General features: G+C 59.8%; 51 protein-coding genes, 5 tRNA genes and 1 pseudogene. 19 read left to right on the forward strand and 38 right to left on the reverse strand.

From position 1 onward, the window contains the following. The first annotated feature begins 262 nt into the window (after nucleotides 1–262). Both ACM62G_RS07390 and ACM62G_RS07395 read left to right on the forward strand, forming a co-directional pair. Nucleotides 263–1552: a hypothetical protein gene (locus ACM62G_RS07390; RefSeq protein ID WP_367237398.1), complete on the forward strand. Its 1290-nt coding sequence runs from the start codon at nucleotides 263–265 to the stop codon at nucleotides 1550–1552. Between the two features lie 778 nt (nucleotides 1553–2330). Further along, nucleotides 2331–3863 carry an NACHT domain-containing protein gene (locus ACM62G_RS07395; protein ID WP_419736945.1) on the forward strand — a complete coding sequence of 511 codons (1533 nt, stop codon included), beginning with the start codon at nucleotides 2331–2333 and terminating at the stop codon, nucleotides 3861–3863. 3551 nt (nucleotides 3864–7414) lie between these two features. On the opposite strand, the gene ACM62G_RS07400 is transcribed toward ACM62G_RS07395, so the two are convergent. The 9 genes and pseudogenes from ACM62G_RS07400 to ACM62G_RS07440 form a co-directional block, all read right to left on the reverse strand. Beyond that, nucleotides 7415–8296, reverse strand: a complete 882-nt coding sequence (locus tag ACM62G_RS07400; RefSeq protein WP_419736946.1) for a hypothetical protein — start codon at nucleotides 8294–8296, stop codon at nucleotides 7415–7417. Nucleotides 8297–8384: 88 nt separating this feature from the next. Then, nucleotides 8385–9797, reverse strand: a pseudogene (locus tag ACM62G_RS07405) (DUF927 domain-containing protein); the annotation flags it as partial. A gap of 77 nt (nucleotides 9798–9874) precedes the next feature. Continuing rightward, entirely contained in the window at nucleotides 9875–10144 is a 270-nt protein-coding gene (locus ACM62G_RS07410; protein ID WP_375135886.1) for a helix-turn-helix transcriptional regulator, read from the reverse strand. A 46-nt stretch (nucleotides 10145–10190) separates the two neighbouring features. Beyond that, complete coding sequence (locus ACM62G_RS07415) at nucleotides 10191–11147, reverse strand: hypothetical protein (protein ID WP_419736947.1); 957 nt, start codon at nucleotides 11145–11147, stop codon at nucleotides 10191–10193. A gap of 290 nt (nucleotides 11148–11437) precedes the next feature. After that, nucleotides 11438–12733, reverse strand: coding sequence for a tyrosine-type recombinase/integrase (locus ACM62G_RS07420; protein ID WP_419736948.1), 1296 nt, complete (start codon nucleotides 12731–12733; stop codon nucleotides 11438–11440). A 161-nt stretch (nucleotides 12734–12894) separates the two neighbouring features. Beyond that, a tRNA-Thr gene (locus ACM62G_RS07425) sits at nucleotides 12895–12970 on the reverse strand. Between the two features lie 39 nt (nucleotides 12971–13009). Continuing rightward, entirely contained in the window at nucleotides 13010–14068 is a 1059-nt protein-coding gene (locus ACM62G_RS07430; RefSeq protein ID WP_419736949.1) for an O-antigen ligase family protein, read from the reverse strand. 403 nt (nucleotides 14069–14471) lie between these two features. After that, entirely contained in the window at nucleotides 14472–16115 is a 1644-nt protein-coding gene (locus tag ACM62G_RS07435; protein ID WP_419736950.1) for a hypothetical protein, read from the reverse strand. A 121-nt stretch (nucleotides 16116–16236) separates the two neighbouring features. Further along, complete coding sequence (locus ACM62G_RS07440; protein WP_419736951.1) at nucleotides 16237–16635, reverse strand: pilin; 399 nt, start codon at nucleotides 16633–16635, stop codon at nucleotides 16237–16239. A 224-nt stretch (nucleotides 16636–16859) separates the two neighbouring features. On the opposite strand from ACM62G_RS07440, the gene pilB reads away from it, so the two are divergent. Genes pilB through yacG form a run of 5 tightly spaced genes read left to right on the forward strand, consistent with a single transcriptional unit; the run spans nucleotide 16860 to nucleotide 21477 of the window. Next, complete coding sequence (gene pilB, locus ACM62G_RS07445; RefSeq protein ID WP_054058987.1) at nucleotides 16860–18560, forward strand: type IV-A pilus assembly ATPase PilB; 1701 nt, start codon at nucleotides 16860–16862, stop codon at nucleotides 18558–18560. A 3-nt stretch (nucleotides 18561–18563) separates the two neighbouring features. Beyond that, nucleotides 18564–19781, forward strand: a complete 1218-nt coding sequence (locus tag ACM62G_RS07450; protein WP_419736952.1) for a type II secretion system F family protein — start codon at nucleotides 18564–18566, stop codon at nucleotides 19779–19781. Between the two features lie 3 nt (nucleotides 19782–19784). Further along, on the forward strand, nucleotides 19785–20657 hold the full coding sequence (locus tag ACM62G_RS07455; RefSeq protein WP_273824765.1) for a prepilin peptidase: 873 nt from the start codon (nucleotides 19785–19787) through the stop codon (nucleotides 20655–20657). Next, a complete protein-coding gene (gene coaE / locus ACM62G_RS07460; RefSeq protein ID WP_054058990.1) occupies nucleotides 20654–21277 on the forward strand; it encodes a dephospho-CoA kinase in 624 nt (207 codons plus the stop codon). The genes ACM62G_RS07455 and coaE overlap by 4 nt, the downstream gene beginning before the upstream one ends. Further along, complete coding sequence (gene yacG, locus ACM62G_RS07465; RefSeq protein WP_017905425.1) at nucleotides 21274–21477, forward strand: DNA gyrase inhibitor YacG; 204 nt, start codon at nucleotides 21274–21276, stop codon at nucleotides 21475–21477. The genes coaE and yacG overlap by 4 nt, the downstream gene beginning before the upstream one ends. 11 nt (nucleotides 21478–21488) lie before the next feature. On the opposite strand, the gene ACM62G_RS07470 is transcribed toward yacG, so the two are convergent. Together ACM62G_RS07470 and ACM62G_RS07475 are read right to left on the reverse strand one after the other, a co-directional pair. Next, nucleotides 21489–21704, reverse strand: coding sequence for a hypothetical protein (locus tag ACM62G_RS07470; protein ID WP_054058991.1), 216 nt, complete (start codon nucleotides 21702–21704; stop codon nucleotides 21489–21491). 67 nt (nucleotides 21705–21771) lie between these two features. Then, entirely contained in the window at nucleotides 21772–22470 is a 699-nt protein-coding gene (locus ACM62G_RS07475) for an energy-coupling factor ABC transporter permease (protein ID WP_054058992.1), read from the reverse strand. A gap of 134 nt (nucleotides 22471–22604) precedes the next feature. On the opposite strand from ACM62G_RS07475, the gene ACM62G_RS07480 reads away from it, so the two are divergent. The 3 genes from ACM62G_RS07480 to ACM62G_RS07490 all read left to right on the forward strand — a co-directional run bounded on the left by ACM62G_RS07480 (nucleotide 22605) and on the right by ACM62G_RS07490 (nucleotide 24937). Next, nucleotides 22605–23234 (forward strand): DUF1780 domain-containing protein, encoded by a 630-nt coding sequence (locus ACM62G_RS07480; RefSeq protein WP_054058993.1) that lies wholly within the window; start codon nucleotides 22605–22607, stop codon nucleotides 23232–23234. Nucleotides 23235–23392: 158 nt separating this feature from the next. Further along, complete coding sequence (locus tag ACM62G_RS07485) at nucleotides 23393–23566, forward strand: DUF3094 family protein (RefSeq protein WP_273824769.1); 174 nt, start codon at nucleotides 23393–23395, stop codon at nucleotides 23564–23566. 63 nt (nucleotides 23567–23629) lie between these two features. Beyond that, nucleotides 23630–24937 (forward strand): NAD(P)/FAD-dependent oxidoreductase, encoded by a 1308-nt coding sequence (locus ACM62G_RS07490; RefSeq protein WP_273824770.1) that lies wholly within the window; start codon nucleotides 23630–23632, stop codon nucleotides 24935–24937. Between the two features lie 122 nt (nucleotides 24938–25059). Here ACM62G_RS07490 and ACM62G_RS07495 read toward each other — a convergent pair. The 7 genes from ACM62G_RS07495 to rluD all read right to left on the reverse strand — a co-directional run bounded on the left by ACM62G_RS07495 (nucleotide 25060) and on the right by rluD (nucleotide 30163). After that, a tRNA-Pro gene (locus tag ACM62G_RS07495) sits at nucleotides 25060–25136 on the reverse strand. 93 nt (nucleotides 25137–25229) lie between these two features. Beyond that, nucleotides 25230–25305: transfer RNA gene (locus tag ACM62G_RS07500), tRNA-Lys, on the reverse strand. Nucleotides 25306–25310: 5 nt separating this feature from the next. Further along, nucleotides 25311–25387: transfer RNA gene (locus ACM62G_RS07505), tRNA-Pro, on the reverse strand. A 9-nt stretch (nucleotides 25388–25396) separates the two neighbouring features. Beyond that, nucleotides 25397–25472 (reverse strand) — tRNA-Asn (locus ACM62G_RS07510). Between the two features lie 311 nt (nucleotides 25473–25783). Continuing rightward, nucleotides 25784–28348, reverse strand: a complete 2565-nt coding sequence (gene clpB, locus ACM62G_RS07515) for an ATP-dependent chaperone ClpB (protein WP_054059021.1) — start codon at nucleotides 28346–28348, stop codon at nucleotides 25784–25786. A 130-nt stretch (nucleotides 28349–28478) separates the two neighbouring features. Beyond that, entirely contained in the window at nucleotides 28479–29204 is a 726-nt protein-coding gene (pgeF, locus tag ACM62G_RS07520) for a peptidoglycan editing factor PgeF (RefSeq protein ID WP_054063786.1), read from the reverse strand. Next, entirely contained in the window at nucleotides 29201–30163 is a 963-nt protein-coding gene (gene rluD / locus ACM62G_RS07525; protein WP_026145391.1) for a 23S rRNA pseudouridine(1911/1915/1917) synthase RluD, read from the reverse strand. The genes pgeF and rluD overlap by 4 nt, the downstream gene beginning before the upstream one ends. Before the next feature lie 150 nt (nucleotides 30164–30313). Between rluD and ACM62G_RS07530 the strand changes: the two genes are divergently transcribed. The 4 genes from ACM62G_RS07530 to ACM62G_RS07545 all read left to right on the forward strand — a co-directional run bounded on the left by ACM62G_RS07530 (nucleotide 30314) and on the right by ACM62G_RS07545 (nucleotide 34624). Next, nucleotides 30314–31330, forward strand: a complete 1017-nt coding sequence (locus ACM62G_RS07530) for an outer membrane protein assembly factor BamD (protein ID WP_054059023.1) — start codon at nucleotides 30314–30316, stop codon at nucleotides 31328–31330. Nucleotides 31331–31465: 135 nt separating this feature from the next. After that, nucleotides 31466–31699: a PP0621 family protein gene (locus ACM62G_RS07535; protein ID WP_273824788.1), complete on the forward strand. Its 234-nt coding sequence runs from the start codon at nucleotides 31466–31468 to the stop codon at nucleotides 31697–31699. Further along, nucleotides 31689–33278 (forward strand): sensor histidine kinase, encoded by a 1590-nt coding sequence (locus tag ACM62G_RS07540; RefSeq protein WP_419736953.1) that lies wholly within the window; start codon nucleotides 31689–31691, stop codon nucleotides 33276–33278. The genes ACM62G_RS07535 and ACM62G_RS07540 overlap by 11 nt, the downstream gene beginning before the upstream one ends. Nucleotides 33279–33280: 2 nt before the next feature. After that, nucleotides 33281–34624 carry a sigma-54-dependent transcriptional regulator gene (locus tag ACM62G_RS07545; RefSeq protein WP_273824790.1) on the forward strand — a complete coding sequence of 448 codons (1344 nt, stop codon included), beginning with the start codon at nucleotides 33281–33283 and terminating at the stop codon, nucleotides 34622–34624. Nucleotides 34625–34661: 37 nt separating this feature from the next. On the opposite strand, the gene thiO is transcribed toward ACM62G_RS07545, so the two are convergent. Genes thiO through ACM62G_RS07580 form a run of 7 tightly spaced genes read right to left on the reverse strand, consistent with a single transcriptional unit; the run spans nucleotide 34662 to nucleotide 41502 of the window. Beyond that, nucleotides 34662–35765: a glycine oxidase ThiO gene (gene thiO, locus ACM62G_RS07550; RefSeq protein ID WP_419736954.1), complete on the reverse strand. Its 1104-nt coding sequence runs from the start codon at nucleotides 35763–35765 to the stop codon at nucleotides 34662–34664. Nucleotides 35766–35816: 51 nt separating this feature from the next. After that, a complete protein-coding gene (locus tag ACM62G_RS07555; RefSeq protein ID WP_273824792.1) occupies nucleotides 35817–36215 on the reverse strand; it encodes a type IV pilin protein in 399 nt (132 codons plus the stop codon). Between the two features lie 12 nt (nucleotides 36216–36227). Further along, complete coding sequence (locus ACM62G_RS07560; RefSeq protein WP_419736955.1) at nucleotides 36228–39359, reverse strand: pilus assembly protein; 3132 nt, start codon at nucleotides 39357–39359, stop codon at nucleotides 36228–36230. Further along, a complete protein-coding gene (locus ACM62G_RS07565; protein WP_419736956.1) occupies nucleotides 39346–39840 on the reverse strand; it encodes a pilus assembly PilX family protein in 495 nt (164 codons plus the stop codon). The genes ACM62G_RS07560 and ACM62G_RS07565 overlap by 14 nt, the downstream gene beginning before the upstream one ends. 8 nt (nucleotides 39841–39848) lie before the next feature. Further along, nucleotides 39849–40568 (reverse strand): PilW family protein, encoded by a 720-nt coding sequence (locus tag ACM62G_RS07570; protein WP_416771723.1) that lies wholly within the window; start codon nucleotides 40566–40568, stop codon nucleotides 39849–39851. Then, nucleotides 40565–41035 (reverse strand): type IV pilus modification protein PilV, encoded by a 471-nt coding sequence (gene pilV / locus ACM62G_RS07575; protein WP_054063780.1) that lies wholly within the window; start codon nucleotides 41033–41035, stop codon nucleotides 40565–40567. Before pilV ends, ACM62G_RS07570 begins: the two co-directional genes overlap by 4 nt. Beyond that, nucleotides 41035–41502: a GspH/FimT family pseudopilin gene (locus ACM62G_RS07580; RefSeq protein ID WP_273824795.1), complete on the reverse strand. Its 468-nt coding sequence runs from the start codon at nucleotides 41500–41502 to the stop codon at nucleotides 41035–41037. Before ACM62G_RS07580 ends, pilV begins: the two co-directional genes overlap by 1 nt. 130 nt (nucleotides 41503–41632) lie before the next feature. On the opposite strand from ACM62G_RS07580, the gene ACM62G_RS07585 reads away from it, so the two are divergent. After that, complete coding sequence (locus ACM62G_RS07585) at nucleotides 41633–42172, forward strand: GspH/FimT family pseudopilin (protein ID WP_416771721.1); 540 nt, start codon at nucleotides 41633–41635, stop codon at nucleotides 42170–42172. Here the strand turns inward: ACM62G_RS07585 and ispH are convergent. From ispH to murJ, 6 genes are all read right to left on the reverse strand, one after another. Next, on the reverse strand, nucleotides 42149–43096 hold the full coding sequence (gene ispH, locus ACM62G_RS07590) for a 4-hydroxy-3-methylbut-2-enyl diphosphate reductase (RefSeq protein ID WP_054059034.1): 948 nt from the start codon (nucleotides 43094–43096) through the stop codon (nucleotides 42149–42151). The genes ACM62G_RS07585 and ispH overlap by 24 nt on opposite strands. Before the next feature lie 91 nt (nucleotides 43097–43187). After that, nucleotides 43188–43628, reverse strand: coding sequence for an FKBP-type peptidyl-prolyl cis-trans isomerase (gene fkpB / locus ACM62G_RS07595; protein WP_192842728.1), 441 nt, complete (start codon nucleotides 43626–43628; stop codon nucleotides 43188–43190). 7 nt (nucleotides 43629–43635) lie between these two features. Next, on the reverse strand, nucleotides 43636–44151 hold the full coding sequence (lspA, locus tag ACM62G_RS07600; RefSeq protein ID WP_054059036.1) for a signal peptidase II: 516 nt from the start codon (nucleotides 44149–44151) through the stop codon (nucleotides 43636–43638). Next, entirely contained in the window at nucleotides 44144–46975 is a 2832-nt protein-coding gene (ileS, locus tag ACM62G_RS07605) for an isoleucine--tRNA ligase (protein WP_054063777.1), read from the reverse strand. The genes lspA and ileS overlap by 8 nt, the downstream gene beginning before the upstream one ends. After that, entirely contained in the window at nucleotides 46972–47922 is a 951-nt protein-coding gene (gene ribF, locus ACM62G_RS07610) for a bifunctional riboflavin kinase/FAD synthetase (RefSeq protein WP_419736957.1), read from the reverse strand. The genes ileS and ribF overlap by 4 nt, the downstream gene beginning before the upstream one ends. Nucleotides 47923–48009: 87 nt before the next feature. Continuing rightward, nucleotides 48010–49548, reverse strand: coding sequence for a murein biosynthesis integral membrane protein MurJ (gene murJ, locus ACM62G_RS07615; protein ID WP_419736958.1), 1539 nt, complete (start codon nucleotides 49546–49548; stop codon nucleotides 48010–48012). Between the two features lie 252 nt (nucleotides 49549–49800). On the opposite strand from murJ, the gene rpsT reads away from it, so the two are divergent. Next, complete coding sequence (gene rpsT / locus ACM62G_RS07620) at nucleotides 49801–50073, forward strand: 30S ribosomal protein S20 (protein ID WP_010451812.1); 273 nt, start codon at nucleotides 49801–49803, stop codon at nucleotides 50071–50073. A 193-nt stretch (nucleotides 50074–50266) separates the two neighbouring features. Here rpsT and ACM62G_RS07625 read toward each other — a convergent pair whose 3' ends face one another. From ACM62G_RS07625 to rplU, 5 genes are all read right to left on the reverse strand, one after another. Further along, nucleotides 50267–50728, reverse strand: coding sequence for a CreA family protein (locus ACM62G_RS07625; RefSeq protein WP_054059040.1), 462 nt, complete (start codon nucleotides 50726–50728; stop codon nucleotides 50267–50269). A gap of 20 nt (nucleotides 50729–50748) precedes the next feature. Continuing rightward, nucleotides 50749–51867, reverse strand: a complete 1119-nt coding sequence (proB, locus tag ACM62G_RS07630; RefSeq protein WP_419736959.1) for a glutamate 5-kinase — start codon at nucleotides 51865–51867, stop codon at nucleotides 50749–50751. 121 nt (nucleotides 51868–51988) lie between these two features. Next, nucleotides 51989–53212, reverse strand: a complete 1224-nt coding sequence (gene cgtA / locus ACM62G_RS07635) for an Obg family GTPase CgtA (protein ID WP_054063775.1) — start codon at nucleotides 53210–53212, stop codon at nucleotides 51989–51991. Nucleotides 53213–53399: 187 nt separating this feature from the next. Then, the gene (gene rpmA, locus ACM62G_RS07640) at nucleotides 53400–53657 is read right to left on the reverse strand and encodes a 50S ribosomal protein L27 (protein ID WP_003281574.1); all 258 of its coding nucleotides are present in this window, start codon (nucleotides 53655–53657) and stop codon (nucleotides 53400–53402) included. A 33-nt stretch (nucleotides 53658–53690) separates the two neighbouring features. Then, the gene (gene rplU / locus ACM62G_RS07645; RefSeq protein ID WP_017905394.1) at nucleotides 53691–54005 is read right to left on the reverse strand and encodes a 50S ribosomal protein L21; all 315 of its coding nucleotides are present in this window, start codon (nucleotides 54003–54005) and stop codon (nucleotides 53691–53693) included. Nucleotides 54006–54338: 333 nt separating this feature from the next. On the opposite strand from rplU, the gene ACM62G_RS07650 reads away from it, so the two are divergent. The 3 genes from ACM62G_RS07650 (at nucleotide 54339) to ACM62G_RS07660 (ending at nucleotide 56244) form a co-directional block, all read left to right on the forward strand. Further along, a complete protein-coding gene (locus ACM62G_RS07650) occupies nucleotides 54339–55307 on the forward strand; it encodes a polyprenyl synthetase family protein (RefSeq protein ID WP_054059043.1) in 969 nt (322 codons plus the stop codon). 132 nt (nucleotides 55308–55439) lie between these two features. Further along, nucleotides 55440–55781: a zinc ribbon domain-containing protein YjdM gene (locus ACM62G_RS07655; RefSeq protein WP_017905392.1), complete on the forward strand. Its 342-nt coding sequence runs from the start codon at nucleotides 55440–55442 to the stop codon at nucleotides 55779–55781. Between the two features lie 205 nt (nucleotides 55782–55986). Continuing rightward, nucleotides 55987–56244 carry a hypothetical protein gene (locus ACM62G_RS07660; protein ID WP_054063774.1) on the forward strand — a complete coding sequence of 86 codons (258 nt, stop codon included), beginning with the start codon at nucleotides 55987–55989 and terminating at the stop codon, nucleotides 56242–56244. A 127-nt stretch (nucleotides 56245–56371) separates the two neighbouring features. Here the strand turns inward: ACM62G_RS07660 and ACM62G_RS07665 are convergent, their stop codons facing one another. Both ACM62G_RS07665 and ACM62G_RS07670 read right to left on the reverse strand, forming a co-directional pair. After that, nucleotides 56372–56989 carry an FKBP-type peptidyl-prolyl cis-trans isomerase gene (locus ACM62G_RS07665; RefSeq protein ID WP_054059045.1) on the reverse strand — a complete coding sequence of 206 codons (618 nt, stop codon included), beginning with the start codon at nucleotides 56987–56989 and terminating at the stop codon, nucleotides 56372–56374. A gap of 190 nt (nucleotides 56990–57179) precedes the next feature. After that, nucleotides 57180–57668, reverse strand: a complete 489-nt coding sequence (locus ACM62G_RS07670; RefSeq protein WP_017905389.1) for a TIGR00645 family protein — start codon at nucleotides 57666–57668, stop codon at nucleotides 57180–57182. Between the last annotated feature and the right edge of the window lie 3 nt (nucleotides 57669–57671).

The raw sequence follows: 57671 nt of genomic DNA on the forward strand, positions 1-57671 counted from the left end.
GGGCATACTCGCCATTTTCGGACAGCAATGAGCGCAGGTGTCGCAAAATATGCCGGGCAATAAAAAACCGGCCTGATGGCCGGTTTGGAGAGGCTGGAGACAGGAGTCGAAAGACTACCATTTCAACCAGCAAAATATGGCAAAAACAGGTAAAGCAATCGCGGCGTATCCCTAAACGTATCCCTAAAAGAAAATCCACCTTGAGATGTGCCGACTCACGCACTGAATTTCGGAAGCCTTGCTCCCCCTACCCGATCCACCGTTGATTCGCATCAAAATCGCGACTACCTTCGATGGCACTTTGATAACACCAGAAGGTACGCTGATGAACCGTAGGGAAGTAAGGGATTACCTTTTTAACGACGGTGATGGTTCGCACTCAATCTCAGCCCAGATAAACGCCGCATGCACTGAGGTGAGCCAGCTGCCGGAACGCAGGCTCTTGGAGACTGATGTCGAGGCTTTAGTCCAGTATTTTGTAGAAAAATACGACGTTGAGATTCCCACTCTCCTTCGAGATGAGATCGTTGCATCTCAGCATGAGCGGCAGGTGGAGGTCTGGGATCACTGGGATAGGCAGATGAGATCTGTTCCTGGTGAAGCGTACGACTTCGAGGTCCCTTTTCAAGGGGAAGCAGATATCTTTAAGCTGCGTCCCAGCTCGTTCGATTTCAATCCTCCTCGCGCCCAGGTTCGCAAGCAACATTTGGCCTTCACCATAGCCGATCGCTCGCTAACCCCTGAGACCATCAAGGCAGAACTCGATTCGACGCTTGCGTCCATTGAAAAATATTTAGAATCGCATCGCCGCCAGTGGTCTGGATTCAAGCAGCAAATCGAGAATGCCGTAAGAGCAGAGATAGACGCCCGCCGCACTAAGCTACTCGCCCAAAAGGAAAATGCTTCAAAGCTATCTGGGCTGGGCATTCGTTTGAAAGAAAAGGCTGGGGATGCACGCAGCTATATCCCGCCAACGGTCAAGCAAAAAGTCGTGCCACAGCTCCCGCCGATGACTCCAGCAACTCCACCCGAACCAACGCTTGATATGAAGCAGTATGAAACAATTCTTGGCCTGGTTCGTGGAGCTGGTCGGAGCATTGAGCAAAGCTCATCGCGAACGAGGAAGCTAGACGAAGAATCGCTCAGGGACCTATTCCTGGTACCACTTAATGCCCATTTCGGCACAGCGACAGGGGAGGCGTTCAACTATCAAGGTAAAACGGACGTCCTCATACGCCATGAAGAGGGCAACCTCTTTGTAGCTGAGTTCAAGATCTGGGGTGGAGATAAACGCTTTCTAGCAACCATTGACCAATTGCTCAGCTACTTAACATGGCGTGATACCAAGACGGCAATCGTCATGTTCAACCGAAATGCCGACTTCACAGCAGTGGTCCAGAAAATGCGGGACCTAGTGAAAAGTCATCCCCGCTATCTCAGCGGACCGGTCAGCTTGGATGAAACGAGCGACCGCTATGTATTTTCCCTCCCCCAAGACAGTGGTCGTAAAGTGACTATCTCCTTGCTCGCCTTTGACTTGGGTCGAGACTGATAGCCGGCCTCGACCGCGATCCTTACCAGCACCGTAAGGATCGCGCTTGATGTTCAAAAATTTGCACAATTCACTGGAGTTCACCGCGTTCACCGGTTCACTAAGCTGGGAGGACACTCGCTAACGAAGAGCCGCGGGTTTCCAGCCCCGTGTCACATCGTTTTCCACAGGGTCCCCCGGTAAAGCCTACTCGATAACCAGCACAAAGCCGTATCTCGCTGGAGGTGTCGCTAATGGCTGGGCGCGGGTTAGATTCGTAGCCGAACCTGAAGGGGTTTCAGGTGTATCAAGTGTTTCAAATTTTCTAACCATTTGATTTATATGTGTTTATGCAGGAAATAGCGCTATGAGCGCTAGGTGTAACAGCTGATCGTCGCGTGTAACGGTGTTACGGAGCCATTCTGGGTATTAACACACAAGCAGTGTGTTAAAAGCCGGCTTTACCCCCATCTTGAATGGTCAAGCTAACAGATCACGAGAGCGCTTTTACGACCTTTTATGGTTGCCCTGGGAATGTGAGCAGGCCGGTAAATGCCAACACTGTGTTGCCATTTTCACGTGACCGTCAATAGGATGGCGTGATGCCACGGCGTCTACTCTCGCGGTTCCGCCCCCAAGGGAGTAGCTCGAGGCTTTTCCAGGAACGGAGTTTGAGCATGGCATCAGATGCTTCCATCACATCATGACTAGCTACTGTGCCTCAGGCTTGAATGCACAATATGATGCACAACCCCCGGCGCCGATGATAAGAGTCGCACCAGCACATGGATCCTAAGAAATGACCGAAACTGCAATCACGGCCCCAGCCAGCCATGTTCCTCCATTTACCTCAGTTCGGACTGCAGCGCAGGCGTTGCCTTTTAGTGAGCTACGCTGGGAGAACTTTGAAAAGCTATGTTATCGATTGGCGGGAAAACAAGCTGATATCGAATCTCATAGCCTATATGGAAGGGCAGGACAAGCGCAGCAAGGCATAGACATTTTTGCTCGAAAGCGCAACGGCAGATATGACTCCTGGCAAGCGAAATGCTACGCAAAGTACACCCAGAGAGATGTAAAAAAAGCCTGTACGACGTTCCTAGCCGGTGGCTGGGCGGCAAGGACTGATATCTTCTACATCGCCGTGCAATGTCCAGTGGATGACATCGGGCTACAGAACGCGATTGAAGAGCAAGCCAAAGTGTTTCGCGCTCGGGGAATAACCCTTAGGGTGCTTGGTGGCCATGATTTGAGCGTCGTGTTGCGAAATCATCCAGACATTGTGCTGGAGTTTTTTGGACGTGAGTGCGCGAAGGCATTTTTTGGTGACACGGTAAGCCACGAGTTACTGTTGCGGCTTGACGGTAGCGAGCTACATAAAATTAGGACGCAACTTCATCGCGTCTATCAAGGCGGCTTCGAACTGCTGGACCGGATTCCAGTGAATGCTCCGACGCCTTTCTCCGATCGGCCCCAAGCTCTGATTTCACTACTTGACCGCTTCTCAGCACCTGACGTTCTGCTGAAGGAAACCGTCGTGAGCCAGGCGGCACCTAACCAAGGTGAGGCATCGACTGCTCTCATGTCCGAACCACAGCGACCTGACGCACATTCGCCGCTGAAAAAAGAAGAAAGCCGTCAGGCGGAAAATTACCGTCGCACTCCCATTTTGCATTGGTTGGCAGAATCCGATCAAATTGCTGTCGTCGGGCATGCCGGTAGTGGAAAAAGTACTGTGCTGCGGTGCCTAGCGCTTGATCTGCTTGGTGAGCAGGGGCGATTTACTGAAGTTGCGAAACGTTGGGGTCGGAATTTACCACTATTCATTTCCTTCGCCAAATGGGTGCGTCTTAGTGAAGCAAACACCGGAACTGTCGGTATCAAAGAATTAATCCGCGCGACTTGGCAGCCTCAGTTAACCGGTGATCTCGTCGCATTAATTGATCAGGCTATTGATGAATCACGCGTAGTGCTTCTTATCGATGGGCTAGACGAATGGGCCAACGAGCAGGCAGCACGCACAACCTTGCTTGCAATGCTAACAATTGTGTCCGCTCACAACATTCCAGCGGTCGTCAGCGCCCGACCGGGGGGCTTTCAAAAATCGGGGGGATTCCAGACAGCTGGGCAGTGGGGCTACTGGCGCCGCTTTCTAAGACACAGCAAAGGGAAATCGCCACGACGTGGTTCTCGCGAAACGTGGGTTCCAGCAACGATCAATCTTCCAACCAAGAGTCAATCACTTGGCAAACTCAGCGATTCTTTAAAGAACTTGATAAAGGGCGTGGGTTGGCCACGCTCGCGGAGACGCCGCTGTTATTGCTGGGATTGATAGCGTTGGCCGTTCGGCAACTGGTATTGCCAATCAACAAGGTACAGGCGTTGAGCCAGTTGACTGATCTGCTGTTGGAGGTTCATCCGTCTAGCCGAGCCACTGCGGCAGGGGACGTCAGTCCGCGATTTTCCTCTGCGGCACCAATCGACATCCGTAGGGAGGCGCTCGCAGCGCTTGCGTTTGAAATTCGAATGGAGGGGGGAGACGCGGGATATCCTCTTCAACTGGCTCGAAAGTGCATAAAAAAATTTCTAACTGACCCCGAGGGATATTGCTACACGGCTCGCGAGGCTTCTGAAGTCGCCAACGAGATCCTTGCGGTTAACGCAGAGACCATGGGCCTGCTGGTTGAAAAAGGGCGCGAGGAGGTAGGTTTTGTGCATGCTAGCCTGGAGGAGTATTTGGCATCCGTCCACATACACGGCTGGCCAATTGAAACGATCTTGAGTTTTGTGCGAGCGAATGCAAGCAGCTTCCGTTGGAGAAGCGTGTTCAGCGATTTGATTGCGCGGAACACCAGACGGTCTGAAGCCGAGAAAATCGTACAGGTTATTGATGAACCTGAGGCTGACGTGATCGGCGCATTGCAACGACGCTTGCTTCTTGCCGATGTCGTGTTTGGAGGGGCCGAGATCAATCGACCTAGTGCTAATAGGCTAGCTGAACGCAGCCTGGATATCATTGGAGGGGCCGGGTGGAGTGGCGAACGAAGTGCCCACCTTGCCGCTGCGCTAGGGGGAATTTACAACCCGACGCTCAGAGAAAAAACTTCGGAAAGTATCAACCGCTGGGGAATACGGACAGTGGAGTACTTGCAAGAATTCTATTCCGAATTAGCAAGTTGGGAGCGGTCAGAACACCAGCTAAGTTTGTTGAAACATGGAATTAAGGATGATAATCCGGCCAATTCTCGAGCCGCTGCTCAAGCTTTGGCTGTCGTCTACAAAGGTGACATTGAGGTAGAACACTGGCTGATGGGGTTGCTTCGTAGTGACTCCGATTTGGCAGTAGTGGCGCGATCTCTGGAGGCTCTAACTCTCGGTTGGTCCGAAAATCCGATGTTGAATGATTTGTTGACTACAGCCGCTGCTGCTACTGACAAGGCGCTTAAGTTGAGCGCTATTTGGTGCAAGGTTCAATTACAGCTACACCAGGATAGTGATCTATCAGCGCTACTTTCACTGTGCACCTGGCCCGACGGAGTAAGTTACTTACATCATGCACAGGCTGGAGAAAGTTTAGTACAGGGTTGGCTGGATAATCCTAAGATAATTGAAATTTGCCTAGGCACATTAAAAGGAAGTATCAGACGCCACGATGAGATTGAGAAGGAAATCGCCCAACACTATCTTCTGAGCTGTAGTGCTGATAATGAGCAGATATGTGCATGGATCGCTCATGAATTGCAGTCAGACCATCCATTTGTCTTGCGAATGGGGCGAAATTGGGCCCCGCTTTTGAAATTTTCGGAAATGAATAGCGAGGTTCGAGAGCAGCTAGTGCTCGCGGCTATTTCTAAGAAAATAGAGCATCAAGAGTATGTAGCGAGGCCGGTGTACAACTGTATTCAAGATCCAAGAATTACACAGCACTTAATAGACAGGGCGAAAAACGCCGAGAACTTTTCGGTCTTCTGGGCGCTGGCACCTTTGGTTGAAGGATGGGCAGCTGAACTTCCTGAAGTTCGCGAACTGATGCAAGAGGTGCTTCTATGGCCAGATGAGCGAAAAACTCATCTAATTGGCTTATACCCCAAAATTCTTAGTCGCGAGGCGTGCATTGATGAATTATTAAAAATTCTCAACAGTGGTATTAAGGTAAGGTTTGACACAGTAATGGCTGCTTTCAGCCAGTTGGACATTTCCGACCATAGAGAAATTATAGATATTTTAGTGAGCAGAGTGTTGCCCGAGCCAGACCACTTGTTTTCAGGTTCGGGCCAATTGATCACGCTCTTCCCTCAAGAAGTCAGGGTTAAAGCGTTTGCACTGGAAAGGCTTAACGGGCGTAACCCTCCCATTGGTCTGCTAGCTTCAGCCTATCGTGACGATTCGGTCGTTCAGCGAATTATCGCTCAAAGGGTTGGCTCTCTCTCAGCTGTCATGCGATTGCAAATCATTGATGCTGCTTCCAGCGAATTCGACCGAAACGGTACTGCCAAGGAAATCCTGGAGAAGTATGACCATGAAGTAGACGGCCTTCTCAAAACACACGCTGCTATAAAAAACTATCAAGCACTGCTCTCCATCGATACAGACCGGAAGTCAGTCATCGATCGCCTGCTTATAGACGCAACGGCGGTTGGACACGATCATGATGCTCGGCGAGCGGCTGCGTTCGCCGGTTTGGTCGTGTATGGGGCAACGGAACAATTTTACCCCCTTGAGTGGGGTAAAAAGCCACTAGATATTTCGCTGGGACAATACTCTAATGAGTCACCAGCGCTGGTTAGATTAGTGGCTGAGCACTGGGGCGATTTAGAAAAGAGCTTCGGCGGACAATTCATATCTAGACTAGGACATCTTACCTCCGAATCGCACTTCTGGGAACTTGTAGCCCCATATGTGTCCGTTAATTCAGATTTGCGGCAGCGCTTTCTCGATTACTGCTCAAGCACCAAAGAGTGTCTTCGGGTCCCTTTATTGCAGGCGCTAGCCAAGGAGATCCCCAAAAGCGATCTGTTACTACGGCACTGTTTGACTGGGACTAGTATTCTCAAACAAAGTGCGGATAGCTCTTGGCATAGGATACAGAGCTATTTTGAATCTTCCTATATATTGCGACAGCAGTTTTCCGACAACGATGAGGTACTAACTAGATTGCAGTCCACGGTTTGCGAAAACGACTTTCAATTCGGCGTTGCAGCATTGGCCATTTATGATCCGTACAATTCCAACCTAGACAAAATAGTATCAGACCTAGCGGATGATAAACACGACCATGTAAGTTTTGTAAGCTCCATAATTGTCGGAATTGAAAGGCTTCAAGGCGCAAAGCTAGAGACACTGGCTAGAGCAATGATCAATCGACCAAACCATTCACTATGGGATTTCCAGGATAGAATCAATTACGCCATTAAGTCCAGAATTAGCACAGATGATGAGTTCGCTGATTTGATGGGCACCCGGTTGGCCTCAAATCCGTCCGAGAATGAAATATCAAGTTACTCACGTTATTTGGCGTCCGCAGGAAGGCTCAACGAAGAAACTCATGGACATTGTCTACGCCTGCTCAATGCAAGGACCTCTTCTTTGTGTATTCCACCGCATGGGTACGATTCAACAGCCGACAGTGTACGACCAGTCGCCCACTCACTTCTTGATGTCCTAGCAGGTCCAATTTATTAGCATGTGGTTTTGTGATAATTGCGAGCTTTACTTTTTGTTAAAATCGCGTCGTATGACTGATCTCCTTGGTCGACGGTAGTCCATCGTAGCTGGCGGCTTCAAACTCCTTGCCGCGCGTCGTAGAGACTTAACCGATAGATAGGCTGGGGCTTTTGGAAATAAAACGCATCACGGCTCAAAGCGGACGTGATGCGTTTATTATTATTCAGGCAGTTTTGCTATCTGTTCGGACTGGGTGAGCTTAATATTGACAATCTGCGCAGGGGAATATTGATAACTCATTGCAGCCAGATCTCTATCACTCCAGTGGGTATAGCTTTCAATCTGGCTACTTACGTGGAAGCGATGAAAGGCCATTCCTTCGCGCCCCATATAGCGCTTCGCGGCATACAGCTTAGCCCCCAAGTTCAGAAGTTCTTTTACTGATGCATCCCACTGTTCTTCCAGGCGCTCAAGGGCCACTACCACTGCAGAGCGTTCCGCCTTGAGAATTTCCTCAGCCGCCTCTTCGATGTGTGCGTCGATGGTCTTAATTTCCTGCATCATAGCAGTGATCATCAAGCCTTGGCGGCGCTGATGTTCCATCGCCGAACTTAAAGCCTTCGCCGCTTTCTGGGCTTCCTCGGCTGCTTTTTTCTCTCCATCTACATCGCTCCAGGCAACAGCTTGTGCATATGCACGGGCAGCTTCCTCCTCAGCCTGACGAGCATCAGCAATCAGTTTTTCGGACTGCCTCCTAGTTTCCGCCAATCGCGCGCTCAACACCTTGCGCTTGCCTTCCAAGTCTAGCTTGTCAGTTGCCCAGTTATTCATAGCTTCTTTGTACTCTGCCATAAGCTCTGAGCTTTTGGCTTTCCGGCCCCACCATGCAAGGTCCTGATCAATCAGAGAAACTTTGTGCTCGATGCTTCCAGCCTTAGATTTCACTTCCCGTAGGCGGGTCTGAAGCTCTTCACCTGCCGGTGTTTGAGCATAGTTTGGGTCACTAAGGTCCACTTCGTATTGAGCGATTTGGCCATTGAGCTCCTTGAGCTCTGCTTGGTGTTGGGTGCGTTCGGTGTTCAGTTTTTCAAGGCTTTTCATTACTTTGTCATCCATAGAATTGGGGTAGGAGTTGAGCGGCTGGCGAGGCCGAACGCGCCGGCGCATGCCTCATGTGGGCTTGCTGCCCTCAGGCCGCGCCAGCCTCTGCCAACGGAGCCTCGGTGTTGGGTTCGCTTAGCACCACATAACAGCGCTGCATCCCCATACCGGGTAGGCGCACGGTGCTGGACGCCTTACCATCCTTTCCGCTCTGTAAAACGCCTCGCTCTATCAACTCGCGGTTCACGGCGGTGATGTTCATTCCACGGAACACTTCCGATCGCCACGCTTCCGGGAGTACGTAATAGGTGATGGTGGTGTGCATGGTGTCGCCCATGCCGTGCTCCATAGTTTTGCGGAAACCCAAACGATCAATTGTGCGAGGGCCGTGCTCATCAATTTTCGCGGCGATGGACTCCCACCGCGTGAACCGGCTCTCGCCGAAGCGCTCAATGACTTGGCGCAGGCGTGCCATGATGGCCTCCCCCTCCATGTTCCCAGCACCGCCGCGCTCCGCCAGCCATGCGTGCAGGCAAACGCGAGCTGCCGTGAGCGCAGCGCCGTCCGGCCAGCCGGTCACGCCCAAGGCAGTGGCGAGCTCGCCCGCTGCCCCGGCTAGGCCGAAGCGCAGAGCAGCACGCTGGACCTGCCCACTTGCTGACGCCGGGAGGTTCTGTGTGATGAACTGCTCCACAGTACGACGCATGATGCTCACCAGACCGGGAAGCTTGCCAGGAGCGCACAGGGCCTCTAGGAATGCTGTGAGCGGCGTACCGTAGAACTTGCTTACCCGCAGCTTGAGCGCATCTGAGAGCGCTGCGGCATCTTCAAATCCACACAGGGTGTCGAACATCCCTAACCCTTTGCTGGCGTTCGCCGGTACCGCCAGCATACGAACCTCCATGCCAGCCTTGAGCTCTTTGTTGGCTTCAGCCATGTGCTGCGCCAGCGTCTTCTCACCGGTCGAAAGAAACAGCAGGCGCCATTCCTGTACGGAGCGGCCCGCTTGTCCTCGATCATTCGCTCGGGCTTTGCCGGTGCCGTTGCCGAGCATGTAGACGGTCTCGCCGATAATGCGAGCGTCGCACATGCCGATTTCATCCAAGATCAGAAGTCCATCAGAGTGCGCCGCAGCGATTGACTCCAATGCGTTGTCGGTGGACCGCCATGACCGTACCAATCGTGGTCCGCCGTATACTGAGGCGGCCACTTGCAAGTGCGTGGTCTTCCCGCCGGAACTGTCACCGTAAAGATGAAAACCGCCGGACTCATGTCCCAACAGATGAAGCAAGGGGCCGGCAAAGGCAGTGCTGACAACAAACGCCAAGCGATGATTACCGACACAGAGAGCGCCTATCTGGCTCTGCCACTGCTCTAGGGTGCCCGACTCGTTGATTGGCGGTAGCTGGGCTCCAGCGTCATAGAAATGCAGGTGCTCACCATGCTGACCGACCTGACGATCAGGTAGCAGGAATGCATTGTTGTGCCAGCCCAGACGGGTATCCCCCTGTTTGTAGAGGCAGAACGCTGCGCCGTATGGATCATGGAATGGGCCAGTGAAGTGATAGCGGCGCACGCTCATGCTGCCACCCGATCACGAGCCTGAATGCGGCTACGCGTCCATGCTTGAACCTCGGAAAGAACCCAGGCTACCGGGGCACCCCGGGCGGTGCTGTTGCTCAGCTTCACCGGCAGCGGAAAGCCACTCTCGGCCTGCTGCATCAGCTTGTAGATCGTGGGGCGGGCCAACCCGACGATGGCCATCACTTCAGTGATGCGAATCAGTGTGGTCTGCGGGTCGCGCCCAGAGTGGAGGGTGTTTGCTGCGGAGAGAGTGGTCATAGTCATGCCTATATCTACAGAGACAGGCACAGACTAAAAACTCAAAAACGAATCAACACGGTCCGCTCGTTTTTCTTTTTTTCCTCGGGCCGTACTCTCCCAGCGCTCTGAGATTTTCCCTTATCGTGTCGCGAGTTCCGATTCCCTCTATGCCGACCAACCTGGACAGCAGTGCCTTAGGTTCAATTTCAGGATAGGACTTCTTGATACGCTCAACGGCGGCCCGAGTGAGCTCCCGCTTCTTCGCCTTTCCATCTTGAGTAGCGGTACCTGGCCGACTGTTTCCCTTGCCAGCCAAGCGCGCCCTCTCGGAGCTTTTCACGGTGTAGATTTTGTCGATCATCGTTGGAAAAAAACTACCTGGCTGAAGCGTACCAGAGCTCAACGCGACTTCAGACTGGCGATGAAGGTCAGCAAGCATCAAAACCTTTTCCGATTCAGCCACCCACTGGGCAAAGGTCTCTCTGACCTCAGCTTCCCTGCCTGGTTGGGTACGGCGTTGGCGCTCAACCATGGTGTGAAAAAACTCGGGATCATTCAGCCTTAGGAATTCGGCTAAGTCAGGGTTAATGTCGTACACATTGAGCTCAACATTCCCCAACCAGCCAGCAAGCATCTGAACAGCGTCCAGCGCTTGCGCGAAGGCGTAGCTCGCCGCCATTCGAGAGCTAGAAATAGCTTCAGCTTGACCTAGCACCTGACGCACTACATCCGGCAGCGAAAACGACTGGGCATAGCACAATCGCTCGTAAATGAGATCTCGCTGCCTGAACGTCTCATGGATTACCCGCCTTGCTTGACTGGAATACTCCAAGCCTTCCTCGAGCCAATATGCAGCTGCCTCGTTTATCACATCAAATGCCTGGCAAAAGTGCTCACGAAACTCAGGGAAAAGTGCAACTTCCGCTACAGCATCCTCCATCATCTGGATCTCATCGAGCAGGCTAATGATGTCAGTATTCGCAAGCTCGAACGTGAATTGCTCCACCTCATTTTCGGACCAGATCACACCCCACGCCCCCTTGATCGAAAAATGAGCCTGCGCGATAGATGATCGCTAAGCTGCCGACAGGGCTGACAGGCGACAGTGGTGCGAAACACCCTATAGCTTTGATACACCTGCTTGTCCGCGTGGGCCAGCGATGTGTTTCCAGTTCGGAGTCCAGGATTTTCAACGGTTCCACCGTCGCCGAAACACGAGTTACACATGAAACACCCCCGATAGGTGGCTGCGATCCACGAGCAGTGACGACCGTAACGCATCGCAGGGTCTCGATGCCTTAAGCGTTTCTTGAAGTCTCAAACGTCCCTCGCGACGGCATTTCGGTGAGCAAAGTCGTATGGGGTGATCGCTTCCATTCGATTGGCGTCCAAATAATCTGCCCACCACTGCACCATGAGCCTTCGCTCCTGAATGTGTTCTGCTTTGTGGATATACGCTGCGCGCACCGTGTTTCGCTCCTGATGGCTCATCTGTCGTTCGACGGCGTCTTTACTCCATAACCCCGACTCAACTAGTGCTGAACAAGCCATTGTCCTGAAGCCGTGGCCGCACACCTCTGACTTCGTGTCATACCCCATGCGTCGCAGGGCCTTGTTGACGGTGTTTTCGCTCATGGGTTTCCAGTGATGGTGATCACCTGCAAACACCAAGTCGAATCGGCCGGTGAGATCGCGGATTCGCTCCAAGACACTAATTGACTGGCGACTGAGCGGTACCAAGTGTGATGTGCTCATCTTCGAACCGCGATGGGAGTTCTTTACGCCCTCGATGGGCGCTCGCTCACCAGGGATTTCCCACATCAACCTTCCCATGTCGATCTCACCCCAGCGAGCGAATCGGAGCTCACTAGAGCGGATAAACACCAGCAAGGTCAGCTGCACCGCGAGCTTGGTCAGGCCGCGCCCGCTGTCGGCATCTATTCTCTGGAGAAGCTCAGGTAAGCGCTCGAATGGCAAAGCAGGCCGGTGCGCTGTTTTGCGGGTAGCGGTGGCGCCTTGCAGATCGATCGCAGGGTTGAAATCTAGATGGCCATGCTGAACCGCCATACGGAGGATCCCCGTCATGTACTGGCGTAGGCGTGCAGCCGTATCCAAGGTATCCCGTTTTTCCGCCGCTTTCAGCGGAACAAGCAGATCCCGTGTTTTCAGCTCCGCGACCGGACGATCACCGAGGGTGGGCAGCAGGTGTGATTCAATCCGTCGCCATACGGTGGCAGCATGACCAGGTGTCCACTTACGGGCGCAGGCCGCGTGCCATTCCTGAGCGAGCAAACGGAATGTATTCGCCCGGGCGTTAGCCGCTTCCTGTTTGTCCAAGCGCGCCTGCTCGATGGGGTCTTTCCCAGCAGCAAGGAGTTCAAGCGCCTGAGCGCGTCGCTCCCTGGCCGCTTTCAAGCCGAGCGCCGGATAGTTGCCAAACGTAGCTAAACCATCACGGCCATCAGGTTTGGTGTACTTCATACGCCAAGTCTTGACCCCTGACGGCTTCACCAGCAGGTAGAGGCCTTTGCCATCGAACAGCTTGTAATCCTTCTCCCGAGGCTTGGCCGCATCACATTTGGGATCGGTGAGAGGCACCACAGTGCGCGCCATAGGGATACGTTTCCTTGTCGAACCGAGATATCCCTAACCATATCCCTAAATCGCGTAGATGCCCAGAGACAAAACGAGACAGGCAGAAACAACAAAGCCCGCGCTAGGCGGGCTTTGCGGGGCGTTTCGTAGACAGTCATAGACTTCTGGAAACTGGTCTCTGGTGCCGGAGACAGGAATCGAACCTGCGACCTTCGCGTTACGAGTGCGCTGCTCTACCGACTGAGCTACACCGGCGTGGCGCTAACGCTAGCATCGGGCGACGAACGGAGCAAGCTAATCGGGCTTGATCGCGATCACGCCCTGGGCCCAGAAACGTGGCTGGAAGTGTCCGCCGTATTGCTGTTGATAGAGCTTGTTGCGCGCGTCCTGATGCGGCAGGTCGCGAATCACGATGAAGACCAGGAACAGCACGGCGGCCGTGCTGATGCCCATCCATGACCAGTGAATGAAGACGTTCGGTTTGGCGGGCTGACCTTTCCAGACGTGAATGCCCATCAGCCAGCCGACCACCAGGGACAACCACAACTGGGAGTACGGCATGACGATCACGCCATCGACCATCGATTGGGTCAGGGCACCGATAAGACTGGCGAACAGGCAGACACGCAGCAGGTCGACCGGGTCGTTGGAATCGGCGCGTTCGCGGACCAGGCGGAAGGTGGCCCAGAGTCCGCGGCCGACCAGCCACATCACCAGCAGTGTGGAGGGGATGCCCCACTCACAGGCCCATTGCAGGATGGCCTGGTGCGGGTGCGCGGCGATGGGGTTGTGGATATCGGCGAAGTGCATGGGGCCGAAGCCGAGCCAGGGGCGTTCGCGGATCATGTCCCAGGCCTGTTGCCAGATCACGTCACGGGCCGAGAGCGAGGTGGTCAGACGGTCGCCGGCGAAGTTACTGACGCCTATACCGAGATAACTGGTGAGAACGCTGAACAGAAGCCAGTAAAGCGTTATACCAACTGCGGCCGCAGAGAGCTGCCAGGTAATCCAGCGCTTGCCGGAGTGGCCGATGACAAACAACACGCCGGCGGCTACCCCCATTCCAAGCCAGGTGCCACGTGTACCCCCGGTTATCGCGATAAGCCACCAGAGGCTCAAGAGGGAGAACGTGCAGATTTGGCTGGACCGTTTGCTCGTAACCCATAGCAACGGGAGGGTTAACAGCGGCAAGGTGAATGTCTGGAATTGACCGTAGAAACGCTTGTTGGAAAAACCACTCAGAAATACGTCTGTGTCCAGCACAGCCATGCCGCCGGAGAACGAGCGAAACATCACTGCCAGAAAATCGAAGCTCTTGAACGCACAGATCCAAACGATAAACAGGATCAACACTCGGTCAAGAGACAACCCGTTTGAACGTCGTGCGTGGGCAAAGACTGTGGCGCAAAGACAGCATGCCGTAATCAGTGCAACTTCCGTAAGGGCCCACGCCGGCTGACGTGCGCCTAGGGAAGAGACTATACCCGCCAGCAAGATCAACCCACAGGTCAGAACCGCAGGCTGATCAACCAGACTGGGTGGTGCCGATGATTTACGACAACACAGAAGGAAAACAAGCGCGGTACTGGCAATGACAACCTGTCCGAGACGCTGAACGATATGCCCCCCAGGCCATGCCCCAGAACCATAACGGCCGCCATAAGCAGCGTGAATAGCAACCAGGCCTTTGCCCGCCCACTCCAGGCACTGTCCATCACGTCCTCGAAATATCTGTTTCAGGCAACCAGCAATAGGATCAGGCTTTTGGAGCCAGCATCAACGGGGCCTTGGGATAAGCTCGGGCGCAGGCCAATGGGCTGCCTTTGTCGCATCCCAATTCAAGGTAACGCTGCGACTCGTCCAACTGCCCCAAGCTCTTCAGGGCATCAGCCATGCCGACATAAGGCCTTGCATAGTCAGGGCTGAGGCTTATAGCGTGTTCAAACTCCAACTTGGCCGCTTCTGCCTCTCCACGTATTAGATAAATTTTTCCGCGCTGATAATAGGCATACTCATACTTGGGTTTAAGTGTTATCGCCTTGTCGATATTTTTCAACGCCAAATCAACAAAGCCAGCATCCAGGTATGTCACCCCAAGATTGTAATAAACCCGGTAGCCACCAAAAAGACCTTGTTTGTCGTCCTGCGCCTCATAATATTGAACGGCTTCATCCCACACGAGCACAGGGGTAGACAGGGTCATCAGCCGATCATAGGAAAGCCCAAGCAGGTAAAGTGCAAAAAAGGGAACCAGGGTAACCAGATAAATTCTCTTGAGCCGCAGCAGCGCCAATGCTAGGGCAATGAACAATCCCGGCATCCACAGATAACTGCGATACAGCACGAAAGGCTCCTGCAAACGGACTGCAGCCAGTTCCGTCGCGAACATCACCCACGGGAACAGCAACGCAAAACCCAGGAGACCGTTACGAGCCCCACGCAACAGCAATGTGAAGGCTGCCAGACCATAGGCAACAAAGGCCACGAGACCGGCCCAGGCCCACCAGACACCGTACCCCAGAGGAAAGGGCACACGAAGATCAAGCCCCATCGTTTTGCCTTGGGGCAAGATCAGGACCGAGAGGTATTTGAAGAACAGGCCCGTCTGGTTCAGCACGCTCAACACATACAGCGAGCCATTCGGCTGGAATGCTTCATCACTGAGCACCTCCCCACTCTTGAGCTCATAGGTATTACCGATCAACCCCTTGGCCCAAAATACAACTGATAGGGCAAAAATGCCCTGTACCGCCAGCACTGCAAAAATTTCCTTGGTACCGAACGAAACGGAGAGTCGGCTACGGCGGTGCAATATCCATAACAGGAAACACAATGCCGGCAACATCACGGCATGCTCCTTGGCATACAGCGAAAGCAAAATGCACAGGCAGGACACCCAAAGCGCCCAGCGCTTTCCACACAGCCCCTGCCAGAACGCCCATAGCCCCAGCAGGCCAAAAAGAGTGGCACATACTATAGTGCGCTGGACCAAGTAACCCTGAGTCTGGATGGCCAACGGATGTACGGCGAATAGAAAAGCGACAATGAAGGCCGCGGTATCTGTACTCAGAAAAAAAGAGGCTCGTCTCTCCAGGCTGTTGAGAAGCTGACGAATAAATCCGAAAACCACTAAGGCCGTGCAGCCATGGAGAATCAGATTCTCCACTCGCAACCAGATGATCCTGTCACTGAGATAGACGAAGCTGGCGGCCATGGAATGGTACACCCATAACCGTGGAGCAAGGCTAAAGCCCATGGATAGCATGGAACTAGGGGTACCTTCCCCGAAAAAGGCCTCATCATCAAAAACCAAGGGATTATTCAAGAAAGGAAAGCAAAGTATCAGCAACAGGCCAGCAGAAAAAACGACAAGCAACAAAAAAAACAATCGACGCGACACCATAGCGTTCCTAATTATTTAGCCGTTCAAACGCTTAGCGCTCATGAAACTGGTACTCTTTAACGGGAGTACCAGTTTCATTTCACTACGTTGGATTATTAGGCCCCGTAGGTATTCAATATCATTTACAGGTGTTAGCCGCGGCACAGGTACCAGTCTGAGCCCAAGTGATATTACCAGCGTTGAGAGTAGGTGCGAGGATAGTTGTCCAGCCACCCGCAGCAGTAGTCCCCGTCAAACTGATTGTGCCGTCAGTCACAGAACCAGACGCGAAGTTAGGAGTGGCAGCAGGAATGGCAGGGATACCATTGGAGCCTGCCGTACAGTTGGTTTTGGTACCTAGATCATTAATGCAGACAGCCACGGCCGTCTTATAGGCGTCAGCCATAGTATTCACTTCGGCAAAGCGGGCCTTCTGCGTATAGCTGTTATACGCAGGCAACGCGATCGCCGCCAAAATGCCGATGATCGCCACGACGATCATCAGTTCGATCAAGGTGAAACCCTTTTGAGCATTCATATTTCGTCTCCAGACGTGAAAAGGCCGTATGGCTCGTGTACGTCAAAGCACGCGCCGTGCCATGCCTTATGAGACTGCCGCACGCCAGTGGTTGAACCCTTACCACTTGCAAAGACTGCTTCAGAACAACAAAACCTGACATTTTTTGTCACCTCCCCATCCCCGATTTGGCACCACAGCCCGACTACGCTATAAAACTCGCAATGTCCGTGTCTGGTACCTACATGAACGATATCGCCCTCTCCGGCCTGGCCAAGCAATTGGTGGCGGCCGAGCTGATTACCGACAAGAACGCTCAGCAGGCGTATCAGCAAGCCCAACGCAATCGGATGTCCCTGGTCAGCTACCTGGTGCAGAACAAGCTGGTGAAAAGCCGCGAGGTAGCGGAGATTGCCTCCGAGCACTTCGGCGTCGCCCTGCTCGACCTGAACGGCCTCGACAAGGAAAGCCAGCCCAAGGGCCTGGTCAGCGAGAAGCTGATCCGCCAGCACCATGTCCTGCCGCTATGGCGGCGCGGCAACAAGCTGTTCGTCGGCATCTCCGACCCGAGCAACCACCAGGCGATCACCGATATCCAGTTCAGCACCGGCCTCAATACCGAGGCGATCCTGGTGGAGGACGACAAGCTCACCGACGCCATCGACAAGTTTTTCGACAGCGGGGCCACCGGTCTCGAAGACATGGCCGATGTCGACCTCGATGGCCTGGACATCGAGTCGATCGATGACAAGAAGAACGACCCGATCGCCGGCCAGGATGCCGACGACGCCCCGGTGGTGCGCTTCGTCAACAAGATGTTGCTGGATGCGATCAAGGGTGGCTCTTCGGACCTGCACTTCGAACCCTACGAAAAGGTCTACCGCGTGCGCCTGCGCACCGACGGCATGCTCCGGGAAGTCGCCCGGCCGCCGATTCACCTGGCCGGGCGGATCGCCGCGCGCCTGAAGGTCATGGCCAACCTGGATATCTCCGAGCGTCGCAAACCCCAGGACGGCCGGATCAAGATGCGCATCTCGAAGACCAAGGCCATCGATTTCCGGGTCAACACCCTGCCGACCCTGTGGGGCGAGAAGATCGTCATGCGGATCCTCGATCCGTCCAGCGCCCAGATGGGCATCGATGCCCTGGGCTACGAACCGGATCAGAAAGACCTGTACATGACGGCCCTCAAGCAACCGCAGGGCATGATCCTGGTCACCGGCCCCACCGGCTCGGGCAAGACCGTCTCGCTCTATACTGGCCTGAATATCCTCAACACCGTGGATATCAACATTTCCACTGCCGAAGACCCGGTGGAGATCAACATGGAAGGCATCAACCAGGTCAACGTCAACCCGAAACAGGGCCTGGACTTCGCCCAGGCCCTGCGCTCGTTCCTGCGCCAGGACCCGGACGTGATCATGGTCGGCGAGATCCGTGACCTGGAAACCGCCGAAATCGCGATCAAGGCGGCCCAGACCGGCCACATGGTGCTGTCGACCCTGCACACCAACAGCGCCGCGGAAACCCTGACCCGCCTGCAGAACATGGGTATCCCCGGGTTCAACATCGCCACCTCGGTCAGCCTGATCATCGCCCAGCGCCTGGCACGCAAACTGTGCCCGCACTGCAAGAGGGAAATCGATATTCCCCAGGAAACACTCCTTAAGGAAGGTTTCCCTGCGGATCAGATCGGCAGGTTCAAGGTCTATGAACCTGTGGGCTGCGACCAGTGCAATGGCGGCTACAAGGGGCGCGTGGGAATCTACGAGGTGGTGAAGAACACCCCCGACCTGCAACGACTGATCATGGCCGAAGGCAACTCGATCGAGATCGCCGAACAGATGCGCAAGGAAGGCTTCAACGACCTGCGGACCTCGGGCCTGCGCAAGGCCATGCAGGGGCTGACCAGCCTGGAAGAAGTAAACCGGGTCACCAAGGACTGATTCATGGCGACGAAAGCGGTAAAGATAAGCACCTACGCCTGGGAAGGCACCGACAAGAAAGGTACCAAGGTCTCCGGCGAACTTACCGGCCACAACCCGGCGCTGGTCAAGGCGCAGTTGCGCAAGCAGGGGATCAACCCGGGCCGGGTTCGCAAGAAAGGCTCGTCGCTGTTCAGCAAGGGCAAGCGTATCAAGCCCCTGGACATCGCCCTGTTCACCCGCCAGATGGCCACCATGATGAAAGCCGGCGTGCCGTTGCTGCAGTCCTTCGACATCATCGCCGAAGGCTTCGACAACCCGAACATGCGCAAGCTGGTGGACGACATCAAGCAGGAAGTCGCCGCAGGCAACAGCTTCGCAACCTCGCTGCGCAAAAAACCGGAATATTTCGATGACCTGTACTGCAACCTCGTCGATGCAGGCGAACAGGCTGGCGCCCTGGAAAGCCTGCTCTCACGGGTAGCGACCTACAAGGAAAAGACCGAGGCGCTCAAGGCCAAGATCAGGAAGGCGATGAACTACCCGATCGCGGTGATTCTGGTGGCGATCGTTGTCTCGGGGATCCTGCTGATCAAGGTGGTGCCGCAATTCCAGGCGATCTTCGCCGGCTTCGGTGCGGAACTGCCGGCGTTCACGCTGATGGTGATCGGTCTTTCGCAGATCCTGCAGGACTGGTGGTGGGTGGTGACCCTCGGTCTGGGCGGCGGCATCTATGCACTGATACGCGCTCACAAGAAGTCCGAGCGCTTTCGCAACTGGATGGACCGCACGCTCCTGAAAGTCCCGATCATCGGGCCGATCATCTACAAATCGGCCGTGGCCCGCTTTGCCCGTACCCTGTCGACCACCTTCGCCGCCGGCGTACCGCTGGTCGAAGCCCTGGACTCGGTGTCGGGCGCGACCGGCAACGTGGTGTTCAGGAACGCCGTCAACCGCGTCAAGCAGGACGTTTCCACCGGCATGCAGTTGAACTTCTCCATGCGCACCACCGGGGTTTTCCCCAGCATGGCGCTGCAGATGACCGCCATCGGTGAAGAGTCCGGCGCCCTCGACGACATGCTCGACAAGGTCGCGACCTACTACGAAACCGAAGTCGACAACAGCGTCGACAGCCTCACCAGCCTGATGGAACCCCTCATCATGGCCGTGCTCGGCGTCATCGTCGGCGGCCTGGTGATCGCCATGTACCTGCCCATCTTCAAGCTTGGCCAAGTGGTCTAAACGATGCCCCTACCCGATTTCCTGGCCAGCCACCCGCTGGCCTTTGTTTTTTGCGCACTCATCCTCGGCCTGATCGTCGGCAGCTTCCTCAATGTCGTCGTCTGGCGCCTGCCGAAAATGCTCGAACGCGACTGGCGCGCCCAGGCCCACGATGTACTCGGCCTGCCACAAGCCGAGCCCGGTACGACCTACAACCTGCTGCTGCCTCACTCCCACTGCCCACACTGCAACCATCGCATCCGCGCCTGGGAAAACCTGCCCCTGCTCAGCTACGCCCTGCTGCGCGGCAAATGCTCAAGCTGCAAGGCACCGATCAGCAAGCGCTACCCCCTGACCGAACTGGCCTGCGGCCTGCTGTCGGCGTTCATCGCCTGGCACTTCGGTTTCGGCTGGCCCGCCGGTCTGCTGCTGGTGCTGACCTGGGGCCTGCTGGCCATGAGCCTGATCGACGCCGACCACCAGATACTGCCCGATGTGTTGGTATTGCCCCTGCTCTGGATGGGGCTGATCGCCAACCACTTCGCGATGTTCACGTCCTTGGGCGACGCGCTCTGGGGCGCGGTCGCCGGCTACCTGAGCCTGTGGTCGGTGTACTGGGTCTTCAAGCTGCTGACCGGCAAGGAGGGCATGGGCCACGGCGACTTCAAGCTGCTGGCGATGCTCGGCGCCTGGGGCGGCTGGCAGATCCTGCCGCTGACGATCCTGCTGTCATCTCTGGTGGGCGCGGTACTGGGGCTGATGCTGTTGCGCCTGCGCAACGCCCAGACCTCGACGCCAATCCCGTTTGGCCCCTATCTGGCGATTGCCGGCTGGATTGCATTGCTCTGGGGTGGTCAAATAACCACTTCCTATCTGCACTTTGCCGGCTTCCAATGACCACACCCGCGACAAAACCCTGGATCCTCGGCCTGACCGGCGGCATCGGCAGCGGCAAGAGCGCCGCCGCCCAGCACTTCATAGACCTGGGCATCCACGCTGTGGATGCCGACCACGCCGCCCGCTGGGTGGTGGAACCGGGGCGTCCGGCGCTGCTGAAGATCGCCGAGCACTTTGGCCCCGGCGTGCTGCAGGCCGACGGCCAGCTGGACCGGAGCGCCCTGCGCCGGCTGATTTTCGCGGACGCCGAACAGCGGCGCTGGCTCGAAGCGCTGCTGCATCCACTGATTGCCGCAGAGATCGCCAGCCACCTGGCCAAGGCACAGTCGCCCTACGCGATCCTGGTCTCACCGCTGCTGATCGAGTCCGGCCAATACGCCACCACCCAGCGCGTGCTGGTGATCGATGCGCCGCAAGCGCTGCAGGTCGAGCGCACCCTGCTGCGCGACCAGACCAGCGAGGAGCAGGTTCAGGCCATTCTCAAGGCCCAGGCCAGCCGCGAGGAGCGCCTGAAATACGCCGATGATGTCCTGGTCAACGACCGCGACCTCGCCTGGCTGCACAGCGAAGTCGAGCGCCTGCACAACTTCTACCTGACCTTACAAGGAGGCCGAACATGAGCCAGCCCCTGACCGTCGAATGCCCAACCTGCGGAGCCCCCGTGGAATGGAAGGCGACCAATACCAACCGGCCGTTCTGCTCCGACCGCTGCAAGCTGATTGACCTCGGCGCCTGGGCGGCCGAAGAGCACAAGATCCCGGTCGCCCCGGATGCCGAGGACGAGCTGTTCTCCGAAGAACTGTCGCCGCGCACTCACTGATCGCAACGGGATCAGGGCCGCATGAAGCCATAATCCTGATCGTCATCGAGGTTTTCGGCGAGAAACTGCAGCTCGTCGGCCAGATCCTCGGCACTGCGCACCGCCTTGCTCTGCTGCACCACCGCACTGAGCAGGGCGCGCAGCCCCAACCCCGGCTCGAAGCCTGCCGCCTGTGCCGCATCCAGACTGGCCCGCACTTCCTGACGCGCCCATTCGTACACACTCATCACTGCGCCCCTCCCCGGGTGTTTTTCCCAGCATGAGCGCCTGGCGAAGCGGGTCATTTGATGCAGATCAACGGGAGTTTCCGGGCGGCTCGTTGTCCTTCCACGGTGCCGACAGATAGCGCGTGCGGTTGAAGGTCTCCAGCCACTCCGGGCAGAACACCACCAATGCACTGACCACCATGCCGTTGATAAAGGCCTCGGGAAAGATGATCAGCCAGAGGTAGCCGATGAAATCCTCCAGCCACTCCGGCATCGCGAAACGCTCGTCGAACCATAGCAGGGCCAGGCTCGACAGCAGGCACAGCAAGGCCGCCAGAGCCGCGGCGAAGAACCCCGAGCAGAAGATGTAGACGAAGGGATTTCGTGGTTGCGCGCGTTCCACCACGATCGCGCAGACTTCGGTGACCAGCACCGGCAGTACGATCAGCAAGCTGCCGTTGACGCCCAGCGCCGCCAGATCCTGGCGCCCCAGCAGCACCAGCCCGAGCTGCGCCACCAGCGCGCCGACGATCGCCAGGGGCCAGTCGAGCAGCAGCGTGACCGCGGTCAGGCCGATGAAGTGATAGGACACGCCACTGTCGAAATCGCGGCGCAACAGCCAGAGCAGGAACAGGGCAAATACGGTGCCGAACAGCAGATGCTGGCGACGGCTATCGGTGAACAGTTCAACCCAGGGCGAACGCCAGATCGCCCACAGCACCACCGGCACGTAGATCAGCCAGCCAATGACCAGGCTCCCGGGCGCCAGCAATTGCGCGCCGATCACAAGCACCTCTGCGTCATACCCGCCACTCCTTGTCTACCTGGTTCCCACAGTCTACACCGGGCGAAATGACGGGAGCCCGGAGAAAGTCCGCAGAGCACTTCCTGCTGTCACGATTTCAACGCTAAGCTTGGGCCATGGATGATTCGGATTTCTTACGCTTGCTGACCATCCAGGCCGAGCAAGCCAACACGTTTCTTTCCAATGCCCGCAAATGGGAGCGTGAGCGTTGGGTCTGCCAGCGCCTGCTGCAGGGGCTGAACGTGCCCTACCGTAACGAGGACTTCCATCCCGCCGGCCAGGAGCCGCCGGATGTGCTGTTTCGCGATGCCCGCTTCGAGGTGTTCTTCGTTCTCGACGAAGGCCGTCGCCTCAATGACGAATGGCGCGAGGAGCTGCAACGCCGCCGCAGCGCCTTCTCCCTGAGCCAGCTGGTGCGCCGCGAGGCAAAGCCGCGGCGTATCCCCGCCTCCGAGCTGCTGCTGCGCCTGGCACCGACCCTGCGCAAGAAATCCCACAACTACAAGGAGCGCGGCCTGGACCTCAGCGAGCTGGACATCATCGCCTTCGCCAGCCTGAAGCGCGAGGTCCTCGACCTCAACAGCCACTTCCCCCCGCCCACCGAATACCTGCGCCAGGGCTGGCGCTCGCTGTCACTGGTGGGACCGACCTTCGCCCGGGTGCTGTTCGCCCACCCGGATGCGCCCGACTTCCTGCGTGGCAACCTGGGGCGCAGCATCGTCTTCGATGTGGGTATCAGCCTATAGGTTTGTGACGAAATTGCCCGCCTGAATGATACAAAGCGTTATCATTCAGCCAATACGACGAACCTGCCCAGCAGGTGGCTATGCTCAGGTAAACGCTGCGGGATTACCCCTGTAGCGTTTACACACTCGGTAACGTCTACCTGAGGAGACCTTCTTTTATGAGCAGCCGCCTGAACCCGGAAGACCAGAAGCATGTCGAAGAGTACCTGCAACTTTCTCAACACCAAGTCGAGCGCCGGCCCTTCCGGCCGTGGATGCTCCTGGTGGTGGTGCTCGTCATTGTGATCGGCCTGGGCCTGTTGAGCCGCCTCCTGAGTTATCTGGCGCTATGAGCTGCCTCGCGCTCGCCCGGATAACGCAAGCACAGATTTCCTTTAGCCTTGCGAGATATCCCCATGACCCATCGTATCGTGATCGTTGGCGGCGGCGCCGGCGGCCTGGAGTTGGCGACCCGCCTGGGTAAGACTCTGGGTAAACGCGGCACGGCCAGCATCGTGCTGGTCGACGCGAACCTGACCCACATCTGGAAGCCCCTGCTGCACGAAGTGGCCGCCGGCTCCCTGAACTCTTCGGAAGACGAACTCAACTATGTCGCCCAGGCGAAATGGAACCACTTCGAGTTCCAGCTGGGCCGCATGAGCGGGCTTGATCGTGCCGGGAAAAAGATCCAGCTGGCGGCGACCTACGACGAAAACGGCGTGGAACTGCTGCCGGCTCGCGAGCTGGCCTATGACACCCTGGTGATCGCCGTCGGCAGCACCACCAACGACTTCGGCACCCAGGGCGCGGCGCAGCACTGCCTGTTCCTCGACACCCGCAAGCAGGCCGAGCGCTTCCACCAGCAATTGCTCAACCACTACCTGCGCGCCCATGCCGGGCAGAACGACGCACCGGAGCAGATGATCAGCGTCGCCATCGTCGGTGCCGGCGCCACCGGCGTCGAGCTGGCCGCCGAACTGCACAACGCCGCCCATGAACTGGCGGCCTATGGCCTGGACCGGATCAAGCCGGAAAACATGCATATCACCTTGATCGAAGCCGGTCCACGGGTGTTGCCGGCCCTGCCGGAGCGGATCAGCGGGCCGGTGCACAAGACCCTGGAGAAACTCGGGGTACGGGTCATGACCAACGCGGCGGTCAGCGAGGTGACCAACGAAAGCCTGATCACCGCCGATGGTCAGGTGATTCCAGCCAGCCTGAAAGTCTGGGCCGCCGGTATCCGCGCGCCCGGCTTCCTCAAGGAGATCGACGGGCTGGAGACCAACCGGATCAACCAGCTCCAGGTCCTGCCAACCCTGCAGACCACCCGTGACGAGAACATCTTCGCCTTTGGCGACTGCGCGGCCTGCCCACAGCCTGGCAGCGACCGCAATGTACCGCCGCGCGCGCAAGCGGCCCACCAGCAGGCATCGCTGCTGGCCAAGTCATTGAAACAACGGGTCGAGGGCAAGGCCGGAGCGCTTCCGGAGTATCGCTACACCGACTATGGCTCGCTGATTTCGCTGTCGCGCTTCTCGGCCGTAGGCAACCTGATGGGCAACCTGACCGGTAGCGTGATGCTGGAAGGCTGGCTGGCGCGGATGTTCTATGTGTCGCTGTACCGCATGCACCAGATGGCGCTGTATGGGACGTTCCGCACGCTGATGCTGATGCTCGGCAGCCGAATCGGACGCGGGACCGATCCGCGGTTGAAGCTGCACTGATCGAGCGGCATCTCGGCGAAGGCAGCCCCTGCGGCCGCCTTCGCCGGCAACACGCGAGCATCAACAAGCCACCCCAAAACAGGCAAAAAAAAAGCACCCTTGCGAGTGCTTTTTTCTGAATATGGTCGGGGTAAGGGGATTCGAACTCCTGACATCCTGCTCCCAAAGCAGGCGCGCTACCGGACTGCGCTATACCCCGGTAAAAAAAAGGCACCTTCAAGAGGCGCCTTCTGCGATCAGCGCTTTTGGCTTCCGATCTTAAGATTTGATTCCAGCGAACTGGTTTCAAAAATGGTGGGTCGTGTAGGATTCGAACCTACGACCAATTGGTTAAAAGCCAACTGCTCTACCAACTGAGCTAACGACCCAAATATGGTCGGGGTAAGGGGATTCGAACTCCTGACATCCTGCTCCCAAAGCAGGCGCGCTACCGGACTGCGCTATACCCCGGTTTGAAATTGGCTCCGTGACCAGGACTCGAACCTGGGACCCAATGATTAACAGTCATTTGCTCTACCGACTGAGCTATCACGGAACAACACATTTCAAGCTACAACTCTAACGCTTCACTCCCATCGCTGGAAGCCTACTCTTCGCCGCTTTCGCATTTCTGCGTTTGCGTCTCTGAGGCGCGTCATTTTACAACCTTTCAACTCTCTGTCAACCCCTAAATTGCTTTCAAGACACTGAATTTGCAATCTTTTTTCTGGAATTCCCTTTGCAGGGAGATCCGGGGATGACCGTGTTGCGGGGCGCACTTTACAAGCCTTTTTCATTGAATTCAACGCCTTGGCGAAAAAAAAGGCCTCGCGATGCGAGGCCCTGCCCTTTCGGCGCTGTCACCAATCAGGCAAAGACGATCTCGTCGTTCTCCACCTGGCCCGTGATGCTGCTCCCCGGTACGAAGCGTCCCGACAGGATCAACTGGGCCAGCGGGTTTTCGATCCAGCGCTGGATCGCCCGCTTCAGCGGCCGCGCACCATACACCGGGTCGTACCCCACGGCGATAAGCTTGTCCAACGCCTCGTCACTCAACGTCAGCGTCAGCTCGCGCTCGGCCAGGCGACCCCGCAGGCGGCCCAACTGGATCTCGGTAATACCGGCGATCTGATCCCGCGCCAGCGGCTCGAAGATCACCACTTCGTCGACCCGGTTGATGAACTCCGGCCGGAAATGGCTGCCCAGTGCATCCATGACCGCCGCCCGCTGGGCCTCTCGATCACCGACCAGTTCCTGGATCTGCGTCGAGCCGAGGTTGGAGGTCATCACCACCACGGTATTGCGGAAATCCACGGTACGGCCGTGACTGTCGGTCAGGCGACCATCTTCCAGCACCTGCAGCAGGATATTGAACACATCCGGATGCGCCTTCTCGACCTCGTCCAGCAGGATCACCGAATACGGCTTGCGCCGTACGGCCTCGGTCAGGTAACCACCCTCTTCATAACCGACATACCCCGGAGGCGCACCGATCAGGCGAGCCACGGAGTGTTTCTCCATGAACTCGGACATGTCGATCCGCACCATGGCTTCCTCGGTGTCGAACAGGAATTCGGCCAGGGCCTTGCACAGCTCGGTCTTGCCGACCCCGGTCGGGCCGAGGAACATGAACGAACCGCTCGGGCGATTCGGGTCGGCCAAGCCGGCACGGGAACGCCGTACCGCGTTGGCCACCGCCACCACGGCCTCGCTCTGGCCGATGACGCGCTGATGCAGCAGGCTCTCCATCTTCAGCAGCTTCTCACGCTCGCCCTCGAGCATTTTCGACACCGGGATGCCGGTCCACTTCGATACCACCTCGGCGATCTCTTCCTCGGTGACCTTGCTGCGCAGCAACTGATTCTCGCTGTGACCATGCTGGTCGACCATCTGCAGGCTGCGCTCCAGGTCCGGGATCACCCCGTACTGCAATTCGGCCATGCGATTGAGGTCGCCCTTGCGGCGCGCTGCCTCCAGTTCCTGGCGCGACTGCTCGATTTTCTGCTGGATCTGCGCCGAACCCTGCACCTCGGCCTTCTCCGAGGCCCAGACGTCTTCCAGGTCGGAGTACTCGCGCTCCAGCCGGGCGATGTCCTCCTGGAGTTTTTCCAGGCGCTTGATCGCCGCCTCATCGTCCTCTTTCTTCAGGGCCTGAGCTTCGACCTTGAGCTGGATCAGACGTCGCTCCAGGCGATCGAGCACTTCCGGCTTGGAGTCGATCTCCATGCGGATACGGCTGGCCGCTTCGTCGATCAGGTCGATGGCCTTGTCCGGCAACTGACGATCAGTGATGTAGCGATGGCTGAGCCTGGCCGCCGCGATGATCGCACCGTCGGTGATCGCCACCTTGTGGTGCACTTCATAGCGCTCTTTCAGGCCGCGCAGGATGGCAATGGTGTCCTCCTCGCTCGGCTCGTCCACCAGCACCTTCTGGAAGCGTCGCTCGAGCGCCGCATCCTTCTCTATATATTGACGGTACTCGTTGAGGGTGGTCGCACCGACGCAATGCAGCTCACCGCGGGCCAGGGCCGGCTTGAGCATGTTGCCCGCATCCATCGAGCCCTCGCCCTTGCCGGCGCCGACCATGGTGTGCAGTTCGTCGATGAACAGGATGATCTGCCCTTCCTGCTTCGACAGTTCATTGAGCAGTGCCTTGAGGCGCTCCTCGAACTCACCGCGGTACTTGGCCCCGGCGATCAGCGCGCCCATGTCCAGCGACAGCAGGCGCTTGCCCTTGAGGCCGTCGGGCACTTCACCATTGATGATGCGCTGGGCCAGGCCCTCGGCGATGGCGGTCTTGCCCACACCAGGCTCGCCGATCAGCACCGGGTTGTTCTTGGTCCGCCGTTGCAGCACCTGGATGGTACGGCGAATCTCGTCGTCGCGACCGATCACCGGGTCGAGCTTGCCGTCCTCGGCGCGCTTGGTCAGGTCGACGGTGTACTTGTCCAGGGCCTGGCGCGACTCCTCGACGTTGGCGTCATTGACCGCCGCGCCGCCGCGCAGGTTGTTGATCGCGTTCTCAAGGGCCTTCTTGCTGACGCCCTGGCCGAGCAGCAACTTGCCCAGCTTGCTGTTCTCGTCCATGGCGGCGAGCAACACCAGTTCGCTGGAGATGAATTGGTCGCCCTTCTGCTGGGCCAGGCGGTCGGCCTGGTTCAACAGGCGCGCCAGATCCTGCGACATGTTGACGTCGCCGGTGGGATTCTGGATTTTCGGCAGCTTGTCGAGTTCCTTGCTCAATTCCTTGCGCAGGCTGTTGACCTCGAAGCCAACCTGCATCAGCAGGGGTTTGATCGAACCACCCTGCTGTTCCAGCAATGCCTGCAACAGGTGGGTCGGTTCGATGGCCGGATGATCGAGGCCAACGGCCAGGGATTGGGCATCGGACAAAGCCAACTGCAATTTGCTGGTTAATCGGTCTATACGCATTAGTCACCTTCCTTTTGAGCAGGCCGGAGCGATGGACACACCTGAATGGAGAAGCCTGCCAGATGCATTTATAGATACGGGCGATTCTGGGAGTTTCAAGCGCCGAACGATTGACGCAGGTCAGGACAGTCTAGTCGGCGAGCCAGACCAGGGAGGCGAAACGGCCGGTGCGTGGGCTGCGCCGGTAGGAATAGAAGCGTGGATCGGAGACGGTACAGAAGCCGCCACCGTAAACGGCGGTGACCCCACGTGCCGCCAGACGCAGGCGGGCCAGGGCATAGATGTCGGCCATGAAGCGGCCGGCGTTGCAGCTGGGGACGAAGGCTTCGATGGTTTCCGGATGAGTGGCGATGAAGGCTTCGCGCACTTCCGCCCCCACTTCGAACGCCCGGGGACCGATGGCCGGTCCGAGCCAGACCAGAATCTCCGAGGACGCCACGTCGAGGCGGTCGACTGTCGCCTCCAGCACGCCCGCCGCCAGGCCACGCCAACCGGCATGGGCCGCCGCTACCCGGGTGCCGGCACGATCACAGAACAACGCCGGCAGACAGTCGGCGGTCATCGCCGTACAAGCCACCCCAGGCGTCATCGTCCAACTGCCATCGGCCTCGGCGGTCACCTGCGGATCAGCCTCGACCACCCCCACGCCGTGCACCTGGCGCAGCCAGGCCGGGCGGATGGAGAAGGCGCTATTGAGGCGTCGGCGGTTTTCCGCGACCGCGGCCGGGTCATCCTCGACATGATCGCCCAGGTTCAGGCTGTCGAACGGTGCCTGGCTGACACCACCCGCCCGAGTGGTAACGCAGGACCTGACCCGCGCCGGCGCAGGCCAGTCCGGAATCAGGAAATCGCTCACCCGACGAATGCCTCGCGGTCCTGCTTGAGCAGCGACAGCAGCCAGACGAAATCGTCCGGCAGCGGCGACTCCCAGCTCATGCGCTTGCCGGTGGTCGGATGCTCCAGCTCCAGGAACCGTGCGTGCAGTGCCTGGCGCGGGAAGTTTTTCAGCGAGTCGACCATGGTCGGGCTGGCTGCCGGTGGAATCCGGAAACGTCCACCGTAGACAGGGTCACCCACCAACGGGAAATTGATGTGCGCCATGTGCACGCGGATCTGGTGGGTCCGACCGGTTTCCAGCTTCACCCGCACATGGGTATGGGAGCGGAAGCGCTCGAGCACACGGTAATGGCTGACCGCCGGCTTGCCGCCTTCCATCACCGCCATGCGCTGGCGCTGCTGGCCGTGCCGGCCGATCGGGGCATTGATCTTGCCGCCCGCGGTGACCACGCCGATCACGATGCATTCATAGATGCGGCTGACGGTACGGCTCTGCAACTGGGCCACCAGTTGCGTCTGCGCCTGGATGGTCTTGGCCACCACCATCAGCCCGGTGGTGTCCTTGTCGAGCCGGTGCACGATACCGGCACGGGGCACGTTGACGATGTCCGGCACGTGGTGCAGCAGGGCGTTGAGCAGGGTACCGCTGGCATGCCCGGCAGCCGGGTGCACCACCAGGCCCGCCGGCTTGTTGATCACCAGGATATCGTCATCTTCGTAGACGATATCGAGCTCGATGTCCTGGGCCACCCACTCGCCCTGGGCTTCCTGTTCGGCGGTCAGTTCGAGAACGGAGCCGCCGTGGACGATATCGCGCGGGCGGATCACCGCACCATCCACCGTCAGGCGGCCGTCCTTGATCCAGGTGGAAAGGCGCGAGCGCGAATGCTCGGAAAACAGTTGGGCGGCGACTTGATCGAGGCGTTGACCGCCCAGCTCGGACGGCACCTCTGCGCGAAGTTCAATTTTATCGGACATGCTCGGACTGGGCGTCGGCACAGCCTTTGGTTTCGGCTGCGCGCTTGTGGTTAAATACGGCGTCTTTTGCCCCGAGGCTTTCAACGGGGCGTTCATCATAACAGGACGGCTCCGCCCAAGACAGCGGCCGTCATAGGGACGCAAGCCGCCATGCAAGTGAAACACCTGCTGCTGATCGCCATCCTCGCACTGACCGCTGCTTGCTCATCGAAGGAAGTCGTCGACGAAAACCTGAGCGAAGTCGAGCTGTACCAGCAGGCACAGGCCGACCTGGACAACAACAGCTACACCGCCGCCACCGCCAAGCTCAAGGCCCTGGAGTCGCGTTATCCGTTCGGGCGCTATGCCGACCAGGCACAGCTCGAACTGATCTACGCCAACTACAAGAACTCCGAGCCGGAAGCCGCCAAGTCCGCCGCCGAGCGTTTCATCCGCCTGCACCCGCAGCACCCGAACGTGGATTACGCCTACTACCTCAAGGGCCTGACCTCGTTCGACCAGGACGTCGGCCTGCTGGCACGCTTCCTGCCGCTGGACATGACCAAGCGTGACCCGGGTGCCGCCCGCGACTCCTACAACGAGTTCGCCCAACTGACCAGCCGCTACCCCAACAGCCGCTACGCGCCGGACGCCAAGCAGCGCATGATCTACCTGCGCAACCTGCTGGCGGCCTACGAAATCCACGTGGCCGACTACTACCTGACCCGTCAGGCCTACGTCGCCGCCGCCAACCGCGGTCGCTATGTGGTGGAAAATTTCCAGGAAACCCCTTCGGTCGGCGACGGCCTGGCGGTGATGGTCGAGGCCTACCAGCGCCTGCACCTGGACGAACTGGCGGCCAGCAGCCTGGAAGTGCTGAAGGCCAACTACCCGAACCACCCGAGCCTGGTTGATGGCCAGTTCGTGCCAAGCGTTGCCGAGGCGGACAACCGCTCCTGGCTGAGCAAGGCCACCCTCGGTCTGATCGAGTCGCGTCCTCCGCTGCCTCCGGGAGAAACCCGCGCCAACCAGGACGTGATGAAACAGTTCCAGGACGCCAAGGACGCGATCCCGGCCGACCTGAAGCCGACCGAAAGCGATGCCGCCCAGGAAGAGCAGCATGAGGCCGAAGGCAACAACAGCGACCGTTCGTGGTTCAGCTACATGACCTTCGGCCTGTTCGACTGAGCCAGGGTTGCCTGCCGGAAAAAGAGCCTTTCGAGGCTCTTTTTTTTGCCTTCAGCCCAGGCAACCGCGATTGCACTGGGCTCATGCCATGAGCTTGGCTAAACTGCCGGATCATTCGCCGAAAAGCTGGTTGCCATGGTTCGTCTACTGTTCTGGATCGCTCTGATCGCTGCTGCCGTATGGTTCTGGCGCAAATTCAAACGGGCCGCAACCGCCAGCCGCCCCGCCGACGAACCCAACGCTGCCCCCATGGTGCGCTGTGCCCATTGTGGCGTGCACCTGCCCCAGGACCACGCTCTGAGCCAGCAGCAACAGTGGTATTGCAGCCAGGCTCACCTCGAGCAAGGTCCTGGCCCTCGTGACCGCTGAGACCTTCGGTCTCGGCGGAGCCCAGGCGCAGCGCCTGCTCAGGCTCTACAACCTCTACCGCCTGAGCATCGGCATCGCCCTGGTCCTGCTGATTTCCAGCAGGATGGACGACAAGCTGCTGGAACTGACCGACGGCGAACTGTTTCGCACCGGCAGTTGGATCTACCTGATCCTGAACATCCTGGTGGTGGTGCTGCTGGAAAACCCCAGGCGCCAGGCCCAGGTCTTCAGCCTGGCACTGGCCGACGCGGTGATGCTGTCGGGCCTGTTCTATGCCGCAGGTGGCCCGCCGAGTGGTCTGGGCAACCTGCTGATCGCCTCGGTCGCCATCAGCAACGTGCTGCTGCGCGGCCGCATGGGGTTGCTGATCGCGGCCATTTCAGCCAGCGGCATCATCTACCTGACCTTCTACCTGAGCTTCAGCCTCCCGGCGGCGGCCAACTACTATGTGCAGGCCGGGCTGCTGGGCGTGCTGTGCTTCGCCGCGTCCTTCCTCGTCCAGGGGCTGACCCGCCTGCTGAACGTCAGCGAAACCCTGGCCGAACAACGTGCCAGCGACGTGACCAAGCTCGAAGAGCTCAACGCCCTGATCCTGCAACGCATGCACACCGGCATCCTGGTGCTCGACGCCGAACATCGCGTGCAACTGGTCAACCAGAGTGGGCTCGCGCTGCTGGGCCAGGAGCATCTGCTCGGGCGAGTGATCGACCCCTACTCGCCGGAGCTGATCGCCCGCCTGCGCCTGTGGCAAAGCAACCCGACATTGCGCCCGCAAAGCCTCAAGGTCGAGGGCAGTGACGTGGTCCTGCAGCCCAGCTTCATCGCCCTGCAGCGGGGCGAGCAGCGCCAGACGCTGATCTTCCTCGAAGACCTGTCGAAAATCGCCCAACAGGCCCAACAGCTCAAACTTGCCGCCTTGGGCCGACTGACCGCCGGGATCGCCCACGAAATCCGCAACCCCCTGGGCGCCATCAGCCACGCGGCCCAGTTGCTGCAGGAATCGGAGGAACTGCAAGGTCCCGACCGGCGTCTCACGCAAATAATCCAGGACCAGTCCAAGCGCATGAATCTGGTGATCGAGAACGTCCTGCAACTGTCGCGGCGACGCCAGGCCGAGCCACAATTGCTCGACCTGAGCCCCTGGCTGCAGGCCTTTGTCAGCGACTGGCGCGAAAGAGCCGGCCCGGGCCAGCAACTGCACCTGCGGATCGAGAACGATTGGCTGAAGACCCACGCCGACCCGCAGCAAATGACCCAGGTGCTGAACAATCTGCTGGAGAACGGCCTGCGCTACAGCGCCCAGTTGCATGACCAGGCCGAAGTCTGGCTGACCCTGTCGCGCGAGCGCAGGAACGATCTGCCGACGCTCGAGGTCCGCGACAACGGCCCCGGTGTCGCTCCGGAGCAGTTGCAGCACCTGTTCGAACCCTTCTTCACCACCGAAAGCCAGGGCACGGGCCTGGGCCTGTACCTGTCCCGCGAGTTATGCGAAAGCAACCAGGCCCGCCTAGACTATTCAAGGCACGAAGGCGGCAGTTGCTTTCGCATCACCTTCGCACACGTACTTAAACAGAGTTGAGCATGAGCCCACGGCAAAAGGTCCTGATCGTCGATGATGAGCCGGATATCCGCGAACTCCTGGAAATCACTCTGGGCCGGATGAAACTCGACACCCAGAGCGCCCGCAATGTCGGCGAAGCCCGGGAAAAACTCGCCCGGGACCACTTCGACCTGTGCCTGACGGACATGCGCCTGCCGGATGGCACCGGCCTGGAACTGGTACAGCACATCCAGCAGCGCCACCCCCAGGTGCCGGTGGCGATGATCACCGCCTACGGCAACCTCGATACCGCCATCAACGCACTCAAGTCCGGCGCCTTCGACTTCCTCACCAAGCCAGTGGACCTGGCCCGCCTGCGGGAACTGGTGGCCAGTGCCCTGCGGCTGCCGGTGGCCGGGCAAAAGCCGACGACCATCGACACCCGTCTTCTGGGCGACTCGCTGCCCATGCGCGCCCTGCGCAAGCAGATCGACAAGCTGGCCCGCAGCCAGGCGCCGGTGTACATCAGCGGCGAATCAGGCAGCGGCAAAGAACTGGTGGCGCGCCTGATCCACGAGCAGGGCCCGCGTGCCGAACGACCGTTCGTGCCGGTCAACTGCGGGGCGATTCCGTCGGAACTGATGGAAAGCGAATTCTTCGGTCACCGCAAGGGCAGCTTCAGCGGTGCGGTCGAGGACAAACCCGGACTGTTCCAGGCGGCCAACGGCGGCACGCTGTTCCTCGACGAGGTGGCGGACCTGCCGTTGGCCATGCAGGTCAAGCTGCTGCGGGCGATCCAGGAGAAGGCCGTACGCAGCATCGGCGGGCAGCAGGAGGAAGTGGTTGATGTGCGCATCCTCTGCGCCACCCACAAGGACCTGACCGCCGAAGTCGCTGCCGAGCGCTTTCGCCAGGATCTGTACTACCGACTGAATGTCATCGAACTGCGCGTCCCGGCCCTGCGTGAGCGCCGGGACGATATCGAGCCACTGGCGGCCAATGTACTCCAGCGTCTGGCCTCCGGCAGCGGCCAGCCGGCCGCCAGGCTGCACCCGCAGGCGCTGGAAACGCTCAAGGGCTACCGCTTCCCCGGCAACGTGCGGGAACTGGAGAACATGCTCGAACGGGCCTACACCCTCTGCGAAAACGACCAGATCGAAGCCAGCGACCTGCGCCTGGCGGAATCCGCAGGCAACACGGCCGAGGCCGGCGAACCGAGCCTGGCGCAGATCGACAACCTTGAGGATTACCTGGAGAGCGTCGAACGCAAGCTGATCCTCCAGGCCCTGGAGGAGACCCGCTGGAACCGCACGGCGGCGGCCCAGCGTCTGAGCCTGTCATTTCGTTCGATGCGCTATCGCCTGAAGAAACTGGGGCTGGACTGATGCCTCGCCCATTCGCGGCGGGCCGGCGTCCCGATCCCTACAGAAGGCGCTCCGCAGGGGCATATGGCGCCGGATCAATGATCGGCTCGCGCCCCAGCAGCAGGTCGGCAAACAGTTGGCAGGACGCCGGCGCCAACACCAGGCCATTGCGATAGTGCCCACAGTTGAGCCAGAGCCCCTCGAAACCGGGCACCGGTCCGATAAAGGGAATGCCCTCCGGCGACCCTGGCCGCAACCCGGCCCAGTGGGCAACCGGCTCCATACCCGCCAGCGCCGGAATCAACTCCACCGCCGACGCCTTCAGGCTGTCCAGCGCGGACAAGGTCGGCGTCTTGTCGAACCCTTCGTGCTCCAGGGTGCTGCCGATCAGAATATGCCCGTCACGCCGCGGGATCGCATAACGCCCCTTGGCCAGGATCATGCTGGGCAGGAAGTCCGCGGCACACTTGTAGAGAATCATCTGGCCCTTGACCGGCTCGACCGGCAGTTCCAGCCCCAGGTTCTTCAACAGCTCGCCACTCCAGGCACCGGCGGCCAGGACCACCTGCTCGGCATGCAGCTCACCCAGCGACGTGTGCACGCCGATCACTTTCTCGCCGTCGCGAATGAAGTCGCCAACTTCGCAATGCTCATGGATCGTGACGTTGGGCAACGCCTGCAAGGCCGCCTTGAGCGACTTCACCAGCCGCGGGTTACGCACGTTGGCGACATGGGCCATATGGATCGCCCGGGAGTAGCCCTGCCCCATCACCGGTACCGCATCGCGAACCGCCGAGATGTCGACGCGGCTCAATGGACGTTGCTCACGCTCGGCCCAGGCCAGGGCTTGGGCCTCATCATCGAGGTCCAGCCAGTAAAGGCCGGTGACATGGACCTGCGGGTCGACCCCGGTACTGGCGAACAACCGCTCGCCCAGCTGTGGATAAAAATCCTGTGACCAATGGGCCAGGGCCGTGACGGCCGCACTGTAGCGCCACGGGTACAACGGCGAGACGATCCCACCGCCGGCCCAGGAAGACTCCTGGCCCAGGCCTGCGCGATCGAGCAGCACCACCCGATCGACACTCGCCGCCAGATTGAAGGCGGTCAACAAGCCGATCACCCCGCCCCCCACGATTATCACTTGCTGCTGCCTGCTCATCTCTTGATCCAAACCTGTGGGGAGCGCGCCCAGTCGCCCCCTGAAAAACAATCAGCGCCCCCAACAGTCCTTTGTCGTCACACCTGAGCTGGCGCCCGGGTTGCTACGTGCCCCCGTCTGGGTAATCGTGAAGCCGCCACACTTGTCACCCACCATCATCGAACCTGTCGACGCCGTCGCCGTCAGGGTGAAGTCCTGGGCGTTCAAGGTAGACGCAATCGAGTAGTAGCTGTTCCCGGTGGAGACTACGGCATTCGTATAAAAACCGTTCCTCGAATAGTAACGCTCCAGATTCTGCGCCTGCTCCGAGAGCAGTCCGGCAATCTCCGTACGGTGGGTACGCTTGGAGTACTCGATGTAACTGGGATACGCCACCGCCGCAAGGATACCGACAATGGCCACGACAATCATGAGTTCGATCAAGGTGAAGCCTTTGGCTGCCTGCTTCATACACGCTCTTCCCTATTGGATTTGTCGCCACATGATCCGTCGACTGCCGCCACCGCCCTTTTCCGCCATGGAGGTGGTGCCGCCGCTGGAGTCACTGAAGATTTTGGTCTGGGCCCCACTGCCCCCCATGATGCCGGTCAGATTCGGGATAGAGGAAAAGTTGAACCCGCTCGAACGCAGGTCGCTGCTGTTGACGACCCCGTCGCCATTGGTGTCGAGCACTGCATAGCTGAGCATTTTCCCGGTGAACGCATCGAGCTCCACCACCCGGCCGGTACCGAAGCTTGCACAGGGATCGGTGGTATCGACGGCGGCGGTGGTGAAGACGACTCGCCCCAGGGTCGTACGCGCCGGATAGATCACCCGCTCGCCGGTGGCCACATTGTTGTAGATCAGCGGCAGGTACCAGCCGCTCTGTGCCGGATAAACCACCGGGTTCTCGCTGGTGGTGATGAACTGGGTGCCATTGGAGGTGAACACCCCGGTAATCGACTGGGCCACCAGGCTGCTGACGGTAATCCTGCCCGCCCCGCCATCGGCATCCCATATCCCGTAGAAAGCCTGCAGGTCCTTGCTCAACTTGTCTGCGGTCTCATTGAACTTCCCGGTACCGAAAAACACCATCTTGCCGTTGATCGGATGGTCGACCAGCAGCGGCTGCGCGGTGATCGGCTGGGTGGCGCCACCGGGCGCGGTAAACAGCGGCGAGCCAGCAAAGGCCAGCCCCCAGCTATTGATCGCGGTGGAACTCAGGTCGAACTTCCACATACGCCCCTTGAGATCACCGCCATACGCGGCCTGGACCACATTCTGGGCATTCACTTTCAGCTTCACCGAGGACAGGCCATTGGTGGTTTCGCTGCTGTCGACCACGATCTTCCTGATCAGCGAACCGTCGCGGATATCGACGATGTACAACGCCGCGACACCGGAGTTGCTGCCATAGCCGTTGGCGATGAACGCCGCCCAGCGGCCATCGGGCAATCGGGCGACTTCGGGCTTGGCGTAGGCGTATCCGATATCGTTCAACGGGTTGCTGGTATCCGCCGTATCGGGGGCGCGCAATTCCCAAAGGGCGTTGTAGGCGTTGCCCAGCGTGGCATCGAACAACTGCACGGCAAAGAATGCCTTGCCACCTGCCCCCACCCCACCCAGCGCCACGGTCTTCCAGGCGTTGTTGTTGAACTGCGCATCGAATACGCCGACCTGACCGTCATTGAGGAATTTGTGGCTGGTGCCGTTGATGTAGGCCGGGTCGGCAATGAAATGCAGCGATGGCAGCACACTGCTGGGCATGTAGGCGTACACCCGGGCACCGCTGCTCGAATTGATCACGCTCATGAAGCCATCGTTGCCATTGACCACCAGGTTGCTGTTCATCCCGGTGGCCTTGGTGCTCAGGTAGGCGCTGTAGCTGCTGTCGCCCACCAGGTCGGAAGCGGTCTGCTCCGTGGGCGAGGCCACCACCAGGGGCGAGTTGATGATATCGCCGAGCAGCCTCGTACGTGTCTTCAGCCCGGTCTTGTTGGTGCCCTTGCTCCATTCCACCAGGTCGTTGCCGACGATCCCGGTCGGCAGGCCCTGGTTGAGCGCAGCGCGTTGCGTCGTGGAAAAGTTGTTGAACGCCAGGGCAACCACCGCATTGCTCGTGGTATTCCATGACTGATACAGGGGCGCGGTGGAGCTGGTCCGGATGGTGGTGTCGGTGCTCCAGTTCAGCAAGGCGGTATTGACCGTGCCATTGCTGTTGAAACCGTACGACTTGATCGTACCGCGCCAATCCGCCGGGTCGTAGCCGGTCTGGAAGTAACTGGCGCTCGTGGAAGCGGTACCGGCAATGGCCGAACCACCACCGCCGGAGCCGGCCTTGGAGGTGATGTCGCTGAAGGCGGCGGACAACGCGGTGCTCAAGCCGGCGCTGTCGATCGCCTGGTAGTACCTGCCCTGCCCATAGTTGGCGGCATCGGAGAGCATCTGGTTGGACGCCGTGAACCCTACCGTGTAGGTGCTCATGTTCTGTTTCGGAAAATCGGCGCTGTCCCAGCTCTTGCCTGCGGCATCGGTTCCGGATGAACGCATGTCGATGTCATAGGCAAACTTGGCAATATCATCGAGGTACAGGCTGTCGCCCTCGCCATCCCCGCCCGTGGGGTTGTCACCATCGTTGTTTTTCCCGTCCCAGTTGGGCAACCTGTTCGTCCCCTGGGCCAGGGGATCATTCGACGGAAACGTCCGGTCGTAGGTCGGCAACCCGTCGGTTATCACCACGCCGTAGTTCTTCTGGCAGCGGTACTGGATAGGGCTGGTGTAGGTGCTCGGCGAGGCGTTGTAGTAAGGCGCCATGCCACGAAAGTAGCGAGTGATCTCGTAGTAGGTTTCCGCCAGCGGCGTGTTGGCAATCGCGCTCAGGCCATTGATGGAGCTGATCAACGAGTTGTAGTTGGTGTTCGCCTGGGTCTGGGTCACCGAGCCACTGACGGGTGACAGATCAGCGACCGAACGGACGATATAGCCGCCAGGACCGGGATCGCCGAAGGACGGTGGATTGAAGGTCGCCAGGCCGATGCGCAGCGAACGGTTCTGCGTCACCAGGGTCTTGGAGACCTCCCGCGCGACGTTGATGCGATAGTCGTTGGGTACCAGCGTACCGGTGGTGAAGTCGGTGTTCACCCCGTTGGCCTTCCTCAGCAGATAGGCCAGGTAGGCCGTCGAATAGCGGGTATTGCCGCCCCCCACAGGATCAGGCAGGCGCAGGCAGATGGGCGACTGCAGCAGCCCCCTGTAGAAGCCATACCAGTTGCCGCTCAGGGAGCAGCCGCCCCGATAGAGGTTGCCAACGAAGATATTGGTATCGTCAGCGTCCAGCGTTTGCGCGCCAAGACACAGGAAGTCCGAGTTGCAGTTCGCGACACTCCCCCAGTTCGCATTGGGGTCGAAGTCGGTCGCCCAGATGATGCTGTTCATACTGCCGGAGTCGTCGACCAGCAACATGACGTTGGGAGCAACGGCTGCCGCGCTCAGCAGAGGAGCGTCCGCGGGGGTAAAGGCGTAGGCCGGCGCACCGAGATACAGCCCCAGCAAGGCCCCCGCCGCCACTCTCAGGCAACGCCGGGCCCAACTGTCGCGAGGTCTAGTACTTGGCATAGATGCTCTCCAGAACCGTACGCGAATTGCCCGAAATGGCGACTGCGGTGATGCGATACAGGGTCGCGGAAGTGTTGCTCGGCAGGCCGACCGCCGTCATCGAGGTTCCGATGTTCTGTACCCCATAGAAGCCGCTGCCCGCCGCCACCCAGATCACCCCCGATGTGGGGTCCGTCTGCGCCGCCACCAGGGTCGCGGACTCGGGGGGTGGCGCACAGCGGACGACCGTGGTGCAGACCGCCAGCGAGTAATTGCTCTGCTGAACCGCATTCTCGCCCATCCGCAGGACGGCCTCGGCGGTCTGGAAGGAGGTGTTGCGCAGGGTCACGCTACCGGCCATTTTTTCCTGCAACGTCGCACTTTGCATGGAGGAAATGCCGATCAGGGTCAACAGCAGGAGAAACACCAGGCTGACCAGCAACGCCATGCCGCCCTGCTGTCTGCGGCATCTATGGATTGGGTCTTGCCGTGAGAGATTCATGCTCGCACCTACTGAAGCCGGTTTCGCAAGGCGGCCACCGCCGTGAAGGTCTGGTTTCTGACCCGATTGCTCGGGTCGGAGAGGGTGATGCTCAGCCGAACGCTGCGGATGGTGGCCGGATCGCTGGGGTTGCTGTTGTAATTGAGCACAGCGGTGTCGGTGGCATTGGCGGCCACACCGAACTTCACGTCGAAGGCCGCGACATTGTTGACCAACGCCGCCCCCGTGCCGGTCCCCGTCCCTGCCAGCAGCAATAGCTGGTTGCCGGCATAGGTGTAGGTCAGCTTACGAATGGGGAACGCCTGCTGCCCACTGGGTGCCACCGCTGCTCCGGTGTAGGCCGTGGCGGTGGTGCGACAATCGGACGTGATCGTCCAGGTGGGTACGCCGCCCCCGGTGCCAATATCAGCCGTTACCAGAACCAGCGACTTGTTGGCATTGTTCCAGGAGATCGGGGTAGCGGCATTCGTGGCAAAGGTGGCGGGGTTGCTCCCATCGACGATCGCCGCGGTGGTGAGGCAGCCGAACATCCCGACCATGCGGATTTCCTGAATCATCTTGCTCAGGATGAAACGCGCATCCTCCTGCATCCCGGCTGCCGCGTTCTGGCTGGCGTAGGTGTTCCTGGCGGAGAGGAATATCTGGGTGATACCTGCCACGATCACCAGGCCGAGAACGAGGGCGATCATCAGCTCGACCAGGCCAAAGCCCCTGGGCAGCCTTTTCATGGCGTCACCACGGGGTCGGTGGCCACCCGGCTGGTCAGGACAAAGGTGCGGGTCGGCGCATTCGCCGTCGTCGCGTCATCGGCGCGCTTGTCGCCCCAGCCAATGGTGATGGTCACTACCCGGTTGTTGACCGCAATGCTGCCACTGCCATCCGTCGCGGCAAAGTTATTGATGTTGTTCTTGAAATCGTAGAGGTCGGCATCCCGGGCCGCGGTGGAACCCGCCGTTGCCGTGATGCCCTGCAGGTTGCTCACGGCGTAGTTCGCGTCGGGATTCGCGCGGATACGGTCGAGCATGTCATAGGCGATGAAACTGGCCTGGCTGGTCATCATCGAGCTGTCGGTGTACTTCAGCGCGTTGAGCTGGATGGCCGCCGCGCCCAGCAGGCCGACAGCGAGAATCAGCAGCGACACCATGACCTCGATCAGGGTCAGGCCAGCCTGCCTTGCACCAATGGTTCCTGGCATCAGCAACTCCCCAGGACGATCTTGCCGTTCAGGCAGACATTCACGGTTCGGGTCTGTGCGCCGAGGGTGTAGACAAAGGTCGCGGCTGCGGACACCCCGCCCAGGTTGTTGAAATCCAGGCTGTTGACCCCGGCCGTCACGTTCAGCGTAGCCCCACTGCTCATCAGCGGAATCACCTGGTAGTAGTTGGTACGGCCTGCCGCATCATCAGCCACCGACATCACCACCAGTTCGCTGGTCCACGCGCTGTTGAGTACCCTGGGGCGGATACGCGTGCTGATCCCCCGGTCGATCGCCTCCAGGCGCGCGTAACTGAGCCCCCGCATCAGATCGTTGACCTCGGTATCGGCCTTGGATCGGTCGACGGAGCTCTTATAGGATGGCAACGCAATCGCCGCGAGAATCGCGAAGACCACAACAGCTACCATCAGCTCGACCAGCGTAAATCCCTTGTTACCACTGTCCATGGCGCACCTCTCGAGTACCTGGACTATAACTGGCTCTACAACCTGGAACATTCGTCGCCGGGACGTACGGTTGTTTTCTCGGGATCAACGCGAAGTCTGTCACCCCGGCCTCTCCAAGGAGGGAGAGTTCATGCATCAACGAGGCTTGAGCCTGGTGGAGCTATTGGCCGTACTGGTGGTTATCGCCGTCCTGGCAAGGCTGGCGGGGCCGTCATTCGGCGAATGGCTCGCCTCACAACGTCGTCAACTGTCTGCCGAACAGCTCGCCCTCGGCCTGCAAACGGCCCGCACCGAGGCGATCCTGCGCAACCAGGCCGTGATCATCCACGCACTGAACGATGACTGGAGCCAGGGTTGGCGCATCATTCTCGACCTGAGCGGCCAGGGGCCTGAAGACGGGAGCAATCCAACCCTGATCGAACGACAGGACAGCAGCGCCGGACCGATTGTCGGCAATCAGCACGTAAGAAGTTTCGTTCGGTTCTCATCGATCGGTGCGCCGACCAACGACGGCGTGGCAGGCGGCACCCTGCACATCTGCGCCAGGGACAAGCCCCTGAGCCAGCACCGCGTGGTGCTCGCCAGGACAGGTCGGGTCAGGCTCGAAACAGGTGAGAAGCAGGAGGCGCTCTGCGGCGCCTCCGACTCAGGGGAGCGTGCGAACGCGTAGTTCCTTGGGCATGGAGAAGGTGATGTTCTCCTCGCGGCCGGCCAGCTCATCGGCACCGGTCGCGCCCCAGGCCTGAAGCTGCTGGATCACGCCGCGTACCAGCACTTCGGGGGCCGACGCGCCGGCGGTGATGCCGATCCGCTCGACACCGTCGAACCAGCTGCGCTGCATGTCCTCGGCACCGTCGATCAGGTAGGCAGGGGTGGACATGCGCTCGGCCAGCTCACGCAGGCGATTGGAGTTGGAACTGTTCGGGCTGCCCACCACCAGCACCACATCGCACTCGTCGGCCAATTGCTTGACCGCATCCTGGCGGTTCTGCGTGGCGTAGCAGATGTCGTCCTTGCGTGGCCCGCCGATGGCCGGAAAACGCGTGCGCAGGGCATCGATGACCCGACTGGTGTCGTCCATCGACAGGGTGGTCTGGGTCACGAAGGCCAGTTTGTCGGGATTGCGGACCTGCAGCGCGGCGACGTCCTTCTCGTCCTCCACCAGGTAGATCGCACCACCGTTGCTGGCGTCGTACTGGCCCATGGTGCCTTCCACTTCCGGGTGCCCGGCATGGCCGATGAGGATGCATTCACGACCGTCGCGGCTGTAGCGCGCCACCTCGATATGCACCTTGGTCACCAGCGGACAGGTGGCATCGAAGACCTTCAGGCCACGCCCGGCCGCTTCGCTGCGCACGGCCTGGGAAACGCCATGGGCACTGAAGATGACGATGACGTCGTCCGGCACCTGGTCCAGCTCTTCGACGAAGATGGCACCACGGGCGCGCAGGTCTTCGACGACGAATTTGTTATGCACCACTTCGTGACGCACATAGATCGGCGGACCGAAGACCTCCAGGGCCCGGTTGACGATTTCGATCGCCCGGTCCACACCGGCGCAGAAGCCACGGGGGTTGGCGAGTTTGATTTGCATGCTGTGCCTCGTGTCTTGCGCGCAAGGGTTGGATCATTCCGACCGGTTGCACGGTCGGTCGCCGGCAAGCCGGCCTTTACAGGATAGTGCTTCAGGACAGCGCCTTGACCTCGATGATCTCCACCTCGAAGGTCAGCACCTTGCCGGCCAGCGGGTGGTTGAAGTCGACGGTGACCTGAGCGTCATCGAACGCCTTCACCACACCCGGCAGCTCGGTATTGGCGGCATCGTTGAAGATCACCAGCAGGCCTTCCGACAGTTCCATATCCTGGAACTGCGAGCGTGGCATGATCTGCACGTTCTGTGGGTTGGGCTGACCAAAGGCATTTTCCACCGGGATGGTCAGGCTGCGCTTGTCGCCAGCCTTGAAGCCGAACAGCGCGGCCTCGAAACCGGGCAACAGGCTGCCATCACCGACCTTGAAGGTCGCCGGCGCCTTGTCGAAGGTGCTGTCGACCGTGTCGCCGTTCTCCAGGCGCAAGGCGAAATGCAGGGTGACCTGGGTGTTCTGACCGATCCGTTGCTCAGCCACTGCGTGTTCAGTCATGAACGGGTTCTCCGGACTTTTTGCTCTTGAACATGTCCAGCGCCAGCATCACCGCGCCCACGGTAATGGCGCTGTCGGCAAAGTTGAACGCCGGGAAGTACCAGCGGTTCTGCCAGTGCACGAGAATGAAGTCGATGACATGGCCCAGTGCCATGCGATCGTAGAGGTTGCCCAGCGCCCCACCCAGCACCAGCGACAGGGCGATGGCCAGCCAGGTCTCGTTGCGCCCCAGGCGCTTGAGCCAGACCACCAGCACCGCACTGACCACCACCGCGATCAGGGCGAACAGCCAGCGCTGCCAGCCGGAACTCTCGGCCAGGAAGCTGAAGGCCGCGCCGGTGTTGTACGCCAGGGTCCAGCTGAAGTAGTCGGGAATGATCACGATCTGCTGGTACAGGGTCAGCGAGCTTTCGAAGTGGAACTTGCTGGCCTGGTCGATGACCAGCACCAGCAGGCTCAACCACAGCCAGCCCAGGCGGCCGAAACGGCCGGCACTGGCATTAGGCATAGTGACGCACCTCGCCTTCGCCACTGATGTTGTCGACGCAACGGCCGCAGATTTCCGGATGCTCCGGGTTCACCCCGACATCCTCGCGGCAGTGCCAGCAACGGGCGCACTTGGCGTGGCCGGACTTGACCACCTTGAGCTTCAGGCCCGGCACCTCGGTGACCACCGCATCCGCCGGGGCCAGCGCCAGGGGCGCGACCGTCGCGGTGGAGGTGATCAGCACGAAGCGCAGTTCGTTGCTCAGCTTGTCCAGGTCGGCGACCAGTGCCTCTTCGGCGAACAGGGTCACTTCGGCCTGCAGGTTGCCGCCCACCGCCTTCGCGGCGCGCTGCACTTCCAGTTCCTTGTTGACCGCGACCTTGACCGCCATGATCCGCTCCCAGTAGTCGCGACCCAGCTCGAAGCCTTCCGGCAGTTCGCTGAGGCCTTCGTACCAGGTATTGAGCATGACCGATTCGTTGCGCTCGCCCGGCAGGTACTGCCACAGCTCGTCGGCGGTGAACGCCAGGATCGGCGCGATCCAGCGCACCAGCGCCTCGGAGATGTGGAACAGCGCGGTCTGGCAGGAGCGCCGGGCCTTGCTGTTGGCGCCGGTGGTGTACTGGCGGTCCTTGATGATGTCGAGGTAGAAACCGCCCAGCTCCTGCACACAGAAGTTGTGCACCTTGGAGTAGACGTTCCAGAAGCGGTACTCACCGTAGTGCACTTCCAGCTCGCGCTGCAGCAGCAGGGTGCGGTCCACGGCCCAGCGATCCAGGGCGAGCATTTCCTCGGCCGGGACGATATCGGTGGCCGGGTTGAAGCCGCTCAGGTTGGAGAGCAGGAACCGTGCGGTGTTGCGGATACGCCGGTAGGCGTCGGCGCTGCGCTGCAGGATCTGGTCGGAGACGGCCATCTCGCCCGAATAGTCGGTCGAGGCGACCCACAGGCGCATGATGTCGGCCCCCAGGGTGTCGTTGACCTTCTGCGGCGCGATCACGTTGCCCAGGGACTTGGACATCTTGCGGCCGGCCTCGTCGACGGTAAAGCCGTGGGTCAGCAGCTCGCGGTACGGCGCATGGTTGTCAATGGCGCAGCCGGTCAGCAGGGACGAGTGGAACCAGCCACGGTGCTGGTCCGAACCTTCCAGGTAGAGGTCGGCACGCGGGCCGTTCTCGTGGCCGACCGGGTGCGAACCGCGCAGTACGTGCCAGTGGGTGGTGCCCGAGTCGAACCAGACGTCGAGGGTGTCGCTGATCTTGTCGTACTGCGCAGCCTCGTCACCGAGCAGCTCGGCGGCATCCAGCTTGAACCAGGCCTCGATACCCTCTTTCTCGACGCGCTGGGCCACCTGCTCCATCAGTTCGACGGTGCGCGGGTGCAGCTCGCCGCTTTCCTTGTTCAGGAAGAACGGGATCGGTACGCCCCAGTTGCGCTGGCGGGAGATGCACCAGTCCGGACGGTTGGCGATCATCGAATGCAGGCGCGCCTGGCCCCAGGCCGGAACGAACTGGGTGTCCTCGATGGCCTTGAGCGAACGCTCGCGCAGGGTGTCGCCAGAGGCCGGCGCCTTGTCCATGCCGATGAACCACTGCGCGGTGGCGCGGTAGATCAGCGGGGTCTTGTGGCGCCAGCAGTGCATGTAGCTGTGGCTGATGGTCTCGGTGTGCAGCAGCGCACCGACTTCGGCGAGTTTTTCGACGATGGCCGGGTTGGCCTTGAAGATGAACTGGCCGCCGAAGAACTCCAGGGACTCGACATACACACCGTTGCTCTGCACCGGGGTGAGGATGTCATCGTTGGACATCCCGTAATGCTTGCAGCTCTTGAAGTCGTCCTCGCCATAGGCCGGGGCGGAGTGAACCACGCCGGTACCGGCACCCAGCTCGACATACTCGGCCAGATACAGAGGCGACAGGCGATCATAGAACGGATGACGGAAGTTGATCAGTTCCAGGGCCTGGCCCTTGGCAACCGCCACTACCGAACCTTCCAGCTTGTAACGCGCCAGGCAGGACTCGACCAGTTCCTCGGCCAGCACCAGCAGGCGGTCACCGACATCCACCAGCGCGTAGTTGAACTCCGGATGAACGTTCAGCGCCTGGTTGGCCGGAATGGTCCACGGGGTGGTGGTCCAGATCACGATCGAAGTCGGCTTGCCCAGCGATGGCAGGCCGAACGCGGCGGCCAGCTTGTCCTGGTCGGCGATCGGGAAGGCCACGTCGATGGTCTGGGATTTCTTGTCCTGGTATTCGACTTCGGCTTCGGCCAGGGCCGAACCGCAATCGAAGCACCAGTTCACCGGCTTGAGGCCCTTGAACACGAAGCCGCCCTTGACGATTTCGGCCAGGGCGCGGATTTCACCGGCCTCGTTCTTGAAGTCCATGGTCTTGTAGGGGTTGGCGAAGTCGCCCAGCACGCCCAGGCGGATGAACTCGGACTTCTGCCCCTCGATCTGCTCGCTGGCATAGGCGCGGCACAGTTCGCGGGTCTTGTCCGCGCCCAGGTTCTTGCCGTGGGTCACTTCGACCTTGTGTTCGATCGGCAGGCCATGGCAGTCCCAACCCGGCACATAGGGGGCATCGAAGCCGGCCAGGGTCTTGGAGCGGACGATCATGTCCTTGAGAATCTTGTTCAGCGCGTGACCGATGTGAATCGTACCGTTGGCGTAGGGAGGACCGTCGTGAAGGATGAACTTCGGACGATCCTTGCCAATCTCGCGCAACTTCCCGTACAGGCCAATGCTGTCCCAGCGCTGCAGAATCTGAGGTTCGCGCTGTGGCAGGCCGGCCTTCATCGGGAAGGCGGTGTCCGGGAGGTTAAGCGTGGCTTTGTAGTCGGTCATTTCAGGCTCTTTGTAAGCGGTGAACCCTGCCAGTGGGCACGGGCGGCGGCGACGTCCGCATTGATCGCCGTCTTGAGCGCCTCCAGGGAGGCGAATCGCTGCTCATCGCGCAGCTTGTGGTGGAAAACCACCGTCAAACGCCGGTTATACAGATCACCGGCAAAATCCAGCAGATGCACTTCCAGGTGGGCATTGCCATCACCTGCTACCGTAGGCCGCACGCCGATATTGGCGACACCCGGCCACGGCTGGCCGTCGATCTCGACACTGGCCAGGTAGACCCCGGTCAATGGCACGCGACGGCGCTTGAGCTGTACGTTGGCCGTTGGCGTGCCCAGTTGGCGCGCCAGTTTCTGCCCATGCAGCACCCGCCCGGCGATCCGGAACGGACGCCCCAGCAGGCGCTCGGCCAAGGGGAAATCGGCCGCCGCCAGGGCATTACGCACCTGGGTGCTGCTGACCCGCAGGCCATCGAGTTCAACGGTCTGTGCCGCCTCGACGGAAAAGCCACTGGCCTTGCCGGCCTGTAGCAGGAAATCGAAATCACCGGCACGGTCGCAGCCGAAACGGAAGTCGTCACCGACTTCCAGGTGCTGTACGCCCAGGCCTTCGACCAGGATGGTGTCGACGAACTCGGCGGCGCTGAGCTTGCTCAGGCGCTGGTTGAACGCCAGGCACAGTACCCGGTCGACGCCTTCGGCAGCCAGCAACTGCAGCTTGTCGCGCAAGCGCGCCAGGCGCGCCGGCGCCGTCTGCGGGGCAAAGAACTCGCGCGGTTGCGGTTCGAAAATCACCACGCAGCTGGGCACCCCCAGCTCCCGCGCACGCTCGCGCAGCCGGGCCAGGATAGCCTGGTGACCACGATGAACACCGTCAAAGTTGCCAATGGTGGCGACACAGCCCCGGTGCCGGGGACGCAGGTTGTGGAGGCCTCGAACCAGCTGCATAACGCGCTTCTTGCTCATAAAGTGGCCGATTATAACCATACCCGGCCGAGCTTAGTACCCGTCATGCGTCGACATCCGTTGCGCCGGTTACATCAACGATTTGCGGTTGAAGTGGCGCAGGCGCAGCCCCATCAGCAGCAGCATACCGAAGTAGGCCACCACACCGGCCACCACCAACGCCCCCAGGCGCAGGAAGCGCTCGAGCATATGCCCCTGGTCCCACGCCGGCATGACATGCATCAGCCCCAACAGCACCACCGACATCACGCCAACGGCAACCACCAGTTTCAACAGGTACAGCCCCCAGCCCGCCTGGGCGACGAACAGTTTCTGCCGGCGCAACTGCCAGAACAGCAGACCGGCATTGAGGCAGGCGCCACCACTGATGGCCAGCGCCAGCCCGGCATGGGCCAACGGGCCGACCAGGGCCAGGTTGAGCAATTGGGTGACCGTCAGGGTAAAGATCGCAATCTTCACCGGCGTGCGAATGTTCTGCTGGGCATAAAAGCCGGGCGCCAGCACCTTGATCATGATGATCCCCAGCAGGCCGACCGAGTAGGCGATCAGCGCCCGCTGGGTCATGGACGCATCGAAGGCGCTGAACTGGCCGTACTGGAACAGCGACACGGTCAGCGGCTCGGAAAGGATCGCCAGCGCCAGCGAGCACGGCAGCACCAGCACGAAACACAGGCGCAGGCCCCAGTCGAGAATCCGCGAGTACTCGTGACGATCCTTGTTGGCGTAGGTCTTGGACAGGATCGGCAACAGGATGGTGCCCAGCGCCACGCCCAGCACACCGGAGGGCAGTTCCATGAGGCGGTCGGCGTAATACATCCAGGATACCGACCCCGCCACCAGGAACGAGGCGAAGATCGTATTGATGATCAGCGAAATCTGGCTGACCGACACCCCGAGGATCGCCGGCAGCATCTGCTTCATCACTCGCCACACACCGCTGTCGCGCAGGTTGATGCGCGGCAGCACCAGCATGCCGATCTTCTTCAGGTGCGGCAGTTGGTAGAGCAACTGTGCCAGGCCACCCGCCAGTACCGCCCAGCCCAGCGCCATCACCGGCGGGTCGAAGTAGGGAGTCAGGAACAGGGCAAAGATGATCATGCTGATATTCAGCAGCGTCGGCACGAACGCCGGGACCGAGAAACGGTTCCAGGTGTTGAGGATCGCCCCGGCCAGGGACGACAGCGAGATCAGCAATATATAAGGAAAGGTCACCCGCAGCAGGTCGGAGGTCAGCCTGAACTTCTCCGGCGTATCGGCAAAGCCGGGCGCGGTCGCCCAGATCACCCACGGCGCGGCGAGCATGCCCAGCGCCGTCACCAGGGCCAGCACCAGGGTCAGCAGGCCGCTGACATAGGCGATGAAGGTCCGGGTCGCCTCCTCGCCCTTCTGGCTCTTGTACTCGGCCAGGATCGGCACGAACGCCTGGGAAAAGGCCCCTTCGGCGAAAATCCGTCGCAGCAGGTTGGGCAGCTTGAAGGCGATGAAGAAGGCGTCGGTCGCCATCCCCGCGCCAAAGGCCCGGGCGAGGATGGTGTCGCGAACGAAGCCCAGCACCCGGGAAAGCATCGTGATGGAACTGACGGCAGCCAACGACTTGAGCAGATTCATTGAAAAATTGTGCGCCCTGGAATGAAGAGGCAGGCGAATATGGCGCCCGGCTGTGCGATACTCCGCGCCGCAACAGCACAGAGCCAAAGCTCGCGAGTTTACAGGTCGTACGCCGGAAAGAAACATCCGAAGCGCCACATCGACCACTCGGCGGAGCGCGTCGTTCGCCCTTGACAAGCCTTCAACTCATCGGCATGATTCGCGGCCTATTTTGTTTGCTATTCCCTAAAAAGTCTTTCGAGGAGCTCGACGGTGGCCAACTCACCTTCCGCCAAAAAACGTGCTAAACAGGCTGAGAAGCGTCGCAGCCACAACGCCAGCCTGCGTTCCATGGTTCGTACCTACATCAAGAACGTAGTCAAAGCCATCGACGCAAAAGACGCCGCTAAAGCACAAGCCGCCTACGTTCTGGCAGTGCCTGTTATCGACCGCATGGCCGACAAGGGCATCATCCACAAGAACAAGGCCGCTCGTCACAAGAGCCGTCTGAATGGCCACATCAAGGCCCTGGCTGTTGCTGCCTAAGCGACCAGCCTGCTGAAAAACCGACCCAAGGGTCGGTTTTTTATTGCCTGCAATTCAAGAACCACACCCTCTGCAGGAGCAGGGCCTACCCACGAAAGCGCCCTCTCCGGCAACGCAAGGTTCAAGAACCTATTCGCAGGCAAGCCCGACACCTACAAGGCGCGGCGCAGCAAGGTCACGCCAACTCGACACCCTACCGATTCGGCCACGGCAGAATCGGAATCGCCGTCACCGCATTCTGCGGACTCCCTTCGATCACACGATCGCTGTAGACCAGATACACCAGGGTATTACGCTTCTTGTCGAGGAAGCGCACCACCTGCATGGTCTTGAACACCAGCGACGTGCGCTCCTTGAATACCTCCTCGCCATCCTTGAGCTCACCACTGAAGCGGATCGGCCCAACCTGGCGACAGGCGATCGAAGCCTCGGCACGATCTTCCGCCAGCCCCAGGCCGCCCTTCAGGCCACCGGTCTTGGCCCGCGACAGATAACAGGTCACACCCTCGACCCTGGGGTCATCGAACGCCTCGACCACGATCCGGTCATTCGGCCCGACGAACTTGAACACCGTCGACACCTGACCGATCTCCTCGGCCGACGCCAGCAGCGGCAACGCCAGGAGCAACCCGAACAATCCCTTTGCCAACCCCATGCGCACTCCCCTCGACTCGATCACACCAGAATAAGATTATCGCGATGAACCAGCTCCGGCTCAGCCATGTAGCCCAGCAGGCCGACAATGGCATCCGACGACTGACCGATGATCTTCTGCGCCTCGAGCGCACTGTAGTTGGCCAACCCACGAGCGATCTCACGACCGTCCGGCGTCACGCACACCACCATTTCACCACGACGGAAGCTGCCCTGGACCAGCTTGACCCCTACCGGCAACAGGCTCTTGTGATCACGCGCCAGCGCATTCACCGCACCGTCGTCGAGTACCAGGGTGCCACGAGTCTGCAGGTGACCGGCCAGCCACTGCTTGCGCGCCGCCAGCATGCCACGCTCCGGCGACAACAGAGTGCCGATGCGCTCGCCCGCCTTGAGACGATCGAGCACCCGCTCCAGGCGACCACCGACGATGATGGTATGCGCGCCCGAGCGCGCCGCCAGCCGCGCCGCCCGCAGCTTGGTCTGCATGCCGCCACGCCCCAGGGCGCCACCGGTGCCGCCCGCCACGGCATCCAGCGCCGGGTCGTCGGCGCGAGCCTCGTAGATCAGCTGCGCATCGGGGTTGCTGCGCGGATCGGCATCGAACATGCCATCGCGATCCGTCAGGATCACCAGCAGGTCCGCCTCCACCAGGTTGGCCACCAGCGCCGCCAGGGTGTCGTTGTCACCGAAACGGATCTCGTCGGTGACCACCGTGTCGTTCTCGTTGATCACCGGGATGACCTTGAGCTCCACCAGCGCACGCAAGGTGCTGCGCGCATTGAGGTAGCGCTTGCGATCGGACAGGTCGTCGTGGGTCAGCAGGATCTGTGCGGTATGGCGCCCATGCTCGGCAAAGCTCGACTCCCAGGCCTGCACCAGCCCCATCTGGCCGATAGCCGCCGCTGCCTGCAATTCATGCATGGCACTCGGTCGAGCAGTCCAGCCAAGCCGACTCATGCCCGCCGCCACCGCGCCGGACGACACCAGCACCAGCTCCACGCCAGCCTCGTGCAATGCCACCATCTGCTCAACCCAGACACCCATTGCCGCGCGATCCAGGCCCTTGCCGTCCGCCGTCAGCAGTGCGCTGCCGATCTTCACGACCCAACGCTGCGCACCTGTCACCTTGCTCCGCATGATCTTCCAACCCTTGCCAGCAGGCAGCGCAACCGGGCGCCACCCACGCGATTATGTGATTTACGTATTACGGATACCAAAACGCCGCTCAGGGGAGCGGCGTTCTAGTTTACCGAATGAATCAGTCGCGGACGTAAATGATTTCCGGACCATCCTCATCATCGAAGTCATCTTCATCCCAATCATCGTCGCCGATGTCGTGGACACTCTTGACGCCGCTGCGACGCAGGGCCCGCTGGTCATCCAGAGCCTGCAGCTGGGCACGCGCCTCATCCTCGATGCGCTGGTCGAGCTCACGCAACTCGTCGGCATAGGCCGGGTCGCTGGCCAGGCGATCGAGACGATCCTCCAGGTAACGCATGATGTCACGGGTCAGACGCTCGGTACCCTCGCTGGCGATCGCCGAGATCACGTAGACCGGGCCGGTCCACTGCAGGCGATCGACCACTTCCTTGACCCGCGCCTCGTGCTCTTCCTCGAGAATCTGGTCGCACTTGTTCAGCACCAGCCAGCGATCACGCTCGACCAGCGACGGACTGAAGCGCGCCAGCTCGTTGACGATCACTTCAGCCGCATCCGCGGCACTGCTTTCATCCAGCGGCGCCATGTCGACGAGGTGCAGCAGCAGACGGGTACGCGCCAGGTGCTTGAGGAAGCGAATCCCCAGGCCGGCACCCTCCGAAGCCCCCTCGATCAAGCCGGGGATGTCGGCGATGACGAAGCTCTTCCAGCGGTCGACACTGACCACACCCAGGTTCGGCACCAGCGTGGTGAACGGATAGTCCGCCACTTTCGGACGGGCGGCCGACACCGAACGAATGAAGGTACTCTTGCCGGCATTCGGCAGGCCCAGCAGACCGACGTCGGCCAGCACCTTCATTTCCAGCTTGAGGTCACGCTGCTCGCCCGGCTTGCCCGGCGTGGTCTGGCGCGGTGCACGGTTGGTACTGGACTTGAAGCGGGTGTTGCCCAGGCCATGCCAGCCACCATGAGCCACCAGCAGGCGCTGACCATGCTTGACCAGGTCGCCGATGACCTCCTGGGTCGCGGAGTCGATCACCGTGGTGCCGACCGGCACGCGCAGGTCCAGGTCATCACCCTTTTTCCCGGTGCAGTCGGTGCTGCCGCCGTTCGATCCGCGCTCGGCCTCGAAATGCCGGGTATAGCGGTAATCCACCAGGGTATTGAGGTTTTCGTCGGCAACCATATAGACCGAACCACCATCCCCACCGTCACCGCCGTTGGGCCCACCCTTCTCGATGAATTTTTCCCGACGGAAACTCATGCAACCGTTACCGCCGTCGCCAGCCTTTACGCGAATCGATACTTCATCAACAAACTTCATAACACGCCTCTCGTCACCGGGACGAGCCGATGGAAATCAAGACATAAGACTCTTGCAAAGATGAGCGTAGCGCCACCTATCCACCCATGAAACCAGCGCACGGCTCACACGAACAGCTTTGCAAGAGACTCACCCCACAAACGAAAAAGCCCCGTCGCAAGACAGGGCTTCTCCAGCATTGCCGCGATTAAGCTGCGACGACGCTCACGTAACGACGACCGAAGGCGCCTTTTACTTCGAACTTGATCACGCCTTCGACTTTAGCGAACAGGGTGTGATCCTTACCCATGCCAACGCCATAACCGGCGTGGAATTGGGTGCCGCGCTGACGCACGATGATGTTGCCCGCTTTGATAGCCTGGCCGCCGTACATCTTCACGCCAAGTCGTTTGGCTTCTGAGTCGCGACCGTTACGGGTACTACCACCAGCTTTTTTGTGTGCCATGAGTTCAATACTCCAAAAAGGGAATTAGGCGAATTAAGCCTGAATACCGGTGATTTTGATCTCGGTGTACCACTGACGGTGACCCATGCGCTTCATGTGGTGCTTACGACGGCGGAACTTGATGATGCGGACCTTGTCGTGACGGCCTTGGGAAACCACTTCAGCCGAAACGGTAGCGCCAGCAACAACTGGAGCACCGATGTTCACGTCGTCGCCGTTGGCAACCAACAGAACGCGATCAAAGGTAACGGATTCGCCAGTGGCGACTTCCAGTTTTTCAATCTTCAGGTATTCACCTGGGGCGACTTTGTACTGCTTGCCGCCGGTAACGATTACTGCGTAAGACATGGTATTTCTCCGATAATCCTGCTCACCCAGCGCTTAATAGGTAAAGGTATTGACTGGCATGGCTGCATGGGGCTGGAACGGCCCAAGTGCAATTGCGTAAGGCAGGTGCTGCCCAGGAAGTTCAGGGTGCGCGATTGTACGCAAGCTGTCGATTCCTTGCAAGTGGATAGGAGGCGCTGTCCTGCGGACGCTCTCCCTGAAAACGGTCGTCCGAGCCGGCTTTTGGGGCAGGATTATCGAGCGCTGCAGCGTTCACGGTGCCCGGGGCCGCCTTGACAGGCCGTACCCCCCGCCCTAGCATGCCGCGCAACCCTTCTGGAGCGACCCTCGCTGATGCAACCCCAAGCTTTCTACCGCGCGGTGGCGGACGATTTTAGCGCCGTCGACGGTATCATCAAGAAGCAGCTGACTTCCCGGGTGCCGCTGGTCTCGAAAATCGGTGACTACATCACCTCGGCCGGGGGCAAGCGCCTGCGTCCTTTATTGGTACTGCTTTGCGGCAAGGCCCTGGGTCGCGAAGGCGACGACCTGCGTCTGCTGGCAGCCACCATCGAATTCCTGCACACCGCCACCCTGCTGCATGACGATGTGGTCGACATGTCCGGCATGCGCCGCGGCCGCTCCACCGCCAACGCCATGTGGGGCAACGCGCCCAGCGTCCTGGTCGGTGATTTCCTCTATTCGCGCTCCTTCGAGATGATGGTCGAACTGGGCTCGATGCCGGTGATGAAGATCCTCTCCCAGGCCACCCGCATCATCGCCGAGGGCGAAGTGCTGCAACTGTCCAAGGTCCGCGACGCCAGCACCACCGAAGAAACCTACATGGAAGTCATCCGCGGCAAGACCGCGATGCTCTTCGAGGCCTCGACCCACAGCGCCGCCGCCCTGTGCGGCGCGACACCGGAGCAGGCCGAAGCCCTGCGTACCTTTGGCGACCACCTCGGCGTGGCCTTCCAACTGGTCGACGACCTGCTGGACTACAAGGGCGACGCCGAGACCCTGGGCAAGAACGTCGGTGACGACCTCGCCGAAGGCAAGCCGACCCTGCCGCTGATCTACACCATGCGCGAAGGCACGCCGGAACAGGCCGCCCTGGTACGTCGGGCCATCCAGAAAGGCGGAATCGAGGACCTGGAAAGCATCCGCGCTGCCGTGGAAGCTTCGGGCTCCCTGCAATACACCGCCCAACTGGCCCGTGACTACGTGGCCCGGGCGATTGCCTGCCTGGAGGCGCTGCCAGCCAGCGAATACCGCGATGCGCTGGTCGAACTGAGCGAGTTCGCCGTCGCCCGCACCCACTGACACACCTCTCCTTGCCGGAGCGTGCGGTGTGGCGAACCGCACGCTCCGGCAGACGTCCGCGTCATTCCCCCCTCGCCGACAAAACCCTATATAATGTGCGCTTTTAGCCTTCCCAAAACCTGAGGAGCCCTAGTGAGCACGTTGCCACCCTGCCCGAAATGCAATTCCGAGTTCACCTACGAAGACGGCGTCCAACTGGTCTGCCCGGAGTGCGCCCATGAGTGGTCCGCCAACGGCGAAGCCGAAGCCGCCTCCGACGACAACGTGAAGAAGGACTCCGTGGGCAATATCCTCCAGGATGGCGACACCATTACCGTGATCAAGGATCTCAAGGTCAAGGGCACCTCGCTGGTGGTCAAGGTCGGCACCAAGGTGAAGAACATCCGCCTGTGCGATGGCGACCACGATATCGACTGCAAGATCGACGGCATCGGCCCGATGAAACTCAAATCGGAATTCGTCCGCAAAGCCTGAGGAAATGCCACGCTGGCGACGCGGCACCAGCCCCTGTCGCCAGCAGCCTCGGATCACCGGCAGTTTCCCCCTGGCGTCCCCCTCCTCCCCCGATTCCCGATTTCAGACCAATTCCCCCACAGAAAAACCAGGAATCCGCCAATAGGCACTTGCTATTCTTTGAATAAGAATTATTCTCATTGAAACCCATCAAGGAGATGAGACCATGACTTATTTGATCGATGCCTGGCTGGACCGCCCACACCCTTACCTGCGCATCCTGCATCGGGAAACGGGTGAAGTCTGTGCGGTACTGGAGGAAGAAGCGCTGCATGAGCTGCAGGACCAGGGCGACCTGGATGTCAGCGGGTTGAGTTCCAGCGAACCGCTGGTGCTCAAGGAACTGGTGCGCAACCTGTTCCTGTTCTGTTATGCCCGGGCATTGCGCCCCACGGCGGATCTCCACAGCAAGCTGCAGATGTGAACTCTACTCAGGCTCACACCACTGCCCCTGTGGGAGCAGGCGGTCCGGCGATACGATTTAGTCGCGAACAGGCCATCGCCTCTGCGCGGGCCAGTCGGATCGCCGCACCGCCTGCTTCAGCAGCGGCTTACAGGACGGCCAGCAGCTCGACGTCGAACACCAGCACGCTGTGCGGCGGGATGCTGCCAACGCCCTGGGCGCCGTAGGCCAGCTCGCTCGGCACGTACAGACGCCATTTGCTGCCGGCGTTCATCAGTTGCAGGGCTTCGGTCCAACCGGCGATCACGCCACCCACCGGGAACTCGGCAGGCTGGCCACGTTCGTAGGAGCTGTCGAACACGGAGCCGTCGATCAGGGTACCGTGGTAGTGAGTGCGCACGGTGTCCTCACGGGTTGGCTTGGCGCCGTCACCCTGGGTCAGCACTTCGAACTGCAGGCCCGAGGCCAGAGTGGTGATACCTTCACGCTTGGCGTTTTCCGCCAGGAACGCCAGGCCGGCACCCGCTGCGGCTTCAGCCTTGGCGGCCGCTTCGGCCTGCATGATTTCACGAATGACCTTGAAGCTGGCGGACAGTTCTTCCTGGCTCACACGGCTTGGCTGGCCGTTGAAGGCGTCGGTCAGACCGACCAGGATCGCGTCCAGGCTGACGCCGGGTGGCGGGTTGTCACGCAGCTGGTCACCCAACTGACGGCCAATACCGTAGCTGACGCGGGTTTCGTCGGTGGACAGATTTACTTCGGACATCATACTGCTCCGCTGTGGGACTGCTCCGGAAAATACCCTGAAAACACGGCATCTCCCCTCGCGCCCGGAACCAAAAAGGGTGGGCAGACTAGCACAGAAGCACCCACGGTTAGCAGCCCATCCCCAGAAACGACACCGCCCGTGCGTTTCACAACGAACGGGCGGTGCGGGTCGACATGGCAGCCGGGGATCAGTGCTTGGTCACCTTGTCCAGGTAGCCCATGGCGAACGCCGAGACCACGAACGTCATGTGAATGATCACGTACCACTGCAGATGCACCGGATCGACGTTCTTGGCGTCCATGAACACCCGCAGCAGGTGAATCGAGGAGATCGCCACGATGGACGCCGCCACTTTCATCTTCAACGAAGTGGAGTCCATCTTGCCCAGCCAACTGAGCTTCTCCTTGTCGTCGGAGATATCCAGCTGGGAGACGAAGTTCTCGTAGCCGGACATCATCACCATCACCAGCAGCCCGCCCACCAGGGCCATGTCGATCATCGACAGCAGCACCAGGATCAGCTCGGACTCGGCCATGGAAAACACGTTGGGAATAACGTGAAACACTTCCTGGAAGAATTTCAGGGCCAGTGCCAGCAACCCCAGGGACAAGCCGAAGTAGATCGGCGCCAACAGCCAGCGCGACGCATACATCGCATTTTCAATAAACCGTTCCATGAA

The sequence above is a fragment of the Pseudomonas sp. COR18 genome (genome assembly GCF_048568395.1).
Lineage (GTDB): Bacteria > Pseudomonadota > Gammaproteobacteria > Pseudomonadales > Pseudomonadaceae > Aquipseudomonas > Aquipseudomonas fuscovaginae_B.

Coding starts and splice junctions, on each gene's coding strand:
- ACM62G_RS07395 (WP_419736945.1), top strand. CDS start 2,331: ATGACCGAAACTGCAATCACGGCCCCAGCCAGCCATGTTCCTCCATTT.
- ACM62G_RS07400 (WP_419736946.1), bottom strand. CDS start 8,296: ATGAAAAGCCTTGAAAAACTGAACACCGAACGCACCCAACACCAAGCA.
- ACM62G_RS07410 (WP_375135886.1), bottom strand. CDS start 10,144: ATGACTATGACCACTCTCTCCGCAGCAAACACCCTCCACTCTGGGCGC.
- ACM62G_RS07420 (WP_419736948.1), bottom strand. CDS start 12,733: ATGGCGCGCACTGTGGTGCCTCTCACCGATCCCAAATGTGATGCGGCC.
- ACM62G_RS07440 (WP_419736951.1), bottom strand. CDS start 16,635: ATGAATGCTCAAAAGGGTTTCACCTTGATCGAACTGATGATCGTCGTG.
- pilB (WP_054058987.1), top strand. CDS start 16,860: ATGAACGATATCGCCCTCTCCGGCCTGGCCAAGCAATTGGTGGCGGCC.
- ACM62G_RS07450 (WP_419736952.1), top strand. CDS start 18,564: ATGGCGACGAAAGCGGTAAAGATAAGCACCTACGCCTGGGAAGGCACC.
- ACM62G_RS07455 (WP_273824765.1), top strand. CDS start 19,785: ATGCCCCTACCCGATTTCCTGGCCAGCCACCCGCTGGCCTTTGTTTTT.
- coaE (WP_054058990.1), top strand. CDS start 20,654: ATGACCACACCCGCGACAAAACCCTGGATCCTCGGCCTGACCGGCGGC.
- yacG (WP_017905425.1), top strand. CDS start 21,274: ATGAGCCAGCCCCTGACCGTCGAATGCCCAACCTGCGGAGCCCCCGTG.
- ACM62G_RS07470 (WP_054058991.1), bottom strand. CDS start 21,704: ATGAGTGTGTACGAATGGGCGCGTCAGGAAGTGCGGGCCAGTCTGGAT.
- ACM62G_RS07480 (WP_054058993.1), top strand. CDS start 22,605: ATGGATGATTCGGATTTCTTACGCTTGCTGACCATCCAGGCCGAGCAA.
- ACM62G_RS07485 (WP_273824769.1), top strand. CDS start 23,393: ATGAGCAGCCGCCTGAACCCGGAAGACCAGAAGCATGTCGAAGAGTAC.
- ACM62G_RS07490 (WP_273824770.1), top strand. CDS start 23,630: ATGACCCATCGTATCGTGATCGTTGGCGGCGGCGCCGGCGGCCTGGAG.
- clpB (WP_054059021.1), bottom strand. CDS start 28,348: ATGCGTATAGACCGATTAACCAGCAAATTGCAGTTGGCTTTGTCCGAT.
- rluD (WP_026145391.1), bottom strand. CDS start 30,163: ATGTCCGATAAAATTGAACTTCGCGCAGAGGTGCCGTCCGAGCTGGGC.
- ACM62G_RS07530 (WP_054059023.1), top strand. CDS start 30,314: ATGCAAGTGAAACACCTGCTGCTGATCGCCATCCTCGCACTGACCGCT.
- ACM62G_RS07535 (WP_273824788.1), top strand. CDS start 31,466: ATGGTTCGTCTACTGTTCTGGATCGCTCTGATCGCTGCTGCCGTATGG.
- ACM62G_RS07545 (WP_273824790.1), top strand. CDS start 33,281: ATGAGCCCACGGCAAAAGGTCCTGATCGTCGATGATGAGCCGGATATC.
- thiO (WP_419736954.1), bottom strand. CDS start 35,765: ATGAGCAGGCAGCAGCAAGTGATAATCGTGGGGGGCGGGGTGATCGGC.
- ACM62G_RS07555 (WP_273824792.1), bottom strand. CDS start 36,215: ATGAAGCAGGCAGCCAAAGGCTTCACCTTGATCGAACTCATGATTGTC.
- ACM62G_RS07560 (WP_419736955.1), bottom strand. CDS start 39,359: ATGCCAAGTACTAGACCTCGCGACAGTTGGGCCCGGCGTTGCCTGAGA.
- ACM62G_RS07565 (WP_419736956.1), bottom strand. CDS start 39,840: ATGAATCTCTCACGGCAAGACCCAATCCATAGATGCCGCAGACAGCAG.
- ACM62G_RS07570 (WP_416771723.1), bottom strand. CDS start 40,568: ATGAAAAGGCTGCCCAGGGGCTTTGGCCTGGTCGAGCTGATGATCGCC.
- pilV (WP_054063780.1), bottom strand. CDS start 41,035: ATGCCAGGAACCATTGGTGCAAGGCAGGCTGGCCTGACCCTGATCGAG.
- ACM62G_RS07580 (WP_273824795.1), bottom strand. CDS start 41,502: ATGGACAGTGGTAACAAGGGATTTACGCTGGTCGAGCTGATGGTAGCT.
- ACM62G_RS07585 (WP_416771721.1), top strand. CDS start 41,633: ATGCATCAACGAGGCTTGAGCCTGGTGGAGCTATTGGCCGTACTGGTG.
- ispH (WP_054059034.1), bottom strand. CDS start 43,096: ATGCAAATCAAACTCGCCAACCCCCGTGGCTTCTGCGCCGGTGTGGAC.
- lspA (WP_054059036.1), bottom strand. CDS start 44,151: ATGCCTAATGCCAGTGCCGGCCGTTTCGGCCGCCTGGGCTGGCTGTGG.
- ileS (WP_054063777.1), bottom strand. CDS start 46,975: ATGACCGACTACAAAGCCACGCTTAACCTCCCGGACACCGCCTTCCCG.
- ribF (WP_419736957.1), bottom strand. CDS start 47,922: ATGCAGCTGGTTCGAGGCCTCCACAACCTGCGTCCCCGGCACCGGGGC.
- murJ (WP_419736958.1), bottom strand. CDS start 49,548: ATGAATCTGCTCAAGTCGTTGGCTGCCGTCAGTTCCATCACGATGCTT.
- ACM62G_RS07625 (WP_054059040.1), bottom strand. CDS start 50,728: ATGGGGTTGGCAAAGGGATTGTTCGGGTTGCTCCTGGCGTTGCCGCTG.
- proB (WP_419736959.1), bottom strand. CDS start 51,867: ATGCGGAGCAAGGTGACAGGTGCGCAGCGTTGGGTCGTGAAGATCGGC.
- cgtA (WP_054063775.1), bottom strand. CDS start 53,212: ATGAAGTTTGTTGATGAAGTATCGATTCGCGTAAAGGCTGGCGACGGC.
- rpmA (WP_003281574.1), bottom strand. CDS start 53,657: ATGGCACACAAAAAAGCTGGTGGTAGTACCCGTAACGGTCGCGACTCA.
- rplU (WP_017905394.1), bottom strand. CDS start 54,005: ATGTCTTACGCAGTAATCGTTACCGGCGGCAAGCAGTACAAAGTCGCC.
- ACM62G_RS07650 (WP_054059043.1), top strand. CDS start 54,339: ATGCAACCCCAAGCTTTCTACCGCGCGGTGGCGGACGATTTTAGCGCC.
- ACM62G_RS07660 (WP_054063774.1), top strand. CDS start 55,987: ATGACTTATTTGATCGATGCCTGGCTGGACCGCCCACACCCTTACCTG.
- ACM62G_RS07665 (WP_054059045.1), bottom strand. CDS start 56,989: ATGTCCGAAGTAAATCTGTCCACCGACGAAACCCGCGTCAGCTACGGT.
- ACM62G_RS07670 (WP_017905389.1), bottom strand. CDS start 57,668: ATGGAACGGTTTATTGAAAATGCGATGTATGCGTCGCGCTGGCTGTTG.